Below are 44,107 nucleotides of genomic sequence, written 5' to 3'. Positions count from 1 at the left end.
CGCCACGACATCGCCCGCTTCGGCCTCAAGGCGGTGCTGGCCGGCACCCTCTCCAACCTGATGTCGGCCACCCTCGCCGGCTTCTTCCTGGCCCTGGGTTAGGCCCCGCGACGAACGCCCGATGCTTTTGCCCCCGAGAACCTCGCCCCGGAGCACCTGGTGAAGCCCTGAGCTCGTCTCACTCGCCGAAGTGCCGGCGCAGCCAGGCGATGATCGCCCGGGTGTCATAGAGCCAGCGGTCGGGGCCCTCATCGGCGGCGATGCGCAGGCAGGGCACCTGCACCTTGCCGCCCTCCTCCTTCAGCGCCCGGCGGTGGTCCGGGTCGAGCTGGGCGTCGCGCACCTCGATGGCGAGGTTCAGCCGGATGATCTCGCGGCGCACCTGGATGCAGTCGGGGTCGGCACGGAACTGGTAGAGCGCCAGCCGCTCGCATTCGCGATCCACCCGGGCCTGGGCGTCGGGGCGACGCTCGACCTCGGCGGAGGGGCCGAGCTTATCGGCCACCCACGCCACCGGGGCCAGCAGGGTCTTCAGCAGCGGTGTCATGCGGTGCCTCCTTCTTCGTGCACCAGTTCGACATCGACGATCTTCGATCGACTCATGACGATCTTCCAGCGCTGCAGCATCGGCTCCCCTTCGCCCTCCACCTCGCGGATCACCAGGTTGATCAGGTGGCGCTTCTCCACTGCCTCCCGGGAGACCTGGCCCTCCTTGAGCCGATAGACGTGGTGCGAGCCCTTGTCCATCAGCCGGGTGAGCAGCGACAGATCCAGGCTCAGGGTCTCGCGGGTGCGGTCGTAACCGCTGAGAAAACGGGTCGGCGACATCCGCGAACTGGCACGGTAGTGCAGCACCACCTCCTCCCGCTGGGCCACGTTGCGCTTGCGCACCCGCTTGATCTCCTCGTCGAGGCGGGTGAAGCGCTTGTAGTCGAACCACTCGAGCTCACGCCCCACCGGCTCGTTGCTGGTCGGGTCCAGGTACTGGCGGCGCCACTTGGGGCGCCCCCGGCGCAACAGCCGCCACAGGGTGACGCGCAGATCGTCCTTGAACACCTCGCGCAGGGCATAGAGCAGCGCCATCACCAGCACCAGCAGCGCGGTGATGTCGCCGAGCACGGCACGGGCCTCCAGCAGGCCCAGCGAGACGAAGGCCATCACCACCGCCGTGGCCAGTCCCTTGACCGCCTTCTGCTCGCCGCCGCCGAGCTCCTGGTTGTGTTGCTTCAGGGTCACCGGATACTCGATCAGCCGGCGCAGCAGGCGCATCTTGTTGGAGATACGCGTCGGGTCGCGGGTCACCCGCGCGGAGTTGTACTCGTGGGACTCGCGATGCTCACTCTCCGCCCGGCAGATCGCCAGCAACCGCTCGCGCACCTCCCGGTAGCCACTGCCCCGGGGCAGGTGGGCGACCAGCGCCAGCAGGCTCTGCTCGGTGAGCCAGGAGAGGTAGTTGTCGATGTTGGCGTAGTAGCGGTGCAGGCCCTCGTCGCCGGGCTTCTGACGACGCAGCCGTCGCAGGATCCCCTGGGTGAGCTCGCAGAGTTCCTCCAGGCGCTCGCGCAGCGGCGCGGCGGGATCGCCCTCCCGGCGGCTCTCCTCCACCCCGCCGCCGTCGGCAGACCCCTTGGCCCGGTCGCTGCGCCGCCGGGCATTCGACTCCTCGCCCTGCTTTTCTGCCTTGCGCGCGTCGCGGGCGGCATCGAGCAGCGCCTGGGTCGAGCGCTCCAGCGCCACCGCGTACTGGTGGGCGTAGAGGCTCAGGCCGAGGCGGTACTGGTTCGGATCGAGCTTGCCGCGGCCCGCCAGGCGGCTCATCACCAGCGGCAGGTGATGGCGATCGCTGTAGTAGGTGCGCTTGACGTGGATGGCGCCATGGTAGAAGGCATCCTCGGAGATCACATGGGTGTTGAGCCCCAGCTCGCCGGGCACGAACAGGAAGAGGTCCAGCTTGTGGGAGGTCTCCTCCTGCAGCACACGGGAGATCTTGAGGTGGAAGCTGTCCTTGCGCTCGACAGTGATCACTTCGCCGCTGCTCCTGGCCCGGGGCCACCCCGCGAAGTCGGGGTCATGCCATGAACTCCGATGGTACTGCGTGAGGCGTCGGACTTGCCAACGCTCCGCGCCGAGGCGACCATGGCGTACCCCCTTGATCTGCCAAGAACAACACCGAACTCCCGGGAGCCAGGGAATGACCATTGCCCGCTTCTCGCCCTTCGAGCTGCTGCTGCTCAAGAGCCGCCACCAGGCCGATACCGCGGCCCTGCTGCTGCTCGCCTGGGTGCTGGCGAATCGCGGCCCGATCGGCGAGCCGGAACGCTCACGCCTGACCGAACTGACCGGCGGCTTTCGCCATGGCCACGCGCTGGCGCCGATCCTCGAAATCGCCGCCACCCAGGACCTGGGCGCCATCCAGTTGGCCGCCGAGGTGCTGCAGAAGGAGATTCATGGGGAGCAGGCCTCCCCTTTCCTGCGCTTGGCCATCGCCCTGGCGGTGGAGGATGGCAAGCTGTCGATGGCCAACCAGCATGTGCTGCGCTTTCTCGCCGATCTGCTCGGCGTCTCCCCCGGCGAATTCGCCCCGCTGTTCGAGGCGGTGGCCGGCAGGGCCTTCGCCGACCCCGACGATCCCAGCCGAAGCGGCTATTGGCAGGCCAAGGAGCATCGCCGCCGCCAGCGCGAGCAGGAGTCGCAGCGACAGGACGACCGGCAGCACTCCCGGAGCCACTCCGGCCGGGAAGGCAGTCACCGCCGGAAGGAAGAAGAGAGCAAGTGGCAGCAGGCCGGGGGACGGGAACAGCACCGCCAGGAACGCTACCGCCAGGAACAGCATCGCCAGCACGAACGGGGCGCACGCCAGGACCCGCCGCCCGGTGACCGCACCCGCCGGGCCCTGGCGGTGCTCGGCCTCGAGCCCGGCGCCAGCCGCAGCGAGATCCGCCACGCCTACCGCCGCCTGGCCCAGGCCCACCACCCCGATCGCTTCTTCAACGCCGGCGAGGCGGTAATGGCCAGCGCCTCCCAGCGCTTCCAGCGGATCCGCCGCGCCTATGACTACCTGATGCAGGTAAGCTGAGATGCGCGATCTCTACAAGCGGCTGGGGCTCGACCCACGGGCCGGCGAAGTCGAGATCACCGGCGCCATCGAGCGTTGCGAGCACACCGCGCTCAGGGCGGATGCCCGCACGGTGCTCGAGGTCGGCTCCCGGCGCGAGGAGTACGATGCCTTGCACGTCACCCTGTCGGACATCGGCCGCCTGCGCGCCCGCCTCGGCCTCACCCACGCCCCCTATTGGCGCGACGGTCCGGCCGACGACTTCTCGCTGCCGCCGGATACCCATGGCTCCCGCCACGACGAGCTGATGCAGCGCCTGACCCGTGCCGCCCTGCTGCACAACCGCTGGCAGCGCCTGCGCGGCCCCTGGCTGGCGGCCGCGCTCTTCGCCCTCGGCATCATGCTGGGGATGGGGCTGTGTCGCTGGCTGCCGTAACGGCCACGCTGCGATCCCGCTCGTCGGACAGGAAGCAGGCATCCAGCACCGCCTGCAGTTCCGCCCCTCGCGCGAAGTCGGGCTGGTCGTTGATCCCGGAGCGAATGCCGTCGATGAAGCGCCGATAGTTGCTGGGCGTCGGCGGCGCTGCCACCGAGGTCCAGCGTGCCGCATGGACATCCTCGCCGAAGCAGGTCAGGACGCGATCCTTGGCGTCGTCGAGCACCACGCTGACCGCCCCGCGATCGCCGTAGACGCTGAGCTTCAGGGAGTTATGGTGGCCGGTGGCCCAGCGCGTGGCCTGGATGGTGCCGAGTGCGCCGCCCGCGAACTCGACGCGCATCAGGGCGCTGTCGTTGGCATCGAGCACATAGTCGCCTATGCGGTTGTCGGGCGCCTTGTCGAAGCACTTGAGCTGGCAGTTGACGGCGGCGATGTCGCCCACCGGGAAGCTGGCGAAGTCGAGGATATGCACCCCCACGTCGCCAAGCACGCCCTTGCTGCCATGGGCCTCGGAGAGCCGCCACAGCCACTGGCTGTCCCGGTCCCAGCGGCCCCAGGCGTGGCTGACCAGCCAGCTCTGCAGGTAGCTGGCGTCCACGTGCATCACCCGGCCGATGGCGCCGGAGGCGATCAGCTCGCGGGCATGCTGGATGGCCGGCGCATCGCGGTAGCTGAGATTGATCATGTTGATCACCCCGGCACGGCGCGCCGCCGCGGCCATCTCCCGGGCGTCGGCCTCGTTGGTGGCCAGCGGCTTCTCGCAGAGGATATGCTTGCCGGCGGCGATGGCGGCGAGTGAGGTCGCCTTGTGCACCCCGTCCGGGGTGACGTTGCTCACCGCCTGGATGTCGTCCCGGGCCAGCATGGCGTCGAGGTCGGTATAGGCCTCGGGAATGCCGTGCTGCTCGGCGAAGGCGCGCACCTTGTCGCCGTCCAGGTCGCACACCGCCACCACCTCGACGCCTTCCAGGGCCTTGAAGTGCTTGGCATGCTCGCCGGCCATGCTGCCGGCACCGATGATCGCCAGTCGAATCATTTGAACCCCTCCTCGCCGGGCTTGTGCAGCCCCTCGCCTTTCACTTCCACCGGGTTGGGCGCCTGCTCCGGCGGCACGTTCGGGCAGCTGTCGATCCACCGCGAACCCTCGGGGCGCGCCCACTTCACAGCGTTTCTCAGCACGAGGCGCACCTGATCGTCGTAGTAGATCGGGTAGGTCTCGTGGCCGGGGCTGAAGTAGAAGATCTTGCCGTTGCCGCGTTTGTAGGTGAGCCCCGAGCGGAACACCTCGCCCCCCTCGTAGGCACTGATGAAGATCACCTCGTCGGGGTTGGGCACCGCGAACGGCTCGCCGTACATCTCGGTGTGGGGCAGTTCGAGGTAGTCGCTCAGCCCCTGGACGATGGGATGGCCGGGGTTGACCACCCAGAGACGCTCGCGCTCGCCGGCCTCGCGCCACTTCAGCGAGCAGGTGGTGCCCATCAGGCGCTTGAAGATCTTGGAATAGTGGCCGGAGTGCAGCACCAGCAGGCCCATGCCCTGCAGCACCCGCGCCTGGACCCGGTCGACGATCTCGTCGCGCACTTCGCCATGAGCGGCATGGCCCCACCACAGCAGTACGTCGGTATTCTCCAGCACCTCTTCGGTCAGGCCATGCTCGGGCTCCTGGAGGGTGACCGCGCGGGCCTCGATTTCGGGATCCTCGTTGAGCGCGGCGGCGATGCAGGCGTGCATGCCGTCAGGATAAATCCGCGCTACCACCTCGTTGGTCTGCTCGTGTACGTTCTCCCCCCAGACGGTGACCTTGAGCGTCATCGTGATTCTCCTGTCAGGGATGCCCCTCGGGGCGATGAGTGGATGGCACTGATCAGTGCAAGCAGGGACAAAGTAAACGTTTACCATGAGAGAGTAAACGTTTACCCAAACGACTTTCGTCGCATATCGATACTGTCAGGAGGACGGGGGCGGGAGCGACCGCAGGCAGCAAGGCGAGAGCCACGACCGGCGGGCGTGAATCAGCCGGTCTGGCGGCGAATCAGCGTCACCGGCAAGTCGATATGCCGGGGCCTGGCACCGGCGATGGCCTCGCCCAGCAAACCCACGGCCTCGACGGCAAGCCGCCCGATATCCTGGCGCACCGTGGTCAGTTGCGCGGCCAGGGTCGGCAGATCGTCGAAGCCGGTCACCGCGACCTGTTCGGGCACACGGATGCCCCGATCTTCCAGCGCCGTCAGGCAACCGCGAGCGAACTCGTCGTTCTCGCAGACCAGGCCATCGAGTGGTGGTCCCGGCTGCAGGAAGCGACCGAGATAACGATAAGCGGTCAGGGCGGGATCGTAGCTGAAGGGCACGCCGATGAGGGATTCGGGCAACCCGGCTTCCGCGAGGGCCTGCTGGTACCCCTGCAGGCGATGCCGGTCGTCGCCGAGCTCATCGCCGATAAAGGCAATCCGTCGACGTCCCCCCTCTATCAGGTGGCGGGTGGCCAGGTAGATGCCGTGGCGGTCGTCCGGCGCCACCGAGAAGCCTTCGCCCGGCGGGCCGATGCGCACGAAGGGAATACGCCGTGAAGCAAGAAAACCGGGACGCTCGTCACCCGGGAAGTCGCTCAGCAGGATGGCCGACCCCGCCCGCTCGGGGAGCGTCGGCGTCTGGTCGCAGGCGAAGAAGATCGGCACCATGCCCTGCCGATACAGCGCCAGGGTCAGATGTTGGTAGAGCAGGATGTAGTAAGGACGTAGCTCGATGTCCTGCCGCCCCAGGGAGATGCCGACCACCGCCGCCTTGCCGCCAATCAGCGCCCGGGCGGCGGCGCTGGGCTGGTAGTGGATGTCGCGGCTGATCTGCAGGATATGCTCACGCAGCGCCTCGCTGATCCCGGGCTTGCCGTTCAGCGCCCGGCTCACCGAGGCGATGGAGACTCCCGCCGCCTTGGCGATCTCGTGAATGGTGGCGCCCTTCGCCGGGCGCTCCGTCTGGGTGTCGTCTCTGCTCATCGCCCCGCTCCGCCACTGCGGCGGAGTGCGATCCGCCGATATCCCGTGAAACCCGGGCCCGATTGTGCCCAAAGTCGCCGGGACGTGCATCCGGCCGTGGTACCGAATCCCCGCGAGGCTACGCCGGATCCGGCGACCCCCCGCGGGCGCTGGTGTCGCCCTCGGGGTCGGCCACACCGGCCACACCGGCCTCGCCGGGGCGGCGGCCACTGGCGTCGTGGTCGTCCCCATCGGCATCCGAACCGTCCAGGCGTCCACCGCCGCGGCCTTCCATGCTGACACTGAGCCGAGGCATGCCGAGGTCGAGCCCCTGCTCTTCCATGCGCTGCTTGAGCAGCAGGTTGAAGGCTCGGGCCACGTCCCACTGCATCACCGGTGCGGTTCGCAGCCGCATGCGCAGGAGGGCGCCGCCATCGTCGAAGCTCTCGATCCCCTGCAGCTCCAGAGGCGACCAGATATGGTGGCGCATCATCGGGTCCTGGCGCAGTTCGTCGGCCACTTCCCGCACCAGGGCGATGACATCGTCGACCCTCATGTGGTGGGGCACGCGGACCCGCATCAGGGCGATGCCGAACTGCCGCGACATGTTGTGGATCGAGTCGATGCGGCTGAAGGTGATGATGTGCACGATGCCGTCCAGGTCGCGCAGCCGCACGGTCCGCAGGGTCAGCCCCTCGACGCTGCCCACGTGGCCGTTGATGGTGACGAAGTCGTCGATGGCCAGGGAGTCCTCGATGAGAATGAAGATGCCGGTGATCAGGTCCTGCACCAGGGTCTGGGCGCCGAAGCCGATGGCCAGGCCGATCACCCCCGCGCCGGCCAGCAGCGGGGTGACGTTGACGCCCAGGTTGGCCAGGCCGACGATGGCGGCGATGATCACGATGGTGGCGAAGATCACGTTGCGGATCATCGGCGTGATGGTCTGGGCACGGGCCTGGTTGACCCGTCGCCCGCGGGAGCGCGCCGAGGTGATCAGCGCCCGCTGGATGGCGGTGTCGGCGAAGATCCACGCCAGCCAGGCCAGCAGCACGGTGAAGCCGACCCCCAGCAGCGCCTGCCCGATGCGAGCGCTGGCCACCACTCCCTGCTGGCCGAGCCCGATCAGCGAACCACCCCACACCTGCAGCGAGAGCTCGGCGAAGGCGATCCACGCCAGCACATGGGAGAGCGCATAGCCGAAGCGCTCGAGCCGCTTGCGGTACTCGCTGACGCGACGTCGGCGCGCGGCGCGTTCTGACTGGCGCCGCAATAGCCCGGTCACCACCAGGGTCAGCACCAGCAGCGCCGCGGTGATGATCGAGCGGGCCAGTGCCGTGCCCACATCGCCCACGGTGATGAAGATCGCCACCAGTGACGCCCCCACTATCAGCAGCGCCGGCACATGCCAGAGCCCGCCCACGACACGGATCACCTCGGCCGAGCCGCCGCTGTCGCGCCGCTGGCGGTAGGGACGGTTGCGGATCAGGTGCTTGATCGGCCGCTTGAACTTGAGGATGAAGCGTCCGCTGAGCAGCGCCGCCAGCATGTTGGCCAGCACCGACATCAGGCCGGCCAGCTCGTCGCCGAGCAACGCCACCAGCCGCGACGAGTTGAAGGCATCGCCGAGGGCGACCAGCGCACCGATCATGAACAGCCGGCGTAGCCCCTGCTGCTGGAGGATCTGCACGGCGACGAAGCGATGCCCCCGGGTGAACACCGAGATCACCGTCTCCACCACCACCGAGAGGGTGCGCCCGCACAGCGCCACATAGGCCACCACCAGCACCATGGCACGGCCGGGACTGGCCGGTACCAGCTGGGCGATACCCAGCACCAGGGCGAAGGCCAGCGCCCAAGGCAGCATGCGGCGCAGGAAGTGCGCCGCCAGCAACCGGGCGCGAGGCTCCCGGGGCAGGTCCAGTGGCCAGCCCCGGCGCTTAGCCAGCAATCGACCCAGGGCGATCAGGATCACCAGCAGCCCGACCCAGATGCCCAGCAACACCGCCCCCTCGATCACGAAACGCACCAGCTCGGCATTGCCGGTCTCGACCACCAGCGCACTGAATGCCTGCCAGCCCTGCTCGAGCTGCTCCCCCCAGTGGTCCAGCGGCGAGTCCCCCGCCTCGGCCTGCTCGCCCAGGTCGCTGATGGTCTCGGCCAGGGCGCCGAGCAGCCCCTGACGCGACGCCACCCCATCCTGCTCGGTGGCCTCGCCATGGGCCGCCTGCAGGTCGCGCAGGCTCGCCAGCAGGTCGCGGCGGCGTTGCTCATCCTCCAGGGTAGCGATCACCCGCTCCAGGGACTCCTGAAAGGCCTCGGGATCGTGCGTCTCGCCCGACTCCTCGCCCTCCAGCAGCCCGGACAACCCCAGCTGCTGCGCCTGGACCGGCAGGGCCAGGCAGAGCCCCACCAGCAGCAACCACGCAAGCAGCAGCAGGCGCCCCGCCGGCGCGGAGCATGGGGAAGGTATGGGGCCAGTCGGCGGGCTGGGCAGCATCTCGTCTCCGTCTCGGTCGAGGCAGTCTCCACGGGGCTCGCATGAATCCCGCAGGCAATATGATAGGCTCCGCAAGACCCCCTCGTGTCACGCACAGGATGCCGTCATGACGCCGATACCGCCACCCGAGCCCCGCAATGCCGCAGGCGAGATCCGGCGTGTCGGCGTGGAGATCGAGTTCGCCGGCCTGCCGCCACGGGACACCGCCGAGCTGGTCCGGGGGCTGTTCGGTGGCGAGATCGTGACGGTCAGCGCTCATCGACTCAAGGTCCACCGGACCCGTTGGGGCGACTTCATCATCGAGCTCGATACCCAGTACGCCCATCCCGACGACGAGGTGCTCAACACCGGGCCGAAGGACGACACCGAGTGGGAGCGCCAGCGCCACCAGATGCGTGTCGACTTCCACACCCGCACCCGGGAGCTGATCGGCGACGTGGTCACCGGCCTGGTGCCGACCGAAATCATCTGTCCGCCGGTCCCCTGGGACGAGCTCGACCAGCTCGACGCCCTGTTCGGGGCGCTGCAGGGCCATGGGGCCAAGGGCACCGATGCCAGCCTGCTCTACGGCTTCGGCCTGCACCTCAACCCGGAGGTGCCGAGCCTGGAAGTGGCCGCGGTCCTCGACCACCTGCGCGCCTTCCTGCTGACCGCCGAATGGCTGCGCGAACAGATCGACATCGACATCACCCGGGAAGTGCTGCCCCATGCCAATCCCTTCCCCAAGCCCTATGCGCTCAAGGTGCTCGCCCCGAACTATGCCCCGGACGTCGACACCCTGATCGGCGACTACCTGGAGTACAACCCGACGCGCAACCGCGAGCTGGACATGTTCCCGCTGTTCGCCTGCCTGCGACAGGACTACCCCCACCCCCTGTTCACCCACCGTCTGGTCAAGCCGCGCCCGACCTTTCACTATCGGCTCCCCAATGCCCAGCTCTCCGAGCCCGGCTGGGGCTCGGTGGTGGAGTGGAACCGCTGGGTGGAGGTCGAGAAGCTGGCCGCCGATCCGCAGCGGCTGGCCGAGCGGGCCACCGCCTACGTGATCAAGCACACCCGGTCGCCGATCCTCCGCTGGCTGCAGAAGCTGCGTGGCTGGATGGGGGCAACGTGAGCCGCGACCTCCCGTCCCGCCCACTGATCGGCATCACCACCTCCGACGACAAGAGCCAGATCGCCTGGCGCTTCGACTGGTTCGCGGTGTGGCGCCACGGCGGCCGCCCCCTGCGGCTGTCCCCCTCGCGCCCCTGGCCGGGACACCTCGACGGCCTGATCGTGGGGGGCGGTGATGACATCCAGGCCCACCTCTACGGCGGCGAGGTGCAGCTCGACGTGCGGGTCGATCCCCAGCGCGACGAGCTGGAGCTCGAGCTGCTCGAGCATTTCATCCCCCGGGGCATCCCGGTGCTGGGCATCTGCCGCGGCGCCCAGCTGATCAACGTTCACCAGGGCGGCACCCTGGACCCGGACATCTACACCACCCACGAGGGGCTCAAGCGCCGGCGGACCGTGCTGCCGCGCAAGACCGTGGACATCGTCGGCGACAGCCGGCTGCACCGCGTCCTCGGCGTGAGCTGGTGCCGCATCAACAGCCTCCATCACCAGGCGGTGCAGCGGGCCGGCCACGGCATCGAGATCGTCGCCCGCGACCGCGACGGCCTGGTCCAGGGCATCGAATCACGCGACCACGACTTCCTGATCGGCGTGCAGTGGCACCCGGAGTGGCTGCTCTTCAACCGGCCACAGCAGCGCCTGATCCGCGCCCTGGTCAAGGCCGCCGGCCGTTCCCGCCACCCATGAAAACGGCCACCGCAAGGGTGGCCGTCGGGAAGTTACCGCGAGGTGCGCCGTTTCAGCTCTCGAGGCTCGCCTCCAGGGTGATCTCGGCATTCAGCAGCTTCGACACCGGGCAGCCACCCTTGGCCTTCTCGGCCGCCTCCTCGAAGGCGGCCCGGTCGGCACCGGGCATCCGCACCCGGGTCTCCAGGTGCACGGCGGTGATGCTGAAGCCATCGTCGCCCTGGTCCAGGGACACCGTCGCCCGGGTATCGATGCTCTCGGCCTCCATGCCGGCCTCGCCCAGGATCAGCGACAGCGCCATGGAGTAGCAGCTGGCGTGGGCGGCACCGATCAGCTCCTCGGGATTGGTACCGGCCTCGCCCTCGAAGCGCTGCCTGAAGTCATAGGGCGTTTCCTGCAGCACGCCGCTCTCGGTGGACACCGTGCCCTTGCCGTTCTTCAGACCACCCTGCCAGCGGGCGGATGCCGTCTTCTTGATACTCATGAATCGCTCTCCTTGTCTAAATCGCACCCAAAGTGTAGACGGCACTCAACCGAGTGCCTTCAGCGCCGCCTCGTAGTCCGGCTCCTGCTTGATCTCCTCGACCAGCTCGCCGTGAATCACCCGGTCCTGCTCGTCGAGCACCACCACCGCCCGGGCGCAGAGGCCGGACATCACGCCGCTGCAGAGATCGACGCCCCAGTCCCGGTGGAACTCGGGGTGGCGGAAGGTGGAAAGCGTCTCCACGTGGTCCAGCCCCTCGGCGCCGCAGAAGCGCTTGGCGGCAAAGGGCAGGTCCGCGGACACCACCAGCACCACGGTATCAGCCATGGTGGAGGCCAGCTCGTTGAACTTGCGCGTCGAGGTGGCGCAGGTGGGGGTGTCGACGCTGGGGATGATGTTGAGCACCTTGCGCTTGCCGGCGTAATCGGCGAGCGTCACGTCGGCCAGCTCGATGTTGGTCAGGGTCAGCGGTGGCGCCGCCTGGCCGACGGCCGGAAAGTCGCCGGCCACGTCCACCGGGACGCCGGCGCGGGTTACCTGTTTCATGCGAACTCCTCGTTCGTGGCGGGATAAGACATGTCAGGGATGCTGCGCCTACAGCCTACCCCAGTCGCCGGCCGCCGGTCAGCCTCGGCGCGTCTCGTCGCGAAGCGCCACCAGGGTCTCGGCAAGCCGGTCCCGGCCCAGCCGGTGCATCTCGGCGATATTGCGCTCGGGGATCTGTGCCGGATCATCGGGGTAGTGGGCCAGCGCCTGCTCCAGGCTCGCCTCGCGCAGCAGGTGCAGCATCGGCCAGGGCGAACGGTTGGTGAAGTTGCCGGGGTCATCCGGCTCAGCATCCTCGAAGCAGTAGTCGGGGTGAAAGCTCGCCAGTTGGTAGATCCCCTCGTAGCCCTGCCGGGTCAGCAGTTTTTCGGCGATGGCCAGCAGGTCGAGGTAGTCATCGAAGTCCTCGACGCCGCGGGTCAGCACCAGCAGGGTGGTCTCGATGCCGGGGGTCTCGTCGAGCCGCTCGCACTCCTCGATGAGCGTCAGCAGGGCGGTCTCCCAGTCGTCGGCGGCCACCCCGGCATAGCGAATGGTGCCGCGGGCGAGCTCGCGGCCGGCGAAGGGGCAGACATCGTGGGCGACCACGAAGGTCTCGACCCAGGTGCGGGTCGTGGCGAGATAGCGGGAATCGGGCGAAGTCATGGCGGGGCTCGGCAGGGGGCGGCCCCCCATGGTCGACCGCCGTCGGCCGGATTGCAAAGCCGCATGCCATGTCGCAGCATGAAGGCTCGGCCTTCGAGGTAGGCTGCCCTTCCCGAGGCCCACCAGCGAACCGACAGAGGACCGCCATGGCTGACAGCCCCCTGCCCCGGGTCCGACTCCCGGCCACCGCCGCCCAGCCTGCTTGCGACCTGCCCGCCATCGGTCAGGGCACCTGGTACATGGGCGAGGGCCTGGCCCCGCGGCGCGACGAGGTGCGCGCCCTGCAGCAGGGGCTCGAGCTCGGCCTGACGCTGATCGACACCGCCGAGATGTACGCCGACGGCGGCGCCGAGGAGGTGGTCGGCGAGGCCCTCGCCGGCCGTCGCGACAGCGCCTTCCTGGTCTCCAAGGTCTACCCTTGGAACGCCGGGCGTGACAACGCCATCGCCGCCTGCGAGCGCAGCCTCTCGCGACTCGGGACCGACCACCTGGACCTCTACCTGCTGCACTGGCCCGGCAGCATCCCCCTGGAGGAGACCCTGGAGGCCTTCGAGCGCCTGCGCGAGAGCGGCAAGATCCGCCGCTTCGGCGTCTCCAACTTCGACGTGGACGAGATGGAGGCCCTCGCCGGCGTCCCCGGCGGTGGCGACTGCGCCGTGAACCAGGTGCTCTACCACCTCGGCTCCCGGGGCATCGAGCACTCGCTGCGGCCCTGGCAACGCCGCCACGCCATGCCGCTCATGGCTTACTGCCCGCTGGCCCAGGCCGGCGGCCTGCGCCGCGAGCTGCTCACCCACCCCGAGGTGCTGGACCTGGCCGCGGGGCTCGGCGTGACCCCGGCCCAGCTGCTGCTGGCCTGGGCCATCCGGCCGGTCGAGGGCCGGCGCGACGTCTTCGCCATCCCCAAGGCGGTGCAGCGCGAGCATGTCACGCAGAACGCCGCCGCGCTGGCCATCGAGCTCGACGACGAGGCCCTGGCCCGGCTCGACGCGGCCTTTCCGCCGCCGAAGCGAAAAGTCCCGCTGGATATCGTCTAGGGGTTACTTTCCCCGCCGGGAGGCCAGCCGATCGGCCAGCCGCGTCGGCTCGGGCAGCTTGGTGCGCCCCAGGCAGCGCACCACCCAGTCGAGCGCCGTAACCAGCGTGATACGATGGCCGGGCGAGACGAAGACCGGCTTGACGCCGCTGCGCGAACGCAGCACGGCGCCGATGGTCTCGTCGCCGTCCACCAGTGGCGTCCAGTCGCCGCGCTCGGGGCCCGGCTCGGCGTGACACCCGCAGAGCCGCGACTTGGCCACCCCGATGGTCGGCAGGTCGAGCCACAGCCCCAGGTGGGAGGCCACCCCCAGTCGCCGTGGATGGGCGATGCCCTGGCCGTCGACCATCACCAGCTCGGGCCGCACCGCCAGCTTCTCGAAGGCCGCCAGGGCCGCCGGCACCTCGCGAAACGACAGCAGCCCGGGAATATAGGGCATGCGCGTGGGCTCCCGGTGCACCGCCTCCTCGACCACCTCGAGCCCCGGCACGGCCTTCTCCCCCAGGGCCAGCACCACCACCGCGGCCCGGGTGATCTCGCCGTCCTGCTCGAAGCCGATATCCACCCCGGCGATGTGACGCACCGGCGCGAGGCGATCCTCGCGCTCCACCCGCGGCGCCAGCCGTGTCTGCAGGGCGATGGCCTCCGGCGGCGCGAGGCCCCAGTCGTGCAGTGGTGGCGAAATCATTGCGCATCTCCCTGATCGTCGGCTCCTGTCGCGTTAGACTACGGGCTTTCCACCGTGACGGACCACCGGGAGATGCAGGTGAAGCTGATCCACACCGCCGACTGGCACCTGGGCCAGAGCTTCCATGGCCAGGAGCGCCACGAGGAGCACCGCGCCTTCCTCACCTGGCTGCTCGACACCCTGGCCGAGCGCCGGGCCGATGCCCTGCTGGTCGCCGGCGACCTGTTCGACGTGGTCAACCCCTCGCTGCGAGCCCAGGAGCTGCTCTTCGAGTTCATCGTCAGCGCCCACGAGCGCCTGCCGAGGCTCGACATCGTGCTGATCGCCGGCAACCACGACAGCGGTAACCGCGTCGAGCTGCCCGCCCCGCTGATGCGCCGCCTGCGCACCCACGCCTTGGGCCGGGTCCGCTGGTGCGACGACGGCAGCCTCGATGCCGAGCGGCTGCTGGTGCCGCTCACCGATGCCGAGGGCGAGATCCGTGCCTGGTGCCTGGCGCTGCCCTTCCTGCGCCCGGCGGAGGTGACCGGCAACGGCATCGCCCGCGACATCACCGACGACATCGACGGCGACGGTGGCAATGACTATGTCGCCGGCATCACCCGCGTGCACCGGCAACTGATCGAGGCCGCCCGCCGCCGGCGCGCCCCCGGCCAAGCCCTGGTGGCCATGAGCCACGCCCACCTGCACGGCGCGGCGGTCTCCGAGGCCAGCGAACGGCCCATCGTGATCGGCGGCGAGGAGTCGATCTCCGCCAGCCTCTTCCCCGCCGACATCGCCTATGTGGCGCTGGGCCATCTCCACCGCGCCCAGCGCGTCGGCGAGGCGCGCATCCGCTACAGCGGCAGCCCCCTGCCGCTGGACTTCAGCGAGGTCGACTATCCCCATCAAGTGGTGGAGGCGACCCTCGACGGCGAGGCCCTGGCCGGCGTGGAGCCGATCCTCGTACCCCGCCCGGTGGCCATGCAGCGCCTCGGCCCCGCCCCCCTGGAGGCCATCCTCGCCGAGCTGGAAACCCTCGAGCACGACCCCGCCCTGCCCCGGGAGCGCTGGCCCTGGCTCGAGGTCCGCGTCGAGCTCGACGCCCCGGCCCCCGACCTGCGCGCCCGCGTCGAGGCGGCCCTCGACGGCAAAGCGGTGCGCCTGCTGCGACTCCAGCGCCGGCTGCCCGAGGTCGCCCGGGATGCCCGGCCCACCCGGGTCAACCTGGAGGACCTGGGGCCGCGACGGCTCTTCGAGCGCACCTGGCAGAGCCGCTGGAGCGAGCCCCCCGGCCCCGAGATCATGGCGGACTTCGACCGCCTGCTGCAGGACGTGCTGGACGACGCGAGCCGGGAGGAGACCCCATGAAGATCCTCGCCCTGCGCCTGGCCAACCTGGCCTCGCTGCCCGGCCCGCTGGAGCTCGATTTCACCGCACCGCCGCTGCGCGATGCCGGCCTGTTCGCCATCACCGGCCCCACCGGCGCCGGCAAGAGCACCCTGCTCGACGCCCTCTGCCTGGCCCTCTACGGCAGCACGCCGCGGCTGCGCCAGGCCCCCGGCCGCGATGCCCCGCTGCCGGACGTCGGCGAGGAGACACTGAATACCGCCGACCCGCGCACCCTGCTGCGTCGCGGCACCGCCAGCGGCCATGCCGAGGTCGACTTCCTCGGCCGCGACGGGCGCCGCTACCGGGCCCGCTGGGCGGTGCGCCGGGCCCGCGAGAAGGCCGAGGGCCGCCTGCAGGCGGTGGAGCAGTCGCTGCGCGACCTCGACGACGACCGCCTGCTGACCACCCAGAAACGCGAATTCGACCGCCTGCTGCCCGAGCGTCTGGGCCTGACCTTCGACCAGTTCACCCGAGCCGTGCTGCTGGCCCAGAGCGAGTTCGCCGCCTTCCTCCAGGCCGACGACAACGAGCGCAGCGACCTGCTCGAGCGTCTCACCGGCACCGCCGAATACTCCGCCATTTCCATCGCCGCCTACCGGCGTGCCAACGAGGCGAAAAAGCAGGTTGATGCCCTGGAAGCCCGGCTGGCCGACGATCGGCCCGCCGAGCCCGAGGCCCGTGCCGAGCTCGTGCGTGCCGCCCGCGACAGCGATGCCGCCCTGGCCGCGCTCGACCGGCAAGCCGGGACCCTGGCCGCCCGGCGCGATGCCTTCCAGCGCCATCGCCAGCTTCATGACGAACGGGAGGCAGCCCGCTCACGCCATGCCCGGGCCGAACAGGCCTGGCAGGCACTCGCCCCGCGCCGCGCGGAGCAGGCCCAGCTCGAGGCCCTGGCCCCCCAGCGCCACCGCTTTGCCCATCGGGAACGACTCGAGGCGGACCTGGCCCGCCTCAACGAGGCCCGGACCGCCACCCGCCACCAGCTGGCCCAGGCCGAGCAGGCACTCGACCGGCATGTCACGACACTGCAGGCCGCCGAGACGGCACTGGCCCAGGCGATGCGGGACAGCGACCAGGCCCGACCGGCCCTCCAGGCCGCCCGCGGGCAGGCCGCCCGCCTGGCCGGGCTCGACCGGGAGATCGCGCGAAGCGAGGCCGAGCAACGACGCCAGCGTGACGAGACCGACGGCGTGCAGCGGGAGCTGGCCGAGACCCGGGCGGCCAGCCAGCGGCGACGCCAGGAACGCGACGACCTGGAGGCGAAGCTGCAGACGCACCTGGGCGACGACACCGATATCGGCCGCGCGCGGGGGGCCTGGCAGGCCGCCTTCGAGGCCGCCGCCCACCGGCACCTGGCGCTGGAGGCATTGCAGGGTGCCTGGCAGGCCGCGATTCGCGCCCGGGAGCGCCACGCCGCTCTCGAGGAGAGCCGACGCCAGGACCAGGCGACCCGCGAGCGACTGCTGGTGGAGGGACGCGAGGCCGCCATCCGCCTCGAAGGCCTGGAAGCCGAGCAGCGACGCCTGGTCGAAAGCCTCGAGCGGCTGCGCGCCGCCCGCAGCGAGAGCGTGGTCTGGCTACGCGACCGGCTGCGGGAGGGCGAGCCCTGCCCCGTCTGTGGCGGACGCGACCACCCCTGGCGGCACCATCCCCCCGAGACGCCGGAAGCCGCCCGGCTCGCCGCCACCGAAGCCGAGGAGGAGCGCCAGCAGCAGGAAGCCGAGACGCGCACCGCCGCCGCCCGGGAACGGCACCACCAACTGCAGGGCGAGTATCGCGCGCTGGACGCCCGACTCCGGCAGCACGAAAAGGATCTCGAGCGCGCCGCCCGTGAGCGTGCCGAAGCCGACGACACCCTGGCCGGCCAGGCGCTGGTCACGGAGCTCGAGCCCGTGGCCGAGACCGAACGGTCCGCCTGGCTGACACGAGAGCTGGCGACCGCACGCCAGGCACGCGACCGGGCCCGCGAGGCGCTGCAGACGATCGAGGCCGCCGAGGCGCGCCTGGCGCCACTGCGCGAGGCGCTCCAGCGTGACGAACTCACCCTGGGCAAGCTCGCCACCCGGCAGGAGAGCCTGGAGGAGGCCCAGCGGCGGCTCGCGGCCGAGCTCGCTCCCCAGCGCAGGCAGCGCCAGGCGCTGGCCGAGGAGTTGGCCGAGGTCCTGGGCGAGCACGCCTCGCCGGATGCCTGGCAGGCGGCCCTGGAACAGGCCGTGGAGAACGCCCGGGCGGGACTGGAGGCTGCCCGACGTGACCACCAGGCAGGACAGAGCGAACGGGACCGGCTCGACCAGCAGGCGACCTATCAGCGCCGGCAGGCCGAGACCCTGACCAACGAACGCGACGAGCTCGTGCGCAGCCTCGATGCCTGGCGTCGCCGGCATCCCAAGCTGGACGACGCCACCCTGGCGCGACTGCTGGCCGTGGACGAGGCCGGGATCGACGCGCGCCGCCAGGAACTCGAGAGCGCCGATCGCGAACGGCACGCCGCCGGGGTCAGCCTCGACGAACGCCAGCGGGCCCTGGTCGCCCACCGTCGAGACGCCTTCCCGGAGATCCCGGCCACCACCCCCGAGGAGGCGATCGAGGCCAAACTGCATGCCCTGAGTCAGCGACTCGACGAGGAGGAGCGCGACCTGGCGCCACGACGGCAGGCCGCCCGTGACGCCCGCGACGCCGCCATGCACGCCCTGCGCGACGACGACCGCCGGCGCGACCGCCAGCGCGAGGGCCGGGCCGAACTCGACGCCGCCCGGGCCGAGCAGGTGCGCTGGGGGCGGATCAGCGAACTGATCGGCTCCGCCGACGGCAAGGCCTTCCGGCGCATCGCCCAGGCCTACAACCTGGAGCGGCTGCTGGACCAGGCCAACGCCCATCTGGGCGGCCTGACCCGCCGCTACCTCCTGGAACGTGGCGGCAGCCCCCTGGGCCTGCTGGTGGTGGACCGGGACATGGCCGACGAGCGCCGCTCGGTGCACTCGCTCTCCGGCGGCGAGACCTTCCTGGTCTCCCTGGCCCTGGCGCTGGGCCTGGCGTCCATGGCATCGGGAGAGCTCACCATCGAGTCGCTGTTCATCGACGAGGGCTTCGGCAGCCTCGATCCGCAATCCCTGGCGCTGGCCATGGAGGCGCTGGACGGCCTGCAGGCGCTGGGCCGACGCGTGGGGGTGATCTCCCATGTCCAGGAGATGCACGAGCGCATTCCGGTGCAGGTGCACGTGGAGCCGCTGGGCAACGGCACCAGCCGGGCCAGGTTGGTCAGTGTGTGAGGGAGCGGAGGCTTGCGAGCAGTTCGGGGATCTGCGTCTGGACGATGCTCCAGACGATATCGTCATCGATCCCAAGGTAGGCCAGCACCTTTTCGGCGAAGCCGATCATGTCCTCGATATAGAAACGCCACTCCCGCCAGGAGCCTGTCGGATTTGACCGATCGTCGCGAGAGAGTCGGATTTCGAGACAAGTTTATCGATCTGATGAGGCGAATAGCCCGCTATTTAACGAATCAGATCGAATGAAGTTGGCCGAAAGACCGGCTCTCGCAGTAGATCAGCGTTAAGTCCGACAGGCTCCTGGGCCGGCTCTCAGACATGCATGGCCTCGCGCTCGATGAAGGGACGTAGCTCAGGTCGCAGCGCCTTGTCGGTCACCAGATCGACGGGGCGTCCCAGCAGATCCTCCAGATAGAACTGCAAACCGAAGTAGCGATCTGCCGTGGCCGGGCCATCGAAGCTCACCAGGATATCGATGTTGCTACTCTTCTCTGCCTCGTCTCGTGCCATGGCTGATGACGACGCACGGCACCGGCATTGGGGGCAGGACAGGTCAAGAAATCCACCTGGTAGGGATCCGGCAGAAGGTCCCCGGTGTCGTTGCGAAATATTGGGCAACCCGGAGAGTAGATCACCCTGTGGGAGTACAGCAGGGACGACGTTGTACGATGGTACTCGTAGTATTCCGGGCACCGGAGCAGGCTGCTGTACAGCCCCGAGCTTCGGGCCAGGCTCTCCTCCTGGGCCTGACTCCCGCCGAGAAAACCGCCGCCAGGCTTTCTTGCCGAGGCGAAGTTAAGCACGCCGACTCGCTGCCCTTCGCCGACATCACAGAGGCTGGATGCACCAGAGAGCGTACTTTCGTTGATCACCTCAAGGGTCGTTCGCTTGTCCGGTGTGGCATGCGAAAGGGCCCCATCGCGGAGCTGGTAGAGGTCATGTGGGCCGAAGTGCCGTGTGCCGGCGAGGCAATTCTGGAGAACGCCGGAAATGTCGACCTGCTTGTCCCCGCGCACGGCATAACGTCCCTCCTCAAGAATCTCCAGGGTTTCCGAGGCGATCTTGGCTCTCGCTTTCCGACTCATTATTTCCTCTTGACCACCATGATTAACATCATTCTAGCTAGGGGGACCCCCCGATTTCTTTGGCAAGGAGGTTCATGATCTGGGCCAGAGTCGTGACCCCGTCATGGCCGCCGTAGATCCCATGATCTCCGGTATCTGAACGCTGGCTCCATGCCTGCTTGATTCACAGCCAACCGGGTCGGTGTCGCCTGACAGTTCGCGAATCCTGACCTGCAGGTCATGGCGACGGTAGTCGATATCGAAGGCCATCACCTCGAGGAGGGTGGCGTGGCGCGTGCTGACCAGCCGCGGCGCCGAGTGGTGAACGAAGCGCGCGCCGTCCAGCGTCAGTTGCAGGCGCGGCAGGCCATCCGCGTCGTACTCCAGGCGCAGCGACTCGAATCGCCAGGCCAGCGGCGCGTCCTCGGCACAGCTCGCCAGGTCCACGGGAATGCCCGGCGTGAGCTCGACACGTTGCCGCTCCAGTTCCCTGCCCTGCTCATCGGTCACCACCAGCCGGTAGGTGCGCGCCCTCCTGGCCGACATGCCCCCCTCGTTAAGCTCCGCCAGCAGCGCGGCACGCGCGGGATCGACCTGCCCCACGACAAGGCGGCGGAGTCGCCCGGCGCGGCCCATCAGGGTGCCTCGGCGTCTGGCAAACCACTGAGATAGCGGATGGCATCGATCGCCACACGCGGATGTCGCGACTCCAGCACGATGTGGCTGGGGCCCAGCGTGGTGTGCAGGTTCGCCTCCAGCAGCGTCTCGCCGCGGAAGGTGATGGTCAGGCGTTCGCCCTGATGTGTGGAGAGCAGGCCGTGGAAGGCCCCGAAACACGACGGGGTTTCCGGCATGTCGAAGCGCAGGTGCACCCGGTCATCCTCGGTGACGACATGGTCGACCCATCGCGCGCAGTCCGGGGTCAGCACGAAGCGCTCGCCGCCCATGGCGAAGATCACGCCCGCCTCCTCGGCCTGGGCAGTCGGCGCCGACAGGAACAGCGCAGCAACCAGCGGCAGGTACAGCATGGCTTCCTCCCAACCCCCAATTCGCTCAGCATAGCAACAGGCGTTCCAACCTGATGGCATGGCTACCCAAGCCATGGAAACAGTGGCCCAAGATTGCCACACCCCACCATGCACCATATACTGTACATAAAGATGTACATGAGGCCTTCCATGGAAGCCATCAGCTATACCGCCGCACGCAGCCACCTGGCCAAGACCATGCAGCAGGTCTGCGACGACCACGCACCCATCACCATCACCCGCAGCAAGGCCCCTTCGGTGGTGATGATCTCTTTGGAAGACTATGAAGCCTTGCAGGAGACCGCCTACCTGCTGCGCTCGCCGAAGAACGCCCGCCGTCTGCTCGAATCCATCGCCCAACTCGAAAACGGTGAAGGTCAGGATCGGAAGCTCATCGAGGAATGAAGCTCACGTTCTCCGAGCACGCCTGGGAGGAATATCTCTACTGGCAGAAGACTGACAAGAAGGTGTTGCGTCGGATCAACCAGTTGATCAAGGAGATCCAACGCACGCCCTTCGAGGGCATCGGCAAACCGGAACCGCTCAAGCACGGCCTGGCCGGCTACTGGTCGAGACGCATCAACGACGAGCACCGCCTAGTCTACAAGGTCACGGAGGATGCGCTGCTGATCGCTCAGCTTCGCTACCATTACTGAGGCTCGAGGAGAAAGTGGATGTCCTTTTCTGTGACCGATTGAACTGGTCTAATTGGAGCGGACACCCCGAAGACTGTTTGATCCAGGTTTCCCAGCAGCGCCTGGAGGCCATCACCGTGCTCCAGGGCGAACAGCTCGGTCGCCTCCCCACGCCCTATCAATTCGACCTTGAGCGAAGCGAGCACCGTGCGGGCCTCTTCCAGGGCGGGCGGTTGGCCACCGGCCTGCGCGTTGGGCTCGGTCAACAGGCCTTCATCGTAACGCTGCAGCAGCAGGAAGGTCTGCGCATAGCGGGTCACGATATCGACGAGGCCCCGACCACTGGCGGTATCGAGGGCGGGGCTGCCGGCCGTCTTGCGTACCGGTGCCATGGCGGCCTCCAGCTCGCGGGCATTCTCCTCGAAGCGCTGGTCGATGAAGTCGCCCCGGAGCCCGGCCGCTACAGTCGGATGCGCTCCATGAAGCCGCCCCAGAACAGGCGCTTGCCGTCGAAGGGCAACTTGGCGTGGTCCAGCATGTCGGCCAGACGGGGGTCGTTCATCACCTGTTCGAGGATGCGATTGCGATCCTCGCAGGAGGCGTAGCGCACCCAGGCGAAGATCACCGTCTCGCCCGGCTCCAGCTTGACGCTCCGGGGAAAGGAGGTGTGCTCGCCCGGCTTGACGTCATCGGCCACGCACTCGACGTACTCCAGGGCCCCGTACTCCTTCCAGATCTCGCCGGCATGGCGCGCCAGGCGCAGGTAGTCATCCAGCCGCTCGAGCGGCACCGGCAGGACAAAGCCATCGACATAGCTCATGGGACTCTCCTCCCTCGACGAGAGGGACAGTCTGCAGAGGGTAACCCTTCATAGCGTGGATCAGGACGGGGCCGCCCTCAAGCGCGGCCGTCGCTCAGCGCAGGCGCCGGTCGGACACCGCCATCAGCTCGCGCTTGTCCTCGACGCCGATGCCCAGCCCGCGGGCCAGGCGCTGTCCATAGGTGATGGGGACCTCGAGCGAGACCAGGGTGTCGGCGAAGAAGCGGTTGTGGGTGGCATGGGCGATGGCCAGACCGTCGGCCGCTCGTGTTAGGCTGACAGCAGACCGATTCACCCAGGATCCTCTCATGATGACCGCCAAGCAGTTGCTCGAGCGACTGGTGGGCTTCCCCACCGTCTCCCGTGACTCCAACCTGGAGCTGATCCACTTCGTGGAAGCCTTTCTCGACGAATACGGTGTCGAGCACTGGCGCATCGAGAACGATGATGGCAGCAAGGCCAACCTGCTGGCCCGCATCGGCCCGGCGGTGGCAGGCGGCGTGGTGCTCTCCGGCCATACCGACGTGGTCCCGGTGGACGGCCAGCCCTGGTCGACGGACCCCTTCGTGCTGGTCGACAAGGACGACGGCCGTCTCTACGGGCGCGGCAGCTGCGACATGAAGGGCTTCATCGCCTGCGCCCTGGCCCAGGTACCGAGCTGGGCGAGAATGGAGCTGGAAAAGCCGATCTACCTGGCCCTCTCCTACGACGAGGAGGTCGGCTGCCTCGGCGCCCCGCGCATGATCGAGCGCCTGCTGGCCGATCACCCTCGCCCGGCGGCGGTGATCGTCGGCGAGCCGACGATGATGCAGCCGGTGGTGGCCCACAAGGGCAGCACCAACCTGCGCACCACCGTCACCGGCCGTGCTTCCCACTCCAGCCAGGTCAACCAGGGGGTCTCGGCGGTCCATGTCGCTGCACGGCTGGTGACGAGGATCGAGGACGTGATGGCCGAGCTCAGGGCCGAGGGCCGCGTGGACGAAGCCTTCAACGTGGTCCACTCCAGCCTGCACGTGGGCAGGATCAGTGGTGGCACGGCGATCAACATCATGGCCCGGGAGTGCCGCTTCGACTGGGAGATCCGCCACCTGCCCCAGGATCGCTTCGAGGACCTGCTCGGGCGGGTCGATGCCTATGCCCGGGAGCTCGAGGCACGGATGCGCGAGCGCGCCCCGGAGGCGAGCATCGTCACCGAACCGCTGACCCGTACCGTGCCGGCGCTGGCCGACGACAACAATGCCGAGGTACTGGCGCTCTGCTGCGAGCTGCTCGGCGAGCGGCCCGCCGGAGCGGTGGCCTACGCCACCGAGGCCGGCCAGTTCCAGCGCGAGGGGCTGCCCACGGTGATCTGCGGCCCCGGCAGCATCGGCCAGGCCCACCAGCCCGACGAGTACCTCGAGATCGAGCAGCTCGAGGCGTGCACCCGATTCATGGAGCAGCTGGGCGCACGACAGCAGCGTCACGGCTGAGCGCCCCTGCTGTCACGGCGATCGCCCCGGCCCTAGCCCGAATATTGCACCAAGTTGCTCTCGCCCTCGCTTGCCCCTTGATCCCACAGGCTTTCTCCCTCACTCGACCGTACACCCCGGTACGGCACTCGATCGGGATAACGCCTGTGAAACCAATTGGCTGCGCGATCATCGCGGCACCTGATGCAACATCCGGGCTAGCGGGGCGGTCGCCGGACGTTGGTCGGATTGTCAAAATGTTCAACATATGACACCGTACAACGAAATTTCCTCGGGAATCCGCCCGTGAAGGCAAGATCGCTCAAAGCGTCCCAACGTCCCAGTGTCGCCGACTTTCTGGCCGAGGCCATCTTCTCCGGTCGCTATCAGCCCGGGGACTTCGTGCCCAAGGAAATCGACCTCTGCGAGCAGTTCGCCATCAACCGCTCCGCGGTGCGCAGCGACCTGCGGCAACTGGTCGATGTCGGTATCATCGAACGCATCTCGGGGCACGGCTCCAAGGTCCGGGACTACGAGGCGTGGAACATCCTCGACCCCGCCGTGACCGAATGGATGACCCGCTACGCCTCCCCCAACCCCAGGATCCAGCGCGAAATTCTCGCCTTCCGCCTGGATGTCGAGCCCTATGTCGCCATGACCGCCGCCAGGCGGGCCAAGGCGCGCGACCTGGTCGCCATCGAGGAGGCCTTCGAGGGCATGGGGCAGAACCTGCACAAGGCGAGCAGTCCCGAAGATCGTCGCCTGCACAGCGATTATGACGTCGCTTTCCATATCGCCATCTACAAGGCGACCCACAATATCGTCTGGGCCCAGCTCTCGCATATCCTGCGCCCCTCCATCTACCTGCTGATCGAGATGTCCAATGTCAGCACTGCCAACCCCGAAGAGAGCCTCGAGCGGCATCGCCAAGTGATGGAATGCATTCGCGCACGCCAGCCCCGCGACGCTTTCCTGGCGGCCCAGGCGGTACTCGAGGGCACTGCCCAGGCACTGGGCATCGAGCCCGGGAAGAACATCCTGGGCCGCGACCTGGGGCTGGCAACGACTCAGTGATACTCGGTGGACATCCGATAGGCTGCCGGCATCACACCGCTCACGCACGGCTTCACCCGAAACAGCCCGCCGGCCAGCCCCTCTTCGTCACGCTCCACAGCCGCGCTGGTAATGAACAACTGATCCAACCGTGGCCCACCGAAGGTGCAGGACGTCACCCGCGAGGCCGGTAGCGTCAAGGTCTCGTCCAAACCGCCATCGGGCCGGAATCGGCTCACACGACCACCATCCCAGTGCGCGACCCAAAGCCCACCTTCGACATCGCAGGTCATGCCATCGGGAAACCCCTGGGTCGCGTTAAAGCGCACATGTTCGCGCTTGTTGGACAATTCACCATCCGGCGAAAGGTCGAAGGCGTAGATGACGCCCAGCGGCGTATCGCTGTGATAGAGGGTAGCGCCATCGGGGCTGATGGCCGGGCCGTTGGCGACTCGATAACCGGTATCCACGCGTACCGGACCGTGCCGATCCAGACGATATAGCGAGCCACTGGGGCGCTCGGCATCATCGTCCATGGAGCCGAACCACAAGCGGCCCTGGGGGTCGACCTTGGCATCGTTGAAGCAGTTGCCTGCCGGCTCGTCGCCGGGAGTTGCCCATTCGGCGACGATATTCGGCCCGCTCTCGCTCAGTCGCAAATGCACCAGTCGCGAACGCAGTCCGGCAATGAAGCCATCGCCATCCTCTCGGGGCGCCAGCCAGCAACAAGCTTCCTCCAACGCCCAGCCATGCGTGTCACCGCTGGCTAGGTCATAGGCATGCAGGCGTGCCCTGAGGATATCGACGAACACCAGCCACCCCATGGCGCCAAGCCCCGGACACCACAAGGGGCCCTCGCCGAGCATCGCCCGGCCGCGCCACACGCATTCGATCTTCGATGCATCCACCATGGTGCTCAGCCTCAGTGTGAATGACGCGGCACCTCGGCGCCGCGCTTGCCGACCAGGAAGTCGAAATCGCAGCCCTCATCGGCTTGCAGTACATGCTCGATGTAAAGCTGGCGATAGCCGCCATCACTGGCGATGCGCCGCGACTTCTCGGTGGGGTCGCTCTCCGCCAGGCGGGCCTCGAGCTCGCCATCGCTGATGTCCAGGTGCAGCCGCCCAGCCTCGCAATCGAGCTCGATCCAATCGCCATCGCGCACCGCCGCCAGCGGCCCGCCGGCGGCGGCCTCGGGTGCCACGTGCAATACCACGGTACCGTAGGCAGTGCCGCTCATCCGCGCGTCGGAAATGCGCACCATGTCGGTGATGCCCTGTTCCAGCAGCTTGGCCGGCAGCCCCATGTTGCCGACCTCGGCCATGCCGTGATAGCCGCGCGGCCCACAGTGCTTCATCACCAGGATGCTGTCGGCATCGACTTCCAGGTCGGGGTCGTTGATGCGCGCCTTGTAGTCGTCGAAGTTCTCGAACACCACCGCGCGGCCGCGGTGCTGCATCAGCTCGGGGCTGGCCGCCGAGGGCTTGAGCACCGCCCCGTTGGGGGCCAGGTTGCCTCGCAGCACGCACATGCCACCATCCTCGCGCAGGGGGGTATCCAGCGGGCGAATCACAGCATCGTTGTAGAGCGGGGCATCGGCGGCGTTCTCCCACAGCGTCTTGCCATTGACCGTCAGGGCGTCCTTGTGCGGCAGGCGATCGGCCTCGCCGAGGCGCCGGAGCACCGCGGGCAGCCCGCCGGCGTAATAGAACTCCTCCATCAGGAAGCGCCCCGAGGGCTGCAGGTCGACGATGGTCGGGGTGCCGCGGCCGATCCGGGTCCAGTCGTCTAGGTCCAGGTCGACGCCGATGCGTCCGGCGATGGCCTTGAGGTGGATCACCGCGTTGGTGGAGCCGCCGATGGCGGCATTGGTGCGAATGGCATTCTCGAACGCCTGGCGGGTCAACACCTTGGACAGTGTCAGGTCCTCGTCGACCATTTCGACGATGCGCATGCCGGAAAGGTGCGCCAGCACGTAGCGGCGTGAATCCACCGCGGGAATCGCCGCGTTGTGCGGCAGCGAGGTACCCAGCGATTCGGCCATGCAGGCCATGGTCGATGCCGTGCCCATGGTGTTGCAGGTGCCCGCCGAGCGCGACATCCCCGCCTCGGCGGCCATGAAATCGTGTATCGAGATCTTGCCGGCCTTGACCTCCTCGGAGAGCTGCCAGACCACGGTGCCCGAACCGATGTCCCTACCCTGGTGCTTGCCGTTGAGCATGGGCCCACCGGTGACCACGATGGTCGGCAGGTCACAGCTCGCCGCCCCCATCAGCAGCGCCGGAGTGGTCTTGTCGCAACCCACCAGCAACACCACAGCATCCATGGGGTTGCCGCGAATCGCCTCTTCGACGTCCATGCTCGCCAGGTTGCGAGTGAACATCGCCGTGGGGCGCAGGTTGGACTCGCCGTTGGAGAACACCGGGAACTCCACCGGGTAGCCGCCGGCTTCCAATACCCCCTTCTTGACATGCTCGGCGAGCTTGCGGAAGTGGGCGTTGCAAGGCGTCAGTTCCGACCAGGTGTTGCAGATGCCGATGATCGGCTTGCCCTGGAATTCGTGATCGGGAATGCCCTGGTTCTTCATCCAGCTGCGGTACATGAAGCCGTTCTTGTCGGCACTGCCGAACCACTGGGCGGAACGCAAAGGACGCTTGCGATCGGTCATACACATATCTCCTGCAAGGAAAGCGAATCAGGCGCGCTGGCGTCGGGTCTGCTTCCAGCGGTCGAACATCACCGCCAGAAGCAGAATGGCGCCACGCACCAGGTACTGATAGAAGGTCGGCACATTGAGCAGGCCCATGGCATTCTGCACGCAGCCCATGATCAGCACCCCGACCAGCACCCCAGTGATCGAGGCGACGCCACCGGACAACGCCACGCCGCCCAGTACACAGGCCGAGATGACGGCTAATTCGAGGCCCATCGAGGTATTGGGATCGCCGAGCCCCATGCGCGAGGTCAGCAGCACACCGGCGATGCCGGCGACAACCCCTTGCAGGCCGAAGACGATGATCTTGAGCCGACGCACGTTGACCCCGGCCAGGGCCGCCGCCTCGGGATTGCCGCCGGTGGCCAGCACGTTGCGGCCGAAGGCGGTCATGTTGAGCAGCACGCCGAAGATCACGAAGCAGACGATCATGGTCCACACCGGCAGCGTCAGCCCCAGGAAGGAAGCGCTACCCAGGTCGAAGAAGCCCGGCACGGTGATCATCACCGCATCGCCGCCGGAGGTGATGTAGGCCAGGCCGCGAACGAACTCCATGGCGGCCAGGGTGGCGATCAGCGAATTGATGCCGAAGCGTGCCACCACGAAGCCATTGAAGGCCCCCACGGCCCCGCCGGCTACCACGCCTCCCAGTACCCCGATGACGACACTGCCGGACGTCGAGGTCACGACTGCTGCCACCACCCCGGCAAAAGCCACGATGGAGGCTACCGAAAGGTCCACCTCACCCAGTGCCAGGACCATCATCATGGTGGTGGCGATGGTGCCAATCAGGGTCACCGAGAGCAGCAACCCGACCATGTTGCGACCGGTCAGGAAGTCGGGAATGAATACGGACAGTGCCACGAACAGCACGACGAAGATGGCGATCAGCCCGGAGGTGTCCAGCAGGGTGCGCAATGGCTTGACCAGTCCCTGGCGTCCCTGGGGCTGCCCTGGAGACTGAAGGTCGGCAGGCGTGCTATCGCTCTGAGCAAGCTTGTTGGTCGTCATGACGGTGTCTCTTCATTGTTGTCTTGGCGTAAGGATTCAGGCAGGTAAGGCCAGCCCCAGCAGACGTTCGGGGGTCGCCTCGTCACGCGGCACGATGTCGACCAGCTCGCCGTCGCGCATCACGCCGATGCGATCGCAGATCGAGCTGACCTCGGCCAGGTCGCTGGAGATCACCACCACGCTCTTGCCCTGGTCGGCCAGGTCGTAGAGCAGGGTGTAGATATCGCGACGGGCGCCGACATCGATGCCCCGCGTGGGCTCGTCCATGACAAATAGTTCGATCTCCTCGGACAGCCAGCGGGCCAGGATCACCTTCTGCTGATTGCCGCCGGACAGGGTGTTGATGCGCGTCTTCGGGCCCGGCGTCTTGATGCTCAAGCGGCGGATATAGTCCTGGGTATTGGCGAGCTCACGACGCGGGTTGCGGAACATGCCCCAACGCTTGAAGAAGCGCCGACAGCTGACATTGAGGTTGTCGGTCACGCTGGCGACGGGGAAGATACCCTGCGACTTGCGATCCTCCGGGCACATGGCGATGCCGGCGCGAATGGCCTCCGCCGGGCTCCGGAAGCGGCGCGCCTCGCCGCCGAAGCGCACTTCTCCCGAGGTGGGTGTTTCCACGCCGCAGACCAAGCGCATCAGTTCACTGCGCCCCGCACCGACCAGCCCAAACAGGCCGAACACCTCACCCCGCTTAACGCTGAAGCTCACCGGCGCGTTCACGCCTCGTCCTTCTATAGCGTCGATTTCGACCAACACCTCACCCTGCTCACGAGTGCGGTAGCCGTAGACGTCTTCGATGTCGCGGCCCACCATCTCGCTGACCAGAGTGTCGTGATCGAGGGCCTCGAGGCTGTCATGCGTACGGATGTGCCGGCCGTCGCGAAACACCGTGACCGCGTCGCACATCTCGAAGACTTCCTCCATGCGGTGAGTGACGTAAAGCACTACTCGCCCTTCGTCGCGCAGGCGCTTGACGATGCGCTTGAGCTGACGGATTTCCTGTACCGACAGGCTGCTGGTCGGTTCGTCGAAGGCGATCACCTTGGCATCGCGCAACAGGGCGCGCCCGATCTCGATCATCTGCTGCTGGCCGATGGACAGCTCGCGCACCCTGGTGGAGGGGTGGATGTCCTCCTCACCGAGATCCTTGAGGATCCGCAGTGCCTGCTCGCGCAGCCGGCGGCGATCGATGAAACCTCGACTGGCGGGCAGTTGGCCCAGCAACAGGTTCTCGGCGACCGACAGGTTCGGCGACAGCGTCAATTCCTGGTAGATGATGGCGATGCCCTGGCCCAGAGCCTCCCTAGCATTGGAGAACACATGGCGCTCGCCATCGATCGACAGAGCGCCCTCGGTGACCCGATTGACGCCGCTGAGCACCTTGAGCAGGGTCGACTTGCCGGCACCGTTCTCGCCCATCAGCGCGTGCACCTGACCGGCATGGGCGCCGAAACTGACGCCATCGAGGGCACGCACGCCGGGAAATTCGACGCTGATGCCATCGAAGCGAAGATAGGGTTCAGACATGATCATGGGCTCCAGGGAAAATGCTTGGAGCCCGGACCCTCATGGCCCGGGCGCGTTAGCTCACAGGCCGAGTTCGGCGCGCACCGCTTCCCAGTTGTCGCGGACCATCAGGGTGCCGGTGGTTTCGGTATTGGCGGGCGGCTGCTCGCCCTCGGTAATCCAGGCATAGAGATCTTCCGCCGTCTGGCGGCCATGCATGGTGGAGCTCACCGCCACGGTGCCATGGAAGCCGGTCGGGTTTTCGCGCGAGAACTCGGCGAAGGCGGCGCCCGAACCGTTGATCCCCACGCCGATCACGTCTTCGGCCTTGAGGCCGTACTGCTCGCTGGCCCGCACGCCGCCGAGCACGCTCTCCTCGTTGAGCGCGTAGATGATCCAGTGTTCGAAGTCGCCGTTCTTGGAGATCACCGGCGAGGCAGCCGAGAAGGCGCTGCTGGTATCGGTGTTCTGTTGCGGCGCATCGAGGATATTGTCCTCGGGGAATCCCCACTCGAGCAGTGCATCGGTGGCACCGTCGGTGCGCTCCTTGGCGGTGGGCAGTTCGTAGTTGGTGATCCGCAGCGCGGCGACTTCCTGCGGATCCCAGCCACGCGCCTCCATCTCGGCCGCGAGGGCCTCGCCAACCTGCTGACCGATCTTGTAGCCGGACATCCCCAGGTGAGGCACCTCTTCGATGGGTTCGCCATCACTGCCCACGAAGCGATCGTCGACGGTGACCACCTTCATCCCGTACTGATTGGCACGGTTCATGATCGCCGGGCCCAAGCGTACGTCCGGCGGGCAGATGACGAAGCCCTGGGCCCCCTGGGAATTGAGGTTGTCGATGGCGCTGAGAACTTGCTGGCCGTCTTCGCCCGCCAGCCTCACCACTTCGAAGCCCATCTCCTCGCCGAGCTCGGTCGCGGCACGCTGTTCGTTGATGAACCAGGCTTGCTCGGGCTTCTTGACGATGAATCCCATCTTGACCTCATCCTGCGCTTGAGCGCTGCCCAAAGATGCAAACGCCACCGCAGCGCCGAGCGCCAGGCGTGAGAAAGCGGAAGTGAATGGCATGATCTTCTCCTGTCGGCTTCGAACCGGGGATTGTTGTTGTCGGCAACGCTACGATTACCGTTTCGGGTTGCACGGCCTACATTAGCCACAAGGTTCTATAACCGACCAATGTCAAAATTGGCGATTTTTGATATATTTTTTGTTATCAGAACAGCGAGAGGAGCGCTGCCGTGAGGATCCTGGATGACGACTGGTTTCTACGCGTGCGACTAAAGTTGCGCCATCTACAGCTGTTCCAGGCACTCGACGAGCAGCGCAACCTGCACCGCGCCGCCGAGGCGCTGGGCATGAGCCAGCCCGCCGCCTCCAAGCTGCTCGGCGACCTGGAAGCCCGACTGGGCGTGAGGCTCTTCGAGCGCCATGCCCGAGGCCTGACGCCCAACTGGTACGGCGAGGTGCTGGTGCGTCACGCCCACAGCATGCTGTTCGAGCTGCAGCATACCGGCAACGAGCTCGCCGCCCTCCGGGCGGGCAATGCCGGGACAGTGACGGTGGGCACGGTGATGGCCCCGGCCGTGACGCTGCTGACCAGCGCCATCGAGCGCGTGCATCGCGACCGCCCCGGTCTCAAGGTCAGCGTCGAGGTGGGGGTCAGCAAGGCCCTGATCCCGCGCCTGCTGGAGGGCGAGCTGGACTTCGCCATCACCCGCGTCCCGGCGGGCTTTCCGATGGAACGGTTCGTGTTCGAGGAGATCGGCGAGGAAGATATCTGCTTCGTGTGCCGGGAAGGTCATCCCCTGACGGGGCGCTCTCCCCTGACTCTGGAGGACATGGCGGCCTATCCGTGGTCGCTTCAGCCTCCCGGTGCCCTGATGCGCCAGCGGGTCGACAGCCTGTTTCTTCACCACGGGGTATCGCCCCCGGCACGGATCGTCGACACCCCGGACGTGCTGGTATCCCTGGCACTGGTCGACAAGTCGGACACCATCACCGCCACCACCCGCGAGGTGGCAGGCCTGCTATGTGCACCGCAGCGCTTCCGCATCCTGCCCTTGCAGGATGCGCTCAGCGTACAGCCCTACGGCCTGGTGAGCCTGCGCGATCAGCGGCTGTCACCGGGGGCCGCGGCGCTGATGACCACCCTGCGCGAGCTCGTCGCCCACCAGCGCTACCGCGAGGCTGGCTGAGCCGCTACTCGATGAAGGGCTCGGTGGCCTCGCGACGCCCGTAGAGGAAGGCATCCGCGACATGGCGCAGCGGCGCGACATCGACATCGGAGACACGGCCGGCGACCAGTTCGGCGAAACGGGCATACAACCCGACGTATTCCCGCTCCTCGGCCTCGAGCACGACCTGCCCGTCGACGACCAGGCGGCTGCCGCCGTGGGTCAAGCTCAGCCGGCCATCCTCGGTATCGACATGGATATCCCAGGTCTGGGGACCAGTCTGACGGAAGTCGAAAGCTGCCTGGATCGGCGTCTCCTGCGCATCGCTGAAGGCCAGCTCGGCAGCAATCGGCGTCTGACAGTTGCTCGGTACGGCAAGCCTCGCTGAACGCAGAAAGAACGGTTGCGGCAAAATCTCGGTGACGATGGACAGGGCGTTGATTCCCGGATCGAAGACCCCCATGCCACCGGGCTCCCAGATCCATGCCTGGCCCGGGTGCCAGACCCGCACGTCTTCCTTCCACTCGATCTCGATGCGATGAATGTCTCGTTCGGCCAGCCACTCCCGTGCCTGGGCCACACCGGGAGCGAAGCGTGAATGCCAGGCCGCAAACATCGGGCAGCCCCGCCGCTCGGCCAGCGCCATGAGATCCTCGACCTCGCTCAGCGTGGCACCAGGCGGCTTTTCCAACAGCACCGCCTTGCCATGCTCCAAGGCGAGCCGCGCCTGGGAGTGGCGCAGATGCGTCGGCGTGCAAATCGCCACCGCCTGCAAATCCGGCACACCATCGAGCATGGCCGCCAGTGAGTCATAGCCGTCGATACCTTCCAAGCGGGCATACGGATCGGCGGTCGCTACCAAGCGAAAGTCAGGACTGGAGTCAATGGCCGGCAGGTGCTGGTCACGAGCGATCTTGCCAACACCCACCAGGCCGATATCGATGCTACTCATATGGATAGCCTGTCGTTGTGGTGAGAGGGGCATTCTGAGGCCAAGTCATGGCCTGCGTAAAACGCGACACTACCAAAGTATATGTTAAACATGGTTGTCATATGTTAAACATTAAGAAGCATTCAAACGACGTCAACCGACACGATCGCCAGGGGTGCTGTCGTTCATGCCGATGACGCCCTTTCAACTACCATGAGGAAATCACGCCATGCGCTTGATTCAATGCGAATATCAGCACCAGGTTCGGGCCGCCCTGGTCGAAAACGAGCAACAGGTCAGGCTGCTCGATGCCGACACCTACACCCTGGCACGGCGCGCTATCGCTGCCGGCCGGTCGCTCAACGAGGTCGTCGAGGCCGCCCTCACCGAGACGCGGCTCGACTACCAGCAGCTGGTCGACGAACGCCGCCTGCTGCCGCCGCTGACCCATCCCGATCCGGCCCATTGTCTCGTCACCGGCACCGGCCTGACCCACCTGGGCAGCGCCGACACCCGTTCGGCGATGCACGCCAAGGCCCAGGTCAGTGAGGCCGAATTGACCGACTCCATGCGCATGTTCAGGCTCGGTGTGGAAGGCGGCAAGCCTCAGGACGGCAAGCCCGGCGCCCAGCCGGAGTGGTTCTACAAGGGGGATGGCGACTGTATCGTGGCGCCCGAGGCCGAGCTCCCGGTGCCCGCCTTCGCCGAGGACGCCGGCGAGGAGCCGGAGCTGGCCGGCCTCTACGTGATCGGCGACGACGGCACCCCCTGGCGGGTCGGCCACGCCATCGGCAACGAGTTCTCCGACCATGTCACCGAGCGCTTCAACTACCTGTGGCTAGCCCACTCCAAGCTGCGCGCCTGCAGCTTCGGTCCCGAGCTGCTGGTGGGTGAGCTGCCCGACCACCTGGAGGGCACGAGCCGCATCGTCCGCGACGGCGCGACGCTGTGGGAGAAGCCGTTTCTGACCGGCGAGGCCAACATGGCCCACAGCCTGGCCAACCTGGAGCATCACCACTTCAAGTATGCCGGCTTCCGGCGCCCCGGCGACGTTCACGTGCACTTCTTCGGCACCGCCACCCTGAGCTTCGCCGATGGCATCCGGACCCGCGACGGTGACCGCTTCGAAATCGACCTGCCCGCCTTCGGGCGGCCACTGCGCAATCCGCTACGTTTTGAACCAGCGACACCGGCTAGCGTCGCGATTCCCTCGCTATAACCCAGCAGGAGCACGATCATGACACTGCAAGGCAAGCTACTCATCGGCCAGCGGGCCGTCAGCGGACACTCACCCCCCATCAACGCCATCGACCCCGCCACCGGGGAGGCCCTCGAACCCGCCTACCCCGGCGGTGGCCAGGCCGAGGTCGAGCTGGCCTGCGAGCTCGCCTGGGCGGCCTTCGACGCCTACCGCGAGACCTCGCTCGACGAGCGGGCGGCCTTCCTCGAGACCATCGCGTCCGAGATCGAGGCGATCGGTGACGAGTTGATCGAGCGCGCCATGGCCGAGACCGGCCTGCCCCGGGCGCGCCTCGAGGGTGAGCGCGGCCGCACCTGCGGCCAGCTGCGCCTGTTTGCCTCCGTGGTGCGCGCCGGCGAGTGGCTCGACGTGCGCCTCGACCCGGCGCTGCCCGAGCGGGCGCCCCTGCCCAGAGTCGACCTGCGCCAGCGCCACATTGCCCTGGGCCCGGTGGCCGTGTTCGGCGCCAGTAACTTCCCGCTGGCCTTCTCGGTGGCCGGCGGCGATACCGCATCAAGCCTAGCCGCCGGCTGCCCGGTGGTGGTCAAGGCCCACTCGGCCCACCCCGGCACCTCCGAACTGGTCGGCCGTGCCGTGCAACAGGCCGTGGCCCAGTGCGGCCTGCCCGAGGGCGTCTTCTCGCTGCTGTTCGGCTCGGGCAACGAGATCGGCCAGGCGCTGGTCGCCGACCCGTGCATCCAGGCGGTGGGCTTCACCGGCTCGCGCTCCGGCGGCACCGCACTGATGCAGACGGCCCAGGCCCGCCCCCAGCCGATCCCGGTGTATGCCGAGATGAGCAGCATCAACCCGGTGTTCCTGCTGCCCGAGGCGTTGGCCGCCCGCGGAAGTGAGATCGCCGAGGGCTTCGTCGCCTCGCTCAATATGGGCGCTGGGCAGTTCTGCACCAACCCCGGCCTGGTGATCGGCGTCAAGGGCGCGGCGCTGGACGCCTTCGTCGCCAGCGCCGGCGAGGCAATCCAGGGCAGTGCCGCCCAGACCATGCTCACCCCGAGCATCCATGGCGCCTACCAGGACGGCGTGGGCGCCCTGGCCGGGCATCCCAAGGTGCGCGAGGTGGCCCGCGGCCAGGAAGGCGACGGCCCCCACCCGTGCCAGGCTGGGCTGTTCGTCGCCGCGGCGAGCGACTTCCTCGCCGACGCGGCGCTGCAGGGCGAGGTATTCGGCGCCACGGCGCTGGTGCTCGAGTGTGCCGACCTCGACGAGATGGCCGCCGTGGCCGAGCAACTGGAGGGCCAGCTCACCGCCACCCTGCAGTTGGACGACGGCGACCTCGACGCCGCCCGAACCCTGCTGCCGACGCTCGAGCGCCGTGCCGGCCGGGTGCTGGCCAACGGCTGGCCCACCGGCGTCGAGGTGTGCCACGCCATGGTCCACGGCGGACCCTTCCCGGCCACCTCGGACAGCCGCAGCACCTCGGTGGGCAGCGCCGCCATCCAGCGCTTCCTGCGCCCGGTGTGCTACCAGAACCTGCCGGAAGGCCTCTTGCCCGAGGCGCTGAAGGACGGCAACCCGCTGGGCGTGAGCCGACTGGTGGACGGCAAGCGCGAGGCCTGAGGAGATCCGATGACACACAACACCACATTCATCCTGCCTGAAGACGCCGACCGCGCCCTGCTGGTCGGCCGCGTATGGCGCGACGCTCGGCAACGATGTCAACCTGCGTGACATCGAGGGACGCAGCGTCCTGCTGTTCCTGGGGACCATGTTCTCGCCGATACAGGACCGCGACGGCGAGGGCCAGGGCTTCAGCCACCATGTGGGCGATACGGTGACCATCGCCACGCCGTCGCTGGGCGCGCTGGTCAACCGCGTCGACCGCGGGGATCGGCTGCCGCCCTGGACCTTCGGCATCCGCCGGTGGCTGGCCCACCAGCAGCGCCACTGAACCCGACCGCCACGCCACGACGAAAAACGGGCCAGGGGAAGAATTCCCCCGGCCCGTTGCCTGGTGACCTGCCGACCGCCACGGCGTGGCGATCGGCCTACCCGATCCCTCAGCCGCGAGACTGGCGGCGGATCGGCGCCTCACCGTCGTCGCGACGGCGACGCGGGGCACGCTCGGGGACACCGTGGTCCTCGCTGATCTCCAGCGGACGGCCGGCCACCCGAGCACGAGCCATCTTGGCCAGGATGCTCGCCGGCAGCGAGCTGGGCAGCTCGACCACCGAGAAGGCGTTGCGGATATCGATGCGACCGATGCGTGCGCCCTCGATGCCGCCCTCGTTGGCGAGTGCACCGACCAGTTGACCCGGCTTGACGCCATCCTTGTGACCCACGGCGACACGATAGCGGGTCATGCCCTCGCTGGGGCCGCTCTCGCGGCGACGCGGCGGCTTGCCGTCGCGGGCAGCGCGGTCGTTGTCGCGACGCGGCGCCTGCAGGCGACCGATCGGCGCCTCGTCGGCACGAGCCATGGCGGCGAAGGCGCAGGCCAGCTCGATGGGGTCGTGCCCCTCCTCGACCAGGCGCTCGACCAGGGCATTCTGTTCCTCGGCGCCCTTGGTCAGGGAGGCGACCACGCGCTGGTGGAAGATCTCGTCGCGATGGGCACGGATGGCGGCCTCGTCGGGCAGCGGCATCTCGCTCAGCTTCTGGCCGGTGGCCTGCTCGAGCCAGCCTACCTTGCGCCCCTCGCGGAAGCCGACGAAGGTGATCGCCACGCCGGTGCGGCCGGCACGGCCGGTACGCCCGATGCGGTGAGTATAGGCCTCGGCGTCCTGGGGCAGGTCGTAGTTGATAACGTGGGTGATGCGCGGTACGTCGAGGCCGCGGGCGGCCACGTCGGTGGCGATCAGCACATCGACCTTGCCACGCTTGAGGCGCGTGATGGTGCGCTCGCGCAGGCTCTGGTCGAGATCACCGGAGAGGCTTGCCACGTTGACGCCACGGGCCGAGAGCTGCTCCATCAGGGTGGTGCAGGCGGCCCGGGTGCGCACGAAGACGATGGCGCCGTCGACGGGCTCGACCTCGAGGATACGCGACAGCGCCTCCAGTTTGGCGCCACCGTCGACACGCACCATGCGCTGGTCGATGCTCGCAGCGGTGCCGACCCGGGCCTCGATGGCCACCTTGACCGGGTCGACCAGGTAGCGATTGACGATGCGCTCGATCTCGGACGGCAGGGTGGCGGAGAAGAACACCCGCTGGGCATCCTTGGGCGTATCGGCGACCACCCGCTTGACGTCGTCGATGAAGCCCATGCGCAGCATCTCGTCGGCCTCGTCCAGCACCAGGGCGGAGAGACCGTCGAGCTTGAGGCTGCCGCGATCCAGGTGATCGATCACCCGGCCGGGGGTGCCCACCACCACCTGGGCGCCGCGCTTCAGCGCGCCGAGCTGCTCGCGGTACTCCTGGCCACCACACAGGGTCGCCACTTCCAGGCCCTTGAGGTTCTGGCCGTACTTGCTGAACGATACGGCCACCTGCTGGGCCAGTTCACGGGTCGGCGCCAGCACCAGCACCTGGGGCTCGCGGCGGTCGAGCTCGAGGCGCGACAGGATCGGCAGCGCGAAGGCAGCGGTCTTGCCAGTGCCGGTCTGGGCCTGGCCCAGCATGTCACGGCCTTCCAGCAGCGCCGGAATGGTCTGCATCTGGATCGGCGAAGGGATCTCGTAGCCCAGGGTTTCGACGGCAGAGAGAACGGCAGGCAGCAGGGCCAGATCGCCGAAGCTCGGCGAAGCGACAGAAGTCGAGGTCATCAATCACACCTTGGTAGGCCGGCGATGGCCGGCAAATCACATTGAGGCATCCCCGACGCAAGCAAACGGTCGGGCGCACTGCGCCTGTCACGGGGCCGTCATGGCCAGAGGGCAGAGCGAGTCACGGTATCGGGGACGCCGGTCGCACCTGGCATCCGGTTCGCGCCTCGAGGGCTGGCGAACCGCTAAGGCGACCTTTCTGCGCCGATGTCGCCAGACTGGCGGCATCTGGTTGGCGCTCCATCTTCACATCTCGGACACTGGCGGTAGATGACCGCAGGTCTCGGTGATTCGGCTCGGGCACTCGGCTCAGGCGAATCGTCATGATGGCGGGGTCAGCACATGCGAGGAGCGCGCATGCTACCATCGGCACTCAGCGCTGGCCAGCCTTTTCGAGGATGGCGTTCATCGCGCCCCTTGGTCCCCCTTCCCTGCCAGGAGTTTGCCATGCCGAGTCTCTGGGTCGACGCCGATGCCTGCCCCAGGGTGGCGCGCGAGATCATCGTGCGCGCCGCCGAGCGCACCGCCACGCCGACCTGGTTCGTGGCCAACCATGCCATACCGCTGCCGCCCTCGAAGTGGGTCAAGGCGCTCGCGGTGAGCCATGGCTTCGATGCCGCCGATCACGAGATCGTCGCGCGGCTGGTCGCCGGCGACCTGCTGATCACCTCGGACCTGCCGCTGGCCATGGAGGCGATCGAGAAGGGGGCCGCGGTGATGACCACCCGCGGCGAGATGCTCGACCGGAGCAACATCCGGGCAAGGGTCCAGATGCGGGACTTCATGGAGACCCTGCGCGCCAGCGGCGAACACACCGGCGGCCCCAAGGGCTATGCTGACACCGACCGCCGCGAGTTCGCCAATGCGCTGGATCGCTGGCTGGCGAAGAACGCCTGATCCATGACGCATCTGCACCCTGGGTCCAGATGCGACTGACACAAGACCTGCATGGAGACCCTGCGCGCCAGCGGCGAGCACACCGGCGGCCCCAAGGGCTATGCCGACACCGACCGTCGCGAGTTCGCCAATGCGCTGGATCGCTGGCTGGCGAGGCAGCGGTAATCTGGTTCTTCGCCAAGTGGCATCAACTTTCCCCGTGGGAGCTCGGGTTCCCCGGGCGAATGGCGCCGCAGGCGCCCTGGCGGTGTCATTGATGCTCGGCGCATACCGCCAAGGAGTCCTTCGGCCTCCATTCGCCGGGCAAAGCCCAGCTCCCACAACGGGCATACCAGATTGCCATGCCCCTACTCCTGCCAAATTCCCCGGCCCGGCAGTCGCTCGCGGTCGTGGGGCCGATCGAGGTCGAGCCGCGGCCCCACGGGCACGATGCGCGTCGGGTTGATGCCGTCGTGGCTGTAGTAGTAGTGGCGCTTGATGTGGTCCAGGTTCACCGTCTCCTTGATGCCCGGCCACTGATAGAGTTCGCGCAGGTAGTTCGACAGGTTCGGGTAGTCCTCGATGCGCCTCAGGTTGCACTTGAAGTGACCGTGGTAGACCGCATCGAAGCGGATCAGGGTGGTGAACAGTCGGATGTCGGCCTCGGTCAGCCACTCGCCGGCCAGGTAACGGCTCTCGGCCAGTCGCGACTCCATCCGGTCCAGCGCCTCGAACAGCGCCACCACATGCTTCTCGTAGACGGCCTGCTCGGTGGCGAAGCCCGACTTGTAGACGCCGTTGTTGATGTGGTCGTAGACATCGGCGTTGACCGCATCGATGGTCCGGCGCAGGTCCTGCGGGTAGAAATCGAGCCGATTGCCGGTCAAGCCGTCGAAGGCGTCGTTGAAGATCCGCAGCAGATCCGCGGACTCGTTGTTGACGATGCGGCCTTCGCGCCTGTCCCACAGTGCCGGCACCGTGACACGCCCGGTGTAGTGTGGGTCGGTCAGGGTGTAGAGCTGGCGATGGTAGTCGACGCCGTTGACCGGGTCGCCACTGGAGCCCTCGCTCGTTTCATAGGTCCAGCCCTGGTCGAGCATCAGCGGGCTGACGTGGGAGACGCCGACCAGGTCGTCCAGCCCCTTGAGGCGGCGCAGGATCAGGGTGCGGTGGGCCCAGGGGCAGGCCAGGGAGACATAGAGATGATAGCGCCCGGCCTCGGCGGGCAGCCCCGGCTGGCCATCCGGCCCCGGGCCGCCATCGGCGGTGATCCAGTCGCGCAGCTGGGCGGATTCGCGCACGAACTCGCCGCCGTGCTTGCGGGTGTCGTACCACTGGTCATGCCAGACGCCGTCGATCAACAGGCCCATGATGTCCTCTCGTCAGTCAACAGGGATTTACACCAGAGCCTAAAGCGATTCCATCGAATCTCAAGCGCATCCTTTGCGACAGTTCATTCGACCATATCGAATGGTTCGACCTCCGAGCAGATCGCCACCCCCTGCTGGAGGGCATTGGCCATGGCGTGGGTCGCCGGTCCCGCCCTGTCCCGGTCGCGATGGATGAGCTGAACGGGTATCTCACGGATACCACCGGCGGTGAGTGGCAACGGCTTCAGTCGGCCTTCGTTCAGGGCGCCGAGGATGCGCGTCTCCGGCACCCAGGCGAAGCCCAGGCCGCGCTCGAGCATGTCGATGGAGGAGTGCAGATGGCTCAGGGTCCAGCGCTGCTCGGCCTTCAGCCAGCCGGAATCCATCGACTGCCGCAGCGCCGAGTCACGCACCACCAGTTGCCGATACTGGACCAGGTCGCGCAGGTCGAGCGGGCGCGCCAGCCGGTGCAGCGCGTGGTCCGGATGCGCCACGGCGATGAAACGTACCGTGACCAGCGGCTCGCCCAGGAAACCCTGGGCGGCGATCCCCGAGACCACCAGGTCGGCGCTGCCGTCATAGAGCATCTCGATCCCCCCGTTGAGCACCGTCTCGTGCAGTTGTACCCGCACATGGGGGAATTCCTGCGAGAAGGTCTCCAGGGCACGGGCCAGGGCATCGGGCGGGAAGACCTGGTCGACGGCCAGCACCACCTCGGCCTCAAGCCCCTCCGCCAGGCGCACCGCCACGTCTTCCAGCGAGGCGGCGCTCTCGATCAGCTGGCGCGCACGGCGCAGCAGCATCTCGCCCGCCTCGGTCAGGCGCACTTGCCGTCCCACCGGCTCGAGCACCCGCACGCCGAGCTGCTCCTCCAGCTTGTGCACCGCATGATTGAGGGTCGAGGGACTCTTGTGGATGGCCTCGGCGGCCCGGGCGAAGCCGCCATGGTCGACCACCGCGGCCAGCATCTGCCATTGGGTCAGGGTGACTCGTGACATTTCGATTTCCTCGAAAACTCAAAGCGAAACATTGCGCTTAATTTTCGAAAAATCCGACCTAAAATGCCAGTCAAACCTTGCAAGAATGGAGATATCCCATGGCTTCCACCAGTACACTGCGTCGGGTCGAGCAGCAGCAGCGCAGCCACCCCAGCCAGGACGGCGACGGGGTCAGGATCCAGCGGATCCATGACTTCGGCGGCGGGCTGGACCCCTACCTGATGCTCGACGAACTGGGCTCGGATCGCCCCGACGACTACATCGGTGGCTTCCCGCCCCATCCCCATCGCGGCATCCAGACCCTGACCTACGTGATCCACGGCGGACTGACCCACGAGGATCACCTGGGTCACTCGAGCACCATTCGCGCCGGCGATGCCCAGTGGATGCACACCGGACGTGGCATCATCCACTCGGAGATGCCTCTCACCGACAGCCAGGGCCTGCACGCTTTCCAGTTGTGGCTGAACCTGCCGGCCCGGGACAAGCTGAGCCCGGCCACCTACCGGGACGTGCGCTCGGCCGAGATGCCCCGCCTCGCCGGCCAGGGTGCCGAGCTGATCGCCCTCGGCGGGCGCTGGCAGAGCACCGGCGGCGAGCGGGTCGAAGGCCCACTCGATGCCCTGGCCGGCGACGGGGCCGTGGCCCATGTGCGCCTGGAATCGGGCGGCGACCTGACGCTCGAGGCGGATGCCCCTACCCTGCTGGTCTACGTCTTCGACGGCAGCCTGAACGTCGGCGAGACCGTCGTGCCCCGCGGCCAGCTGGCCCGGCTGGGCGGCGGCGACCGGCTGTCGCTGGGCAGCACCGAAGGCGGCCAGGCCCTGTTGCTGGCCGGCCATCCACACCGGGAACCGATCGCCCATTACGGGCCTTTCGTGATGAACGAGCACGCCGAGCTGGAACAGGCCCTGCGCGACTATCGCGATGGCACCCTGACCGGCCCCTGAGGCAATCCGATCGAGGTAGGGGTTGATTTTCCCCGCGTCATCGGCTCCAATGAAGAATTAGTAAACAGCGTTCGCATTGCACAAGCCGATCCCTCCCAACCGTGGATCGGCCCTCTACTGTATGCACATACAGACTAGGCACGCCATACATCATGGGTTATGGTTCTGATGCCTATTTTTATTCTATTCATTATTCATTGGCCTCTACCCATGTTGCGAATCCTCCATTCGCTGCCCCGCACGCACAAGCTGTTACTGTTACCCGTTGCCACCATGGTCACAGTGCTGGGCGCACAGAAAATCGTCACCTCCTTCCAGGATGTCCAGCGTGAAAACCAGCCGCTCGACACCGTTCTCGTCCCCCTCGACCCCGACACTCAACCCGGCCTTCCCTCGCTGAGCTTCGACCGCAGCCCAGTGGCCGACGCCATCGAGATGGCATCGCTGGCCCTCGATGCCACCCGCGAGCATGTCCCGCTATCGCGTCTCACCGCCTCCGAAGTCGTCGAGGTCGATTTCGTCACCGCCGCCGAGAGCACCGAGAATCAGGGGGTGCCACTGGCGCTGGCCAGCGTCGAACACGAGGCCCCGGAGCCGGCCGATAACGCCCCGGCCGCCGGCCCGATGCTCGATGATGGTGCGCTGCACATGGCGGTCGTGATCGGCACCCTCTCCAGCGGCATGCTCGATCATGACGAGACCCTGGTCGCCGATGCCACCTCCTATGAAGAGGTCTCCGAAGAGGAACTGATCCTGTTCGGCGATGGCCCGGTTTTCCTCGAGGAAGAGATCGCCGCCAGCGAGCCCTACGTGCCCGAATGGGAGACCTATACGGTACAGCAGGGCGACACCTTTGCGGTCATGGCCCAGGACCACCTGGGGCTGGGCTACAGCGAAGTGCTGGGCCTGCTCGAGGCGCTACCCGACCAGAACGTGCTGACCCGCTGGCGGGCCGGCAACAGCTTCGAGTATCAGCTCGACGAGGAAGGCAAGTTGCTGACCCTGCGGGTGATGCGCAATGCCCGCAATGGCTTCTTCATCGAGCGGGAGGAAGATGGTTTCGAGGTCGCCACCATCGAACGCGCCGGGGAAGCCACCCAGCGCCTGTTCGCCGGCACCGTCAGCGGCAGCTTCGCCCGATCGGCCCAGGCGACCGGCCTCTCCAGCTCGGAGGTCAGCCAGCTCTCCCGCCTGCTGGAGAAGAAACTGGACTTTCGCCGCGACACCCGTCGCGGCGATCGTTTTCAGGTGCTGGTCGAGTCCGATATCGTCGACGGCCAGAGCCTCGACTCCCGGGTGCTGGCGGTGCAGTACGATGGGGCCCGCATGGACCTGACCGTGGTGCGCAACAGCGCCGACAGCAATTTCTACACCCCGGAAGGCGAGAGCCTCGACCCGGCCTTCAACCGCTACCCCTTCGAGGGCAGTTACCGCCTCAGCTCCAACTTCAATCCGCGGCGCAAGCACCCGGTCACCGGACGCATCAGCCCGCACCGCGGCACCGACTTCGCCATGCCCATCGGCACCCCGGTCCAGGCGCCGGCAGACGGCCAGGTGGAGAAGGTGGGCAACCACCCGCTGGCCGGCCGCTACGTGGTGGTACGCCACGACAACGGCTACCGCACCCGCTACCTGCACCTGTCACGCCCCTTGGTCAGCCGCGGCGACCGCGTGTCCATGGGCGAGCGCATCGCGCTCTCCGGCAACACCGGCCGCAGTACCGGGCCGCACCTGCACTACGAAGTGATCGTCAACAACAA

The 44,107-nt window shown here is 67.6% G+C and carries 45 protein-coding genes and 1 pseudogene (1 of these 46 cut by a window edge); 19 read left to right on the top strand and 27 right to left on the bottom strand.

The genetic code is table 11. The features are described 5' to 3' along the window. Positions 1 to 178: 178 nt before the first annotated feature. Both CR157_RS10435 and CR157_RS10430 read right to left on the bottom strand, forming a co-directional pair. Positions 179 to 547: a glutaredoxin family protein gene (locus tag CR157_RS10435; protein WP_110283443.1), complete on the bottom strand. Its 369-nt coding sequence runs from the start codon at positions 545 to 547 to the stop codon at positions 179 to 181. Next, complete coding sequence (locus CR157_RS10430) at positions 544 to 2,025, bottom strand: hypothetical protein (protein WP_110283442.1); 1,482 nt, start codon at positions 2,023 to 2,025, stop codon at positions 544 to 546. The genes CR157_RS10435 and CR157_RS10430 overlap by 4 nt, the downstream gene beginning before the upstream one ends. 166 nt (positions 2,026 to 2,191) lie before the next feature. Between CR157_RS10430 and CR157_RS10425 the strand changes: the two genes are divergently transcribed. Next, positions 2,192 to 3,076, top strand: coding sequence for a DnaJ domain-containing protein (locus CR157_RS10425; protein ID WP_110283441.1), 885 nt, complete (start codon positions 2,192 to 2,194; stop codon positions 3,074 to 3,076). A 1-nt stretch (position 3,077) separates the two neighbouring features. After that, the gene (locus CR157_RS10420) at positions 3,078 to 3,491 is read left to right on the top strand and encodes a hypothetical protein (RefSeq protein WP_110283440.1); all 414 of its coding nucleotides are present in this window, start codon (positions 3,078 to 3,080) and stop codon (positions 3,489 to 3,491) included. Here CR157_RS10420 and CR157_RS10415 read toward each other — a convergent pair. The 4 genes from CR157_RS10415 to CR157_RS10400 form a co-directional block, all read right to left on the bottom strand. Further along, positions 3,454 to 4,530 carry a Gfo/Idh/MocA family protein gene (locus tag CR157_RS10415; RefSeq protein ID WP_110283439.1) on the bottom strand — a complete coding sequence of 359 codons (1,077 nt, stop codon included), beginning with the start codon at positions 4,528 to 4,530 and terminating at the stop codon, positions 3,454 to 3,456. The two genes, CR157_RS10420 and CR157_RS10415, sit on opposite strands and share 38 nt — an antisense overlap. Next, the gene (locus tag CR157_RS10410) at positions 4,527 to 5,306 is read right to left on the bottom strand and encodes a ThuA domain-containing protein (RefSeq protein WP_110283438.1); all 780 of its coding nucleotides are present in this window, start codon (positions 5,304 to 5,306) and stop codon (positions 4,527 to 4,529) included. The genes CR157_RS10415 and CR157_RS10410 overlap by 4 nt, the downstream gene beginning before the upstream one ends. A gap of 200 nt (positions 5,307 to 5,506) precedes the next feature. Beyond that, positions 5,507 to 6,487 carry a LacI family DNA-binding transcriptional regulator gene (locus CR157_RS10405; protein ID WP_110283437.1) on the bottom strand — a complete coding sequence of 327 codons (981 nt, stop codon included), beginning with the start codon at positions 6,485 to 6,487 and terminating at the stop codon, positions 5,507 to 5,509. Between the two features lie 118 nt (positions 6,488 to 6,605). Next, positions 6,606 to 8,963 carry a mechanosensitive ion channel domain-containing protein gene (locus tag CR157_RS10400; protein ID WP_110283436.1) on the bottom strand — a complete coding sequence of 786 codons (2,358 nt, stop codon included), beginning with the start codon at positions 8,961 to 8,963 and terminating at the stop codon, positions 6,606 to 6,608. A gap of 106 nt (positions 8,964 to 9,069) precedes the next feature. Between CR157_RS10400 and CR157_RS10395 the strand changes: the two genes are divergently transcribed. Further along, entirely contained in the window at positions 9,070 to 10,077 is a 1,008-nt protein-coding gene (locus CR157_RS10395; protein ID WP_110283435.1) for an amidoligase family protein, read from the top strand. After that, on the top strand, positions 10,074 to 10,763 hold the full coding sequence (locus CR157_RS10390; RefSeq protein WP_110283434.1) for a gamma-glutamyl-gamma-aminobutyrate hydrolase family protein: 690 nt from the start codon (positions 10,074 to 10,076) through the stop codon (positions 10,761 to 10,763). The genes CR157_RS10395 and CR157_RS10390 overlap by 4 nt, the downstream gene beginning before the upstream one ends. A 52-nt stretch (positions 10,764 to 10,815) precedes the next feature. Here the strand turns inward: CR157_RS10390 and CR157_RS10385 are convergent, their stop codons facing one another. The 3 genes from CR157_RS10385 to CR157_RS10375 all read right to left on the bottom strand — a co-directional run bounded on the left by CR157_RS10385 (position 10,816) and on the right by CR157_RS10375 (position 12,438). Beyond that, on the bottom strand, positions 10,816 to 11,247 hold the full coding sequence (locus tag CR157_RS10385; protein WP_110283433.1) for an OsmC family protein: 432 nt from the start codon (positions 11,245 to 11,247) through the stop codon (positions 10,816 to 10,818). A 45-nt stretch (positions 11,248 to 11,292) separates the two neighbouring features. Beyond that, positions 11,293 to 11,793, bottom strand: coding sequence for a thiol peroxidase (tpx, locus tag CR157_RS10380; protein ID WP_110283432.1), 501 nt, complete (start codon positions 11,791 to 11,793; stop codon positions 11,293 to 11,295). Positions 11,794 to 11,871: 78 nt separating this feature from the next. Further along, the gene (locus tag CR157_RS10375; RefSeq protein WP_110283431.1) at positions 11,872 to 12,438 is read right to left on the bottom strand and encodes a DUF1415 domain-containing protein; all 567 of its coding nucleotides are present in this window, start codon (positions 12,436 to 12,438) and stop codon (positions 11,872 to 11,874) included. A 146-nt stretch (positions 12,439 to 12,584) separates the two neighbouring features. Here CR157_RS10375 and CR157_RS10370 point away from each other — a divergent pair, with 146 nt between their 5' ends. Next, positions 12,585 to 13,475 carry an aldo/keto reductase gene (locus CR157_RS10370; protein WP_110283430.1) on the top strand — a complete coding sequence of 297 codons (891 nt, stop codon included), beginning with the start codon at positions 12,585 to 12,587 and terminating at the stop codon, positions 13,473 to 13,475. A 3-nt stretch (positions 13,476 to 13,478) separates the two neighbouring features. Here the strand turns inward: CR157_RS10370 and nfi are convergent, their stop codons facing one another. Next, the gene (gene nfi / locus CR157_RS10365; protein ID WP_110283493.1) at positions 13,479 to 14,159 is read right to left on the bottom strand and encodes a deoxyribonuclease V; all 681 of its coding nucleotides are present in this window, start codon (positions 14,157 to 14,159) and stop codon (positions 13,479 to 13,481) included. A gap of 75 nt (positions 14,160 to 14,234) precedes the next feature. On the opposite strand from nfi, the gene CR157_RS10360 reads away from it, so the two are divergent. Next, positions 14,235 to 15,512: an exonuclease SbcCD subunit D gene (locus CR157_RS10360; RefSeq protein WP_110283429.1), complete on the top strand. Its 1,278-nt coding sequence runs from the start codon at positions 14,235 to 14,237 to the stop codon at positions 15,510 to 15,512. After that, a complete protein-coding gene (locus tag CR157_RS10355) occupies positions 15,509 to 18,802 on the top strand; it encodes an AAA family ATPase (protein ID WP_110283428.1) in 3,294 nt (1,097 codons plus the stop codon). Before CR157_RS10360 ends, CR157_RS10355 begins: the two co-directional genes overlap by 4 nt. On the opposite strand, the gene CR157_RS10350 is transcribed toward CR157_RS10355, so the two are convergent. The 5 genes from CR157_RS10350 to CR157_RS10330 form a co-directional block, all read right to left on the bottom strand. Beyond that, positions 18,792 to 18,911 (bottom strand): HepT-like ribonuclease domain-containing protein, encoded by a 120-nt coding sequence (locus CR157_RS10350; RefSeq protein ID WP_110283427.1) that lies wholly within the window; start codon positions 18,909 to 18,911, stop codon positions 18,792 to 18,794. The two genes, CR157_RS10355 and CR157_RS10350, sit on opposite strands and share 11 nt — an antisense overlap. 203 nt (positions 18,912 to 19,114) lie before the next feature. Next, positions 19,115 to 19,312, bottom strand: a complete 198-nt coding sequence (locus tag CR157_RS10345) for a nucleotidyltransferase family protein (RefSeq protein WP_110283426.1) — start codon at positions 19,310 to 19,312, stop codon at positions 19,115 to 19,117. Beyond that, positions 19,264 to 19,887, bottom strand: a complete 624-nt coding sequence (locus CR157_RS23320; RefSeq protein ID WP_110283425.1) for a TIGR02452 family protein — start codon at positions 19,885 to 19,887, stop codon at positions 19,264 to 19,266. The genes CR157_RS10345 and CR157_RS23320 overlap by 49 nt, the downstream gene beginning before the upstream one ends. 72 nt (positions 19,888 to 19,959) lie before the next feature. Beyond that, positions 19,960 to 20,412 carry a hypothetical protein gene (locus CR157_RS10335; protein WP_146218668.1) on the bottom strand — a complete coding sequence of 151 codons (453 nt, stop codon included), beginning with the start codon at positions 20,410 to 20,412 and terminating at the stop codon, positions 19,960 to 19,962. Positions 20,413 to 20,501: 89 nt separating this feature from the next. Continuing rightward, on the bottom strand, positions 20,502 to 20,894 hold the full coding sequence (locus tag CR157_RS10330) for a hypothetical protein (protein ID WP_110283423.1): 393 nt from the start codon (positions 20,892 to 20,894) through the stop codon (positions 20,502 to 20,504). Between the two features lie 150 nt (positions 20,895 to 21,044). On the opposite strand from CR157_RS10330, the gene CR157_RS10325 reads away from it, so the two are divergent. Next, on the top strand, positions 21,045 to 21,299 hold the full coding sequence (locus tag CR157_RS10325) for a type II toxin-antitoxin system Phd/YefM family antitoxin (RefSeq protein ID WP_110283422.1): 255 nt from the start codon (positions 21,045 to 21,047) through the stop codon (positions 21,297 to 21,299). Beyond that, on the top strand, positions 21,296 to 21,550 hold the full coding sequence (locus tag CR157_RS10320; RefSeq protein WP_046079907.1) for a Txe/YoeB family addiction module toxin: 255 nt from the start codon (positions 21,296 to 21,298) through the stop codon (positions 21,548 to 21,550). Before CR157_RS10325 ends, CR157_RS10320 begins: the two co-directional genes overlap by 4 nt. Here the strand turns inward: CR157_RS10320 and CR157_RS10315 are convergent. The 3 genes from CR157_RS10315 to CR157_RS22585 form a co-directional block, all read right to left on the bottom strand. Continuing rightward, a complete protein-coding gene (locus tag CR157_RS10315; RefSeq protein ID WP_219999925.1) occupies positions 21,544 to 21,921 on the bottom strand; it encodes a hypothetical protein in 378 nt (125 codons plus the stop codon). The genes CR157_RS10320 and CR157_RS10315 overlap by 7 nt on opposite strands. 68 nt (positions 21,922 to 21,989) lie before the next feature. Further along, complete coding sequence (locus tag CR157_RS10310) at positions 21,990 to 22,349, bottom strand: DUF1428 domain-containing protein (RefSeq protein WP_110283421.1); 360 nt, start codon at positions 22,347 to 22,349, stop codon at positions 21,990 to 21,992. 94 nt (positions 22,350 to 22,443) lie between these two features. Continuing rightward, complete coding sequence (locus CR157_RS22585; protein ID WP_181422027.1) at positions 22,444 to 22,644, bottom strand: hypothetical protein; 201 nt, start codon at positions 22,642 to 22,644, stop codon at positions 22,444 to 22,446. A 16-nt stretch (positions 22,645 to 22,660) separates the two neighbouring features. Here CR157_RS22585 and argE point away from each other — a divergent pair, with 16 nt between their 5' ends. Both argE and CR157_RS10295 read left to right on the top strand, forming a co-directional pair. Beyond that, entirely contained in the window at positions 22,661 to 23,818 is a 1,158-nt protein-coding gene (gene argE / locus CR157_RS10300; protein WP_110283492.1) for an acetylornithine deacetylase, read from the top strand. A gap of 285 nt (positions 23,819 to 24,103) precedes the next feature. After that, a complete protein-coding gene (locus CR157_RS10295; RefSeq protein WP_110283420.1) occupies positions 24,104 to 24,871 on the top strand; it encodes a FadR/GntR family transcriptional regulator in 768 nt (255 codons plus the stop codon). On the opposite strand, the gene CR157_RS10290 is transcribed toward CR157_RS10295, so the two are convergent. Genes CR157_RS10290 through CR157_RS10270 form a run of 5 tightly spaced genes read right to left on the bottom strand, consistent with a single transcriptional unit; the run spans position 24,865 to position 31,157 of the window. Continuing rightward, on the bottom strand, positions 24,865 to 25,761 hold the full coding sequence (locus tag CR157_RS10290; protein ID WP_110283419.1) for an SMP-30/gluconolactonase/LRE family protein: 897 nt from the start codon (positions 25,759 to 25,761) through the stop codon (positions 24,865 to 24,867). The two genes, CR157_RS10295 and CR157_RS10290, sit on opposite strands and share 7 nt — an antisense overlap. Before the next feature lie 11 nt (positions 25,762 to 25,772). Beyond that, on the bottom strand, positions 25,773 to 27,518 hold the full coding sequence (locus tag CR157_RS10285; protein ID WP_110283418.1) for an IlvD/Edd family dehydratase: 1,746 nt from the start codon (positions 27,516 to 27,518) through the stop codon (positions 25,773 to 25,775). A 27-nt stretch (positions 27,519 to 27,545) separates the two neighbouring features. Continuing rightward, entirely contained in the window at positions 27,546 to 28,574 is a 1,029-nt protein-coding gene (araH, locus tag CR157_RS10280; RefSeq protein WP_110283417.1) for an L-arabinose ABC transporter permease AraH, read from the bottom strand. 36 nt (positions 28,575 to 28,610) lie between these two features. Next, the gene (gene araG / locus CR157_RS10275; RefSeq protein WP_110283491.1) at positions 28,611 to 30,104 is read right to left on the bottom strand and encodes an L-arabinose ABC transporter ATP-binding protein AraG; all 1,494 of its coding nucleotides are present in this window, start codon (positions 30,102 to 30,104) and stop codon (positions 28,611 to 28,613) included. A gap of 60 nt (positions 30,105 to 30,164) precedes the next feature. Further along, positions 30,165 to 31,157: an arabinose ABC transporter substrate-binding protein gene (locus CR157_RS10270; RefSeq protein ID WP_110283416.1), complete on the bottom strand. Its 993-nt coding sequence runs from the start codon at positions 31,155 to 31,157 to the stop codon at positions 30,165 to 30,167. 170 nt (positions 31,158 to 31,327) lie between these two features. Between CR157_RS10270 and CR157_RS10265 the strand changes: the two genes are divergently transcribed. Beyond that, positions 31,328 to 32,284, top strand: coding sequence for a LysR substrate-binding domain-containing protein (locus CR157_RS10265; RefSeq protein ID WP_110283415.1), 957 nt, complete (start codon positions 31,328 to 31,330; stop codon positions 32,282 to 32,284). A 4-nt stretch (positions 32,285 to 32,288) separates the two neighbouring features. Here the strand turns inward: CR157_RS10265 and CR157_RS10260 are convergent, their stop codons facing one another. Beyond that, positions 32,289 to 33,215: a Gfo/Idh/MocA family protein gene (locus tag CR157_RS10260; RefSeq protein WP_110283414.1), complete on the bottom strand. Its 927-nt coding sequence runs from the start codon at positions 33,213 to 33,215 to the stop codon at positions 32,289 to 32,291. A 208-nt stretch (positions 33,216 to 33,423) separates the two neighbouring features. Here CR157_RS10260 and araD1 point away from each other — a divergent pair, with 208 nt between their 5' ends. The 3 genes and pseudogenes from araD1 to CR157_RS10245 all read left to right on the top strand — a co-directional run. Beyond that, entirely contained in the window at positions 33,424 to 34,413 is a 990-nt protein-coding gene (gene araD1 / locus CR157_RS10255) for an AraD1 family protein (RefSeq protein ID WP_110283413.1), read from the top strand. Positions 34,414 to 34,431: 18 nt separating this feature from the next. Further along, positions 34,432 to 36,009, top strand: coding sequence for an aldehyde dehydrogenase (NADP(+)) (locus CR157_RS10250; protein WP_110283412.1), 1,578 nt, complete (start codon positions 34,432 to 34,434; stop codon positions 36,007 to 36,009). 130 nt (positions 36,010 to 36,139) lie between these two features. Continuing rightward, positions 36,140 to 36,340 (top strand): annotated as a pseudogene (locus CR157_RS10245) (fumarylacetoacetate hydrolase); the annotation flags it as partial. Positions 36,341 to 36,449: 109 nt separating this feature from the next. Here CR157_RS10245 and CR157_RS10240 read toward each other — a convergent pair. After that, positions 36,450 to 38,153, bottom strand: coding sequence for a DEAD/DEAH box helicase (locus tag CR157_RS10240; protein WP_110283411.1), 1,704 nt, complete (start codon positions 38,151 to 38,153; stop codon positions 36,450 to 36,452). A 447-nt stretch (positions 38,154 to 38,600) separates the two neighbouring features. Here CR157_RS10240 and CR157_RS10235 point away from each other — a divergent pair, with 447 nt between their 5' ends. Together CR157_RS10235 and CR157_RS10230 are read left to right on the top strand one after the other, a co-directional pair. Beyond that, entirely contained in the window at positions 38,601 to 39,050 is a 450-nt protein-coding gene (locus tag CR157_RS10235) for a YaiI/YqxD family protein (protein WP_110283410.1), read from the top strand. 51 nt (positions 39,051 to 39,101) lie between these two features. Next, positions 39,102 to 39,215, top strand: a complete 114-nt coding sequence (locus CR157_RS10230; protein WP_373681016.1) for a DUF188 domain-containing protein — start codon at positions 39,102 to 39,104, stop codon at positions 39,213 to 39,215. A 182-nt stretch (positions 39,216 to 39,397) separates the two neighbouring features. On the opposite strand, the gene CR157_RS10225 is transcribed toward CR157_RS10230, so the two are convergent. Both CR157_RS10225 and CR157_RS10220 read right to left on the bottom strand, forming a co-directional pair. Then, positions 39,398 to 40,399, bottom strand: coding sequence for a glutathione S-transferase family protein (locus tag CR157_RS10225; protein ID WP_110283409.1), 1,002 nt, complete (start codon positions 40,397 to 40,399; stop codon positions 39,398 to 39,400). An 83-nt stretch (positions 40,400 to 40,482) separates the two neighbouring features. After that, entirely contained in the window at positions 40,483 to 41,397 is a 915-nt protein-coding gene (locus CR157_RS10220; protein ID WP_110283408.1) for a LysR family transcriptional regulator, read from the bottom strand. A 98-nt stretch (positions 41,398 to 41,495) separates the two neighbouring features. Here CR157_RS10220 and CR157_RS10215 point away from each other — a divergent pair, with 98 nt between their 5' ends. Together CR157_RS10215 and CR157_RS10210 are read left to right on the top strand one after the other, a co-directional pair. Next, the gene (locus CR157_RS10215) at positions 41,496 to 42,347 is read left to right on the top strand and encodes a pirin family protein (protein ID WP_110283407.1); all 852 of its coding nucleotides are present in this window, start codon (positions 41,496 to 41,498) and stop codon (positions 42,345 to 42,347) included. Between the two features lie 210 nt (positions 42,348 to 42,557). Beyond that, positions 42,558 to 44,107: the 5' portion of a peptidoglycan DD-metalloendopeptidase family protein gene (locus tag CR157_RS10210; protein WP_110283406.1), read on the top strand. Its footprint extends 178 nt past the window's final position; only the first 1,550 of its 1,728 coding nucleotides appear in the window; the start codon lies at positions 42,558 to 42,560; its stop codon lies off the right edge, out of view.

Origin of the sequence: Halomonas sp. LBP4, assembly GCF_003202205.1 — a bacterium.
Lineage (GTDB): Bacteria > Pseudomonadota > Gammaproteobacteria > Pseudomonadales > Halomonadaceae > Halomonas > Halomonas flagellata.
The sequence above is the reverse complement of the archived record's forward strand: the minus strand, read 5'-3'. Positions and strand labels throughout refer to the sequence as shown.

What these genes read in the sequence shown, in the direction of transcription:
- CR157_RS10435 (WP_110283443.1), bottom strand. Translation starts at nt 547, where the DNA reads ATGACACCGCTGCTGAAGACCCTGCTGGCCCCGGTGGCGTGGGTGGCC.
- CR157_RS10425 (WP_110283441.1), top strand. Translation starts at nt 2,192, where the DNA reads ATGACCATTGCCCGCTTCTCGCCCTTCGAGCTGCTGCTGCTCAAGAGC.
- CR157_RS10420 (WP_110283440.1), top strand. Translation starts at nt 3,078, where the DNA reads ATGCGCGATCTCTACAAGCGGCTGGGGCTCGACCCACGGGCCGGCGAA.
- CR157_RS10415 (WP_110283439.1), bottom strand. Translation starts at nt 4,530, where the DNA reads ATGATTCGACTGGCGATCATCGGTGCCGGCAGCATGGCCGGCGAGCAT.
- CR157_RS10410 (WP_110283438.1), bottom strand. Translation starts at nt 5,306, where the DNA reads ATGACGCTCAAGGTCACCGTCTGGGGGGAGAACGTACACGAGCAGACC.
- CR157_RS10405 (WP_110283437.1), bottom strand. Translation starts at nt 6,487, where the DNA reads ATGAGCAGAGACGACACCCAGACGGAGCGCCCGGCGAAGGGCGCCACC.
- CR157_RS10400 (WP_110283436.1), bottom strand. Translation starts at nt 8,963, where the DNA reads ATGCTGCCCAGCCCGCCGACTGGCCCCATACCTTCCCCATGCTCCGCG.
- CR157_RS10395 (WP_110283435.1), top strand. Translation starts at nt 9,070, where the DNA reads ATGACGCCGATACCGCCACCCGAGCCCCGCAATGCCGCAGGCGAGATC.
- CR157_RS10385 (WP_110283433.1), bottom strand. Translation starts at nt 11,247, where the DNA reads ATGAGTATCAAGAAGACGGCATCCGCCCGCTGGCAGGGTGGTCTGAAG.
- tpx (WP_110283432.1), bottom strand. Translation starts at nt 11,793, where the DNA reads ATGAAACAGGTAACCCGCGCCGGCGTCCCGGTGGACGTGGCCGGCGAC.
- CR157_RS10375 (WP_110283431.1), bottom strand. Translation starts at nt 12,438, where the DNA reads ATGACTTCGCCCGATTCCCGCTATCTCGCCACGACCCGCACCTGGGTC.
- CR157_RS10370 (WP_110283430.1), top strand. Translation starts at nt 12,585, where the DNA reads ATGGCTGACAGCCCCCTGCCCCGGGTCCGACTCCCGGCCACCGCCGCC.
- CR157_RS10360 (WP_110283429.1), top strand. Translation starts at nt 14,235, where the DNA reads ATGCAGGTGAAGCTGATCCACACCGCCGACTGGCACCTGGGCCAGAGC.
- CR157_RS10355 (WP_110283428.1), top strand. Translation starts at nt 15,509, where the DNA reads ATGAAGATCCTCGCCCTGCGCCTGGCCAACCTGGCCTCGCTGCCCGGC.
- CR157_RS10350 (WP_110283427.1), bottom strand. Translation starts at nt 18,911, where the DNA reads ATGATCGGCTTCGCCGAAAAGGTGCTGGCCTACCTTGGGATCGATGAC.
- CR157_RS10345 (WP_110283426.1), bottom strand. Translation starts at nt 19,312, where the DNA reads ATGGCACGAGACGAGGCAGAGAAGAGTAGCAACATCGATATCCTGGTG.
- CR157_RS23320 (WP_110283425.1), bottom strand. Translation starts at nt 19,887, where the DNA reads ATGAGTCGGAAAGCGAGAGCCAAGATCGCCTCGGAAACCCTGGAGATT.
- CR157_RS10335 (WP_146218668.1), bottom strand. Translation starts at nt 20,412, where the DNA reads ATGTCGGCCAGGAGGGCGCGCACCTACCGGCTGGTGGTGACCGATGAG.
- CR157_RS10330 (WP_110283423.1), bottom strand. Translation starts at nt 20,894, where the DNA reads ATGCTGTACCTGCCGCTGGTTGCTGCGCTGTTCCTGTCGGCGCCGACT.
- CR157_RS10325 (WP_110283422.1), top strand. Translation starts at nt 21,045, where the DNA reads ATGGAAGCCATCAGCTATACCGCCGCACGCAGCCACCTGGCCAAGACC.
- CR157_RS10320 (WP_046079907.1), top strand. Translation starts at nt 21,296, where the DNA reads ATGAAGCTCACGTTCTCCGAGCACGCCTGGGAGGAATATCTCTACTGG.
- CR157_RS10315 (WP_219999925.1), bottom strand. Translation starts at nt 21,921, where the DNA reads ATGGCACCGGTACGCAAGACGGCCGGCAGCCCCGCCCTCGATACCGCC.
- CR157_RS10310 (WP_110283421.1), bottom strand. Translation starts at nt 22,349, where the DNA reads ATGAGCTATGTCGATGGCTTTGTCCTGCCGGTGCCGCTCGAGCGGCTG.
- argE (WP_110283492.1), top strand. Translation starts at nt 22,661, where the DNA reads ATGACCGCCAAGCAGTTGCTCGAGCGACTGGTGGGCTTCCCCACCGTC.
- CR157_RS10290 (WP_110283419.1), bottom strand. Translation starts at nt 25,761, where the DNA reads ATGGTGGATGCATCGAAGATCGAATGCGTGTGGCGCGGCCGGGCGATG.
- CR157_RS10285 (WP_110283418.1), bottom strand. Translation starts at nt 27,518, where the DNA reads ATGACCGATCGCAAGCGTCCTTTGCGTTCCGCCCAGTGGTTCGGCAGT.
- araH (WP_110283417.1), bottom strand. Translation starts at nt 28,574, where the DNA reads ATGACGACCAACAAGCTTGCTCAGAGCGATAGCACGCCTGCCGACCTT.
- araG (WP_110283491.1), bottom strand. Translation starts at nt 30,104, where the DNA reads ATGTCTGAACCCTATCTTCGCTTCGATGGCATCAGCGTCGAATTTCCC.
- CR157_RS10270 (WP_110283416.1), bottom strand. Translation starts at nt 31,157, where the DNA reads ATGCCATTCACTTCCGCTTTCTCACGCCTGGCGCTCGGCGCTGCGGTG.
- CR157_RS10260 (WP_110283414.1), bottom strand. Translation starts at nt 33,215, where the DNA reads ATGAGTAGCATCGATATCGGCCTGGTGGGTGTTGGCAAGATCGCTCGT.
- araD1 (WP_110283413.1), top strand. Translation starts at nt 33,424, where the DNA reads ATGCGCTTGATTCAATGCGAATATCAGCACCAGGTTCGGGCCGCCCTG.
- CR157_RS10250 (WP_110283412.1), top strand. Translation starts at nt 34,432, where the DNA reads ATGACACTGCAAGGCAAGCTACTCATCGGCCAGCGGGCCGTCAGCGGA.
- CR157_RS10240 (WP_110283411.1), bottom strand. Translation starts at nt 38,153, where the DNA reads ATGACCTCGACTTCTGTCGCTTCGCCGAGCTTCGGCGATCTGGCCCTG.
- CR157_RS10235 (WP_110283410.1), top strand. Translation starts at nt 38,601, where the DNA reads ATGCCGAGTCTCTGGGTCGACGCCGATGCCTGCCCCAGGGTGGCGCGC.
- CR157_RS10230 (WP_373681016.1), top strand. Translation starts at nt 39,102, where the DNA reads ATGGAGACCCTGCGCGCCAGCGGCGAGCACACCGGCGGCCCCAAGGGC.
- CR157_RS10225 (WP_110283409.1), bottom strand. Translation starts at nt 40,399, where the DNA reads ATGGGCCTGTTGATCGACGGCGTCTGGCATGACCAGTGGTACGACACC.
- CR157_RS10220 (WP_110283408.1), bottom strand. Translation starts at nt 41,397, where the DNA reads ATGTCACGAGTCACCCTGACCCAATGGCAGATGCTGGCCGCGGTGGTC.
- CR157_RS10215 (WP_110283407.1), top strand. Translation starts at nt 41,496, where the DNA reads ATGGCTTCCACCAGTACACTGCGTCGGGTCGAGCAGCAGCAGCGCAGC.